General features: G+C 32.1%; 52 protein-coding genes and 1 tRNA gene (1 of these 53 running past the window's edge). 23 read left to right on the forward strand and 30 right to left on the reverse strand.

The genetic code is table 11. The features are described 5' to 3' along the window. The 7 genes from trhO to JAO71_RS02095 all read left to right on the forward strand — a co-directional run. Positions 1-448, forward strand: partial view of an oxygen-dependent tRNA uridine(34) hydroxylase TrhO gene (gene trhO / locus JAO71_RS02065; protein WP_202998547.1) — the 3' portion only. 617 nt of this gene lie to the left of the window's left edge; the window shows 448 of its 1065 coding nt (coding positions 618-1065); its start codon lies off the left edge, out of view; it ends in the stop codon at positions 446-448. 188 nt (positions 449-636) lie between these two features. After that, positions 637-1962: a PSP1 domain-containing protein gene (locus tag JAO71_RS02070; protein WP_202998548.1), complete on the forward strand. Its 1326-nt coding sequence runs from the start codon at positions 637-639 to the stop codon at positions 1960-1962. Continuing rightward, positions 1949-2431: a gliding motility lipoprotein GldH gene (locus JAO71_RS02075; protein WP_202998549.1), complete on the forward strand. Its 483-nt coding sequence runs from the start codon at positions 1949-1951 to the stop codon at positions 2429-2431. The genes JAO71_RS02070 and JAO71_RS02075 overlap by 14 nt, the downstream gene beginning before the upstream one ends. A gap of 59 nt (positions 2432-2490) precedes the next feature. Next, on the forward strand, positions 2491-4842 hold the full coding sequence (locus tag JAO71_RS02080) for a penicillin-binding protein 1A (protein ID WP_028288771.1): 2352 nt from the start codon (positions 2491-2493) through the stop codon (positions 4840-4842). Between the two features lie 92 nt (positions 4843-4934). Continuing rightward, positions 4935-5636, forward strand: coding sequence for a CoA transferase subunit A (locus tag JAO71_RS02085; protein ID WP_028288770.1), 702 nt, complete (start codon positions 4935-4937; stop codon positions 5634-5636). Between the two features lie 41 nt (positions 5637-5677). Beyond that, complete coding sequence (locus JAO71_RS02090) at positions 5678-6331, forward strand: CoA transferase subunit B (protein ID WP_202998550.1); 654 nt, start codon at positions 5678-5680, stop codon at positions 6329-6331. Positions 6332-6334: 3 nt separating this feature from the next. After that, on the forward strand, positions 6335-6958 hold the full coding sequence (locus tag JAO71_RS02095) for a hypothetical protein (protein WP_202998551.1): 624 nt from the start codon (positions 6335-6337) through the stop codon (positions 6956-6958). Between the two features lie 263 nt (positions 6959-7221). Here JAO71_RS02095 and JAO71_RS02100 read toward each other — a convergent pair whose 3' ends face one another. Continuing rightward, on the reverse strand, positions 7222-8910 hold the full coding sequence (locus JAO71_RS02100) for an ABC transporter ATP-binding protein (protein ID WP_202998552.1): 1689 nt from the start codon (positions 8908-8910) through the stop codon (positions 7222-7224). Between the two features lie 182 nt (positions 8911-9092). Here JAO71_RS02100 and JAO71_RS02105 point away from each other — a divergent pair, with 182 nt between their 5' ends. Further along, complete coding sequence (locus tag JAO71_RS02105) at positions 9093-11630, forward strand: immunoglobulin-like domain-containing protein (protein ID WP_202998553.1); 2538 nt, start codon at positions 9093-9095, stop codon at positions 11628-11630. 73 nt (positions 11631-11703) lie between these two features. On the opposite strand, the gene JAO71_RS02110 is transcribed toward JAO71_RS02105, so the two are convergent. Genes JAO71_RS02110 through JAO71_RS02130 form a run of 5 tightly spaced genes read right to left on the reverse strand, consistent with a single transcriptional unit; the run spans position 11704 to position 15707 of the window. Then, positions 11704-12417 carry a 3'-5' exonuclease gene (locus JAO71_RS02110; RefSeq protein WP_028606704.1) on the reverse strand — a complete coding sequence of 238 codons (714 nt, stop codon included), beginning with the start codon at positions 12415-12417 and terminating at the stop codon, positions 11704-11706. A gap of 18 nt (positions 12418-12435) precedes the next feature. After that, complete coding sequence (locus tag JAO71_RS02115; protein WP_116823842.1) at positions 12436-13587, reverse strand: serine hydrolase domain-containing protein; 1152 nt, start codon at positions 13585-13587, stop codon at positions 12436-12438. Positions 13588-13639: 52 nt separating this feature from the next. After that, complete coding sequence (locus tag JAO71_RS02120; RefSeq protein WP_028606706.1) at positions 13640-14158, reverse strand: DUF4442 domain-containing protein; 519 nt, start codon at positions 14156-14158, stop codon at positions 13640-13642. Further along, positions 14158-14631, reverse strand: coding sequence for a methylated-DNA--[protein]-cysteine S-methyltransferase (locus JAO71_RS02125; protein WP_202998554.1), 474 nt, complete (start codon positions 14629-14631; stop codon positions 14158-14160). Before JAO71_RS02125 ends, JAO71_RS02120 begins: the two co-directional genes overlap by 1 nt. A 2-nt stretch (positions 14632-14633) precedes the next feature. Beyond that, positions 14634-15707 carry a CNNM domain-containing protein gene (locus JAO71_RS02130; RefSeq protein WP_028606708.1) on the reverse strand — a complete coding sequence of 358 codons (1074 nt, stop codon included), beginning with the start codon at positions 15705-15707 and terminating at the stop codon, positions 14634-14636. 108 nt (positions 15708-15815) lie between these two features. On the opposite strand from JAO71_RS02130, the gene JAO71_RS02135 reads away from it, so the two are divergent. Next, positions 15816-16238 (forward strand): hypothetical protein, encoded by a 423-nt coding sequence (locus JAO71_RS02135; RefSeq protein WP_202998555.1) that lies wholly within the window; start codon positions 15816-15818, stop codon positions 16236-16238. 17 nt (positions 16239-16255) lie between these two features. Then, complete coding sequence (locus tag JAO71_RS02140) at positions 16256-17527, forward strand: hypothetical protein (RefSeq protein WP_202998556.1); 1272 nt, start codon at positions 16256-16258, stop codon at positions 17525-17527. Between the two features lie 39 nt (positions 17528-17566). Here the strand turns inward: JAO71_RS02140 and hemB are convergent, their stop codons facing one another. From hemB to hemA, 9 genes are all read right to left on the reverse strand, one after another. Further along, positions 17567-18556: a porphobilinogen synthase gene (gene hemB, locus JAO71_RS02145; protein ID WP_116824535.1), complete on the reverse strand. Its 990-nt coding sequence runs from the start codon at positions 18554-18556 to the stop codon at positions 17567-17569. A 7-nt stretch (positions 18557-18563) separates the two neighbouring features. Then, positions 18564-18953 carry a YchJ family protein gene (locus tag JAO71_RS02150; RefSeq protein WP_116823847.1) on the reverse strand — a complete coding sequence of 130 codons (390 nt, stop codon included), beginning with the start codon at positions 18951-18953 and terminating at the stop codon, positions 18564-18566. 1 nt (position 18954) lies between these two features. Further along, a complete protein-coding gene (gene hemF / locus JAO71_RS02155) occupies positions 18955-19857 on the reverse strand; it encodes an oxygen-dependent coproporphyrinogen oxidase (protein WP_116823848.1) in 903 nt (300 codons plus the stop codon). Between the two features lie 2 nt (positions 19858-19859). Then, entirely contained in the window at positions 19860-20207 is a 348-nt protein-coding gene (locus JAO71_RS02160; protein ID WP_054852220.1) for a 5-carboxymethyl-2-hydroxymuconate Delta-isomerase, read from the reverse strand. Positions 20208-20213: 6 nt separating this feature from the next. Next, on the reverse strand, positions 20214-20747 hold the full coding sequence (locus tag JAO71_RS02165; protein WP_054852219.1) for a GNAT family N-acetyltransferase: 534 nt from the start codon (positions 20745-20747) through the stop codon (positions 20214-20216). Then, positions 20747-21499, reverse strand: a complete 753-nt coding sequence (locus JAO71_RS02170) for an EI24 domain-containing protein (protein WP_116823849.1) — start codon at positions 21497-21499, stop codon at positions 20747-20749. Before JAO71_RS02170 ends, JAO71_RS02165 begins: the two co-directional genes overlap by 1 nt. Positions 21500-21529: 30 nt before the next feature. Continuing rightward, entirely contained in the window at positions 21530-22555 is a 1026-nt protein-coding gene (gene hemE / locus JAO71_RS02175) for a uroporphyrinogen decarboxylase (RefSeq protein ID WP_116823850.1), read from the reverse strand. An 89-nt stretch (positions 22556-22644) separates the two neighbouring features. Beyond that, positions 22645-24219, reverse strand: a complete 1575-nt coding sequence (gene hemC / locus JAO71_RS02180) for a hydroxymethylbilane synthase (protein WP_054852216.1) — start codon at positions 24217-24219, stop codon at positions 22645-22647. Next, a complete protein-coding gene (gene hemA, locus JAO71_RS02185; protein ID WP_202998557.1) occupies positions 24212-25474 on the reverse strand; it encodes a glutamyl-tRNA reductase in 1263 nt (420 codons plus the stop codon). The genes hemC and hemA overlap by 8 nt, the downstream gene beginning before the upstream one ends. 195 nt (positions 25475-25669) lie before the next feature. On the opposite strand from hemA, the gene JAO71_RS02190 reads away from it, so the two are divergent. Continuing rightward, positions 25670-26563 carry a helix-turn-helix transcriptional regulator gene (locus JAO71_RS02190; protein ID WP_116823852.1) on the forward strand — a complete coding sequence of 298 codons (894 nt, stop codon included), beginning with the start codon at positions 25670-25672 and terminating at the stop codon, positions 26561-26563. Positions 26564-26598: 35 nt separating this feature from the next. Here the strand turns inward: JAO71_RS02190 and JAO71_RS02195 are convergent, their stop codons facing one another. Then, entirely contained in the window at positions 26599-30081 is a 3483-nt protein-coding gene (locus JAO71_RS02195) for a TraB/GumN family protein (protein WP_116823853.1), read from the reverse strand. Positions 30082-30235: 154 nt separating this feature from the next. Between JAO71_RS02195 and hemH the strand changes: the two genes are divergently transcribed. The 6 genes from hemH to JAO71_RS02225 are packed head-to-tail and all read left to right on the forward strand — an operon-like array spanning position 30236 to position 38642. Then, on the forward strand, positions 30236-31267 hold the full coding sequence (gene hemH, locus JAO71_RS02200) for a ferrochelatase (protein ID WP_028288747.1): 1032 nt from the start codon (positions 30236-30238) through the stop codon (positions 31265-31267). Then, positions 31267-32625, forward strand: coding sequence for an MATE family efflux transporter (locus tag JAO71_RS02205; protein ID WP_202998558.1), 1359 nt, complete (start codon positions 31267-31269; stop codon positions 32623-32625). The genes hemH and JAO71_RS02205 overlap by 1 nt, the downstream gene beginning before the upstream one ends. A gap of 41 nt (positions 32626-32666) precedes the next feature. Beyond that, positions 32667-35756 carry a sialidase family protein gene (locus JAO71_RS02210; protein WP_202998559.1) on the forward strand — a complete coding sequence of 1030 codons (3090 nt, stop codon included), beginning with the start codon at positions 32667-32669 and terminating at the stop codon, positions 35754-35756. Next, positions 35756-36304: a CopD family protein gene (locus tag JAO71_RS02215; RefSeq protein ID WP_202998560.1), complete on the forward strand. Its 549-nt coding sequence runs from the start codon at positions 35756-35758 to the stop codon at positions 36302-36304. Before JAO71_RS02210 ends, JAO71_RS02215 begins: the two co-directional genes overlap by 1 nt. A gap of 57 nt (positions 36305-36361) precedes the next feature. Then, entirely contained in the window at positions 36362-37813 is a 1452-nt protein-coding gene (locus JAO71_RS02220) for a sensor histidine kinase (RefSeq protein ID WP_202998561.1), read from the forward strand. A gap of 46 nt (positions 37814-37859) precedes the next feature. Then, positions 37860-38642, forward strand: a complete 783-nt coding sequence (locus JAO71_RS02225) for an enoyl-CoA hydratase/isomerase family protein (RefSeq protein ID WP_202998562.1) — start codon at positions 37860-37862, stop codon at positions 38640-38642. Between the two features lie 80 nt (positions 38643-38722). Here JAO71_RS02225 and JAO71_RS02230 read toward each other — a convergent pair whose 3' ends face one another. Next, positions 38723-39307, reverse strand: a complete 585-nt coding sequence (locus tag JAO71_RS02230; protein WP_202998563.1) for a hypothetical protein — start codon at positions 39305-39307, stop codon at positions 38723-38725. Positions 39308-39509: 202 nt separating this feature from the next. On the opposite strand from JAO71_RS02230, the gene JAO71_RS02235 reads away from it, so the two are divergent. Further along, positions 39510-40379, forward strand: coding sequence for an AraC family transcriptional regulator (locus JAO71_RS02235; protein ID WP_202998564.1), 870 nt, complete (start codon positions 39510-39512; stop codon positions 40377-40379). Between the two features lie 16 nt (positions 40380-40395). Next, positions 40396-40569 carry a hypothetical protein gene (locus JAO71_RS02240; RefSeq protein WP_202998565.1) on the forward strand — a complete coding sequence of 58 codons (174 nt, stop codon included), beginning with the start codon at positions 40396-40398 and terminating at the stop codon, positions 40567-40569. Between the two features lie 7 nt (positions 40570-40576). On the opposite strand, the gene JAO71_RS02245 is transcribed toward JAO71_RS02240, so the two are convergent. The 4 genes from JAO71_RS02245 to JAO71_RS02260 form a co-directional block, all read right to left on the reverse strand. Next, positions 40577-41233, reverse strand: coding sequence for an HD domain-containing protein (locus JAO71_RS02245; RefSeq protein ID WP_202998566.1), 657 nt, complete (start codon positions 41231-41233; stop codon positions 40577-40579). 3 nt (positions 41234-41236) lie between these two features. Continuing rightward, complete coding sequence (locus JAO71_RS02250; RefSeq protein ID WP_116823859.1) at positions 41237-42223, reverse strand: acyl-ACP desaturase; 987 nt, start codon at positions 42221-42223, stop codon at positions 41237-41239. A 4-nt stretch (positions 42224-42227) separates the two neighbouring features. Further along, on the reverse strand, positions 42228-42965 hold the full coding sequence (locus tag JAO71_RS02255; protein WP_202998567.1) for a lysophospholipid acyltransferase family protein: 738 nt from the start codon (positions 42963-42965) through the stop codon (positions 42228-42230). 109 nt (positions 42966-43074) lie between these two features. Further along, positions 43075-43485 (reverse strand): BrxA/BrxB family bacilliredoxin, encoded by a 411-nt coding sequence (locus JAO71_RS02260; protein WP_028288736.1) that lies wholly within the window; start codon positions 43483-43485, stop codon positions 43075-43077. A 237-nt stretch (positions 43486-43722) separates the two neighbouring features. Between JAO71_RS02260 and JAO71_RS02265 the strand changes: the two genes are divergently transcribed. Further along, the gene (locus JAO71_RS02265; protein WP_202998568.1) at positions 43723-44517 is read left to right on the forward strand and encodes a TerB family tellurite resistance protein; all 795 of its coding nucleotides are present in this window, start codon (positions 43723-43725) and stop codon (positions 44515-44517) included. 6 nt (positions 44518-44523) lie between these two features. Here JAO71_RS02265 and JAO71_RS02270 read toward each other — a convergent pair whose 3' ends face one another. From JAO71_RS02270 to JAO71_RS02290, 5 genes are all read right to left on the reverse strand, one after another. After that, a complete protein-coding gene (locus JAO71_RS02270; protein WP_202998569.1) occupies positions 44524-45684 on the reverse strand; it encodes a metal ABC transporter permease in 1161 nt (386 codons plus the stop codon). After that, positions 45677-46804: a metal ABC transporter permease gene (locus JAO71_RS02275; RefSeq protein ID WP_202998570.1), complete on the reverse strand. Its 1128-nt coding sequence runs from the start codon at positions 46802-46804 to the stop codon at positions 45677-45679. The genes JAO71_RS02270 and JAO71_RS02275 overlap by 8 nt, the downstream gene beginning before the upstream one ends. Continuing rightward, positions 46804-47541, reverse strand: coding sequence for a metal ABC transporter ATP-binding protein (locus JAO71_RS02280; protein WP_028288732.1), 738 nt, complete (start codon positions 47539-47541; stop codon positions 46804-46806). The genes JAO71_RS02275 and JAO71_RS02280 overlap by 1 nt, the downstream gene beginning before the upstream one ends. A 140-nt stretch (positions 47542-47681) precedes the next feature. After that, positions 47682-48593, reverse strand: a complete 912-nt coding sequence (locus tag JAO71_RS02285) for a metal ABC transporter solute-binding protein, Zn/Mn family (protein WP_202998571.1) — start codon at positions 48591-48593, stop codon at positions 47682-47684. Positions 48594-48634: 41 nt separating this feature from the next. After that, positions 48635-50884, reverse strand: a complete 2250-nt coding sequence (locus JAO71_RS02290) for a TonB-dependent receptor (protein WP_202998572.1) — start codon at positions 50882-50884, stop codon at positions 48635-48637. 105 nt (positions 50885-50989) lie between these two features. On the opposite strand from JAO71_RS02290, the gene JAO71_RS02295 reads away from it, so the two are divergent. Further along, complete coding sequence (locus JAO71_RS02295; protein ID WP_202998573.1) at positions 50990-51646, forward strand: metal-dependent transcriptional regulator; 657 nt, start codon at positions 50990-50992, stop codon at positions 51644-51646. 157 nt (positions 51647-51803) lie between these two features. On the opposite strand, the gene feoB is transcribed toward JAO71_RS02295, so the two are convergent. The 3 genes from feoB to JAO71_RS02310 all read right to left on the reverse strand — a co-directional run bounded on the left by feoB (position 51804) and on the right by JAO71_RS02310 (position 54880). Then, positions 51804-53903: a ferrous iron transport protein B gene (gene feoB, locus JAO71_RS02300; RefSeq protein WP_054852197.1), complete on the reverse strand. Its 2100-nt coding sequence runs from the start codon at positions 53901-53903 to the stop codon at positions 51804-51806. Continuing rightward, a complete protein-coding gene (locus tag JAO71_RS02305; protein WP_028288727.1) occupies positions 53903-54133 on the reverse strand; it encodes a FeoA family protein in 231 nt (76 codons plus the stop codon). Before JAO71_RS02305 ends, feoB begins: the two co-directional genes overlap by 1 nt. Positions 54134-54205: 72 nt before the next feature. Then, positions 54206-54880 (reverse strand): SCO family protein, encoded by a 675-nt coding sequence (locus tag JAO71_RS02310; protein ID WP_054852196.1) that lies wholly within the window; start codon positions 54878-54880, stop codon positions 54206-54208. A 169-nt stretch (positions 54881-55049) separates the two neighbouring features. On the opposite strand from JAO71_RS02310, the gene rseP reads away from it, so the two are divergent. Continuing rightward, positions 55050-56390: an RIP metalloprotease RseP gene (gene rseP / locus JAO71_RS02315; protein ID WP_202998574.1), complete on the forward strand. Its 1341-nt coding sequence runs from the start codon at positions 55050-55052 to the stop codon at positions 56388-56390. Between the two features lie 70 nt (positions 56391-56460). Continuing rightward, a tRNA-Asn gene (locus JAO71_RS02320) sits at positions 56461-56534 on the forward strand. A 129-nt stretch (positions 56535-56663) separates the two neighbouring features. On the opposite strand, the gene JAO71_RS02325 is transcribed toward JAO71_RS02320, so the two are convergent. Further along, complete coding sequence (locus JAO71_RS02325; protein ID WP_116823869.1) at positions 56664-57608, reverse strand: NAD-dependent epimerase/dehydratase family protein; 945 nt, start codon at positions 57606-57608, stop codon at positions 56664-56666. Between the last annotated feature and the right edge of the window lie 63 nt (positions 57609-57671).

The raw sequence follows: 57671 nt of genomic DNA on the forward strand, positions 1-57671 counted from the left end.
AAAAGCAAGTGCTTATTACAAGCATAAAGGTTTTAAAAATGTTTACCAGTTAGAAGGTGGAATTATTGAATACACAAGACAGGTTAATGAAGAAGGTATTGAAAACAAGTTTATAGGTAAAAACTTTGTTTTTGACGAGCGTAGATCAGAAAAAATAAGCGATCACGTGATTGCAAAATGTCACCAATGTGGTACCTCATGCGACACACACGTTAATTGCGCCAACGATGCTTGTCATTTATTATTCATACAATGTGAAACTTGTAAAACCGAAATGGATAATTGCTGCTCAACAGCCTGTAAAGAAATACATGCATTACCATTTGAAGAGCAAAAAGCATTACGTAAAGGACAAGGTAACAGTAATGATATCTTTAAAAAAGGTCGTGCAGACCACTTACCATACAAAAAAGATTTACGTAACATTTTTGAGACATTCAAAAAATAAATGCAAGTCATTAATTATTAAAAAGCGTGATAAATTTTATCACGCTTTTTTTATATTTTAAAGTCACCTAAATAATCTTATCTTTACAAATTAGAAGAGTTGTTACATTCGCTTACGCAAAAACAACTAATTATTAATCTTCATCTTTAGGGTAACACCTTAAGATTCAATATATACACATAAATAGTATGGCTTGTCAAAGTTGCGCTACAGGAAAAGACGGACAACCAAAAGGTTGCAAAAATAACGGAACATGTGGTACAGATAGTTGCAATAAATTAACCGTTTTTGATTGGTTAGCAAATATGTCTGTTCCAAATGGAGAAAAACCATTTGATTGGGTAGAAGTTAGATTTAAAAACGGTCGAAAACATTATTATCATAATTCAGAAAATTTAACACTAAGTATTGGTGACATTGTTGCTACTCAAGCACAATCTGGTCACGATATAGGTATGGTTACCCTTACGGGAGAATTGGTTCGCGTTCAAATCAAACGAAAAAAAATAGACACCAAAAACGATATTCTAAAAATATATCGTAAAGCCTCTCAAAAAGATATAGATATCTGGAGTGAAGCACGCGATAAAGAAGAACCAATGAAGGTTAAAGCACGTCAGTTTGCAATAGACTTGAAGCTATCTATGAAAATTTCGGATATCGAGTTTCAAGGCGATGCAAGTAAAGCTACTTTTTACTACACAGCTGAAGAGCGTGTGGATTTTAGAGAGCTTATAAAACTATATGCTAGAGAGTTTAGAATTAGAATAGAAATGAAACAAGTCGGTTTCCGTCAAGAAGCTTCAAGACTTGGTGGTATTGGATCTTGTGGACGTGAGTTATGTTGTTCAACTTGGTTAACAGATTTTAGATCTGTAAGTACTAGTGCAGCACGTTACCAACAATTGTCTTTAAATCCTCAAAAATTAGCAGGACAATGTGGTAAGCTTAAATGTTGTTTAAATTACGAACTGGATTCTTATTTAGATGCCTTAAAAGCATTTCCTAAATCTGACGTAAAATTATACACAGAAAAAGGAACTGCTGTTTGCCAGAAAACAGATATTTTTAAAGGTCATATGTGGTATGCCTATGAAGGCGAATGGATGAATTGGCATTTAATTACTACAGATCAAGCAAGAGAAATTATAGCAATTAATAAAAAAAGAGAAAAGGTTGCAAGTTTAGAAGAGTATGCAGCAGATCTTGTAATTGAAGATAAAGCAGAGTTTGAAAACGTTGTTGGTCAAGATAGTTTAACACGTTTTGATAGTCCAAAAGGCAATAAAAAACGTAGAAACAATAGAAACCGTAATAAAAAGAAACCACAACACGCTAAGACAGAAGCTAAAAGCAATAATAACAATAATAGGCCAAAACCTAAACAAGCCAATAAGCCTCAGCAAAAAAATAAGTCACAGCAAGGTAACCCTAATGCTAAGCCTAAGCCAAGACGTAAGCCAAACCGAAAAAAACCACAAAACAATAACAATAAACCTAATGAAACTAAGTAATATTGCAATTGTTTTAATGTTGTTTTTAGTCGTGTCCTGTGACTCAAATGCGGTCTTTGATAAATATCAAAGTGTCTCTACTTCCTGGAATAAAGAAGACGTTATTAACTTCAAAATTAACGCGCCAGATTCATTAAATCCTTACAATCTGTTTGTAAATGTTAGAAATACTAATGATTATAAGTTTAGTAATCTGTATTTAATTGTTCAAATGAAGTTTCCGCACGGAAAAACAATTACAGATACACTTCAATACGAAATGACAGAAAAAAACGGAGCATGGTTAGGCCAAGGTTTATCTTCTGTAAAAGATAATAAGTTGTGGTATAAAGAAGGGGTTGTTTTTAAAGAAAACGGTACATACGACGTTACAATACAACACGCCATGCGCAATAATGGTGATGTAAATGGAGTTGTAAATTTAGAAGGTATCACAGATGTTGGTTTTAGAATAGAAAAAACAAAATAAAATACGGTCACACTAAGCATAGTCGAAGTGTATATTAAAAAAGATATATTAAAGTTAGAATGGCAAATACAAAAAAAGAAGAAGTGTCAGGTTTTGAAAAATATATTCGTTGGTTTTGGATATTATTTTTAGCAGGTGTATTTTCAATAGTCTTATTTTTCTTATTAGCGTCTTGGGGAGCTTTTGGAGAGTTACCAGATCACACACAATTAGAAAATCCAAAAACTAATTTAGCTACCGAAATTATTTCGTCTGACGGAAAAACATTAGCTAAGTTTTATTTTAACGATAATCGTACTCCTGTACCGTTTAATGAACTACCTAAACATCTAGTAGAAGCCTTAATAGCAACAGAGGACGCCAGATATTATGACCATTCTGGTATTGATGGTCGTGGGACATTACGTGCAATATTAAAACCAGGAAGTGGTGGTGCAAGTACAATCTCTCAGCAATTAGCTAAACAATTATTACATGGTGAAGGGTCTTCAAATATCTTTACTCGTGTTATTCAAAAAGCTAAAGAATGGGTTATTGCTATACGTTTAGAACGTCAATATACTAAAGAAGAAATTATTGCTCAATATTTTAATATTTACGATTTCGGTAATAATGGAGATGGTATTAGATCAGCATCTAATATTTATTTTAACAAAGAGCCAAAAGATTTAAGTATTAAAGAGTCCGCAATGTTGGTTGGTATGTTTAAAAATTCATCATTTTACAACCCAATACCTTCAAGAAATCCTGTAGGTGTTAAAAACAGAAGAAATGTCGTGCTTTATCAAATGGAAAACTATGGCTACATTTCTAAAAAAGTAAAAGATTCTTTACAAAAAACAGAGTTAGATTTAGATTTTTCTCCTCAAACACATAGCACTGGATCTGCTACTTATTTTAGAGAGTATTTAAGAAGCTGGATGAAGGATTGGATGAATGATCCAAAAAACCGCAAACCAGACGGAAGTAAATATAATATTAATAGCGACGGTTTAAAAATTTATACAACTATAGATTCACGTATGCAAAAATACGCTGAGTTAGCAGTTTCTAGACATATGCCTAGGTTACAAGCGGAATTTTTTAATCAAAATACACCTGATCGTAATCCAACAGCGCCTTTTAGAGATTTAAACAAAAGTGAAATAAATAAACTACTTAACTCTCACATGAAACGTGGAGAAAGATGGAGAATTTTAAAGAAAGCAGGGAAATCGGATAAAGAAATAGTAGCATCCTTCCATAAGCCAACTAAAATGTCTGTATTTAAATGGAAAGATGGTAAAGCAAGTCAGGTTGATACAATAATGAAGCCAATAGATTCTATGCGTTATTACAAATCTTTCTTGCATCCAGGGATGATGAGTATGGATCCTCAAACAGGTCATGTAAAAGCATGGGTTGGAGGTATGGATTATAGGCATTTCAAATATGATATGGTTAAACAGGGTAAGCGTCAAGTGGGTTCTACTTTTAAACCGTTTGTTTATGCTACAGCTATAAACCAGTTACATATGTCACCATGTGATAAACTACCATTAGCACCAATTACTATTGAAGCTAATAAGTTCGGTAATCCAGAACCTTGGACGCCAACTAATGATGGAGGTGATTATGATGGAGAAAAGACCTTGAAAGATGCTTTAGCAAATTCGGTTAACACTATAACAGCTAGATTAATGGATAAGGTTGGACCACAACCTGTTGCTGAATTAGCTAAGAATTTAGGTATTACTTCAGAGATTCCTTTAGTGCCATCTATAGCACTAGGTACTCCAGACATTAGTGTGTATGAAATGGTAGGTGCTTATTCTGCGTTTGCAAATCAAGGGGTTTATACTAAACCAGTAATGATTACTACAATTGTGGATAAAAATGATACCGTGTTATATCAGTTTGTTCCAGAAACTAAGGATGTTTTAAGTGATGAAACAGCCTATGTTACAGTAAAACTAATGGAAGGAGTTACTCAAAGTGGTTCTGGAGGTAGACTTAGAGGTAAAGGACGTGATAAATGGAGAGCAGATTACAGAGAAATTATTACAGGTTATCCTTATGAGTTTACAAATCCTATAGCAGGAAAAACAGGTACAACACAAAACCAATCAGATGGTTGGTTTATGGGTATGGTGCCTAATTTAGTAACTGGTGTTTGGGTTGGAGCAGAAGATAGATCAGTACATTTTAGTAGTGTTAGATATGGTCAAGGAGCAGCTATGGCATTACCAATTTGGGGTATGTACATGAAAAGCTGTTATGAAGATGAAACATTAAACATATCAAAAGGTCATTTTAAAAAGCCTTCAAATTTAAGTATTGAGGTTGATTGTAGTAATTATCAACAAGATGATAGTGGGTCAGATGGATTAGACGTGCCAGAAGAGGATGTTCCAGATGAATTAGAAATGTAATAGACTTTATTTTCAATAAAAAAAATTAAAGCCATTCATAACAGAATGGCTTTTTTATTTCTTAAATTTAAACCACAAAAATTCATAAAATAATGATTCTAAAAACAGTAAAATCTGTAGAAGATGCACTACAAGGTGTACAAGATAATATGACCTTTATGTTAGGTGGTTTTGGTCTTAGTGGTATTCCAGAAAACGCTATTGCAGAACTTGTAAAACGTAATGTAAAAGCTGTAACCTGTATTTCTAATAATGCTGGAGTAGACGATTTTGGTTTGGGCTTATTGTTACAAAAAAAACAAATCAAAAAAATGGTATCTTCTTATGTTGGAGAAAATGATGAGTTTGAAAGACAAATGTTGTCAGGAGAATTGGACGTCGAGTTAATTCCGCAAGGGACTTTAGCTGAGCGTTGTCGTGCAGCCCAAGCTGGTTTTCCTGCTATATTTACTCCTGCTGGATACGGAACAGAAGTTGCAGAAGGAAAAGAAACTAGAGAGTTTGATGGTAAAATGTATGTTTTAGAACATGCTTTTAAAGCCGATTTTGCTTTTGTTAAAGCTTGGAAAGGCGATACTGCTGGTAATTTAATTTTTAAAGGAACAGCAAGAAATTTTAATCCATGTATGGCTGGAGCAGCAAAAATTACTGTTGCTGAGGTAGAGCACTTAGTTCCTGTGGGAGAATTAGATCCAAATCAAATTCATATTCCTGGAATATTTGTACAACGTATTTTTCAAGGCGAAACCTATGAAAAGAGAATTGAACAAAGAACCGTTAGAACAAAACAATAATTTAATAAATTTCTGCTTAAGCAGAAAAAAAATAAAATAACATGCTTGACAAAACAGGAATAGCAAAACGTATCGCACAAGAAGTCCAAGATGGCTATTATGTTAATTTAGGGATAGGAATACCGACACTTGTAGCAAATTACGTTAGAGAAGATATAGAAGTAGAATTTCAGTCTGAAAATGGCGTTTTAGGAATGGGACCTTTTCCTTTTGAAGGAGAAGAAGATGCCGATATAATTAATGCAGGTAAACAAACCATAACCACTTTACCAGGAGCTAGTTTTTTTGATAGTGCAACAAGCTTTGCAATGATACGTGGGCAACACGTAGATCTTACTATTTTAGGTGCAATGGAAGTTGCAGAAAATGGTGATATTGCCAACTGGAAAATACCAGGCAAAATGGTAAAAGGTATGGGTGGAGCAATGGATTTGGTTGCAAGTGCCGAAAATATAATAGTTGCTATGATGCATACTAATAGAGCAGGAGCTTCTAAATTACTAAGTAAATGTAGTCTCCCTTTGACAGGTGTTGGCTGTGTTAAAAAAATTGTTACTAATCTGGCTGTTTTAGAAGTCACAGACAAAGGTTTTAAACTTTTAGAAACCGCTCCAGGTGTAACTGTTGAGGATGTGAAAAATGCTACCGAAGGGACTTTAATTATTGAAGGAGATGTTCCTGAAATGAATATTTAGTCGATGCGAATTAAGACTCTTGCTAATCAATATGTAGAATATGTCTATGATGTTAGTAGAAATCATGAATTAATTCAAGACAGATTTGTAAGAAATACAACTATTGCTTTAGATTTTTTGGTCAAAAGTAGCGCGCTTACTATTGCCTTTAAAGAGGATGGTGTTCAGAAAAAATTAGACATTATTGATATTTTGGTTTCAGATGTTGACAATGATATTACAATAATTCCTAGTAATAAAAATGCATACAGTCCTAAGTACAATACCATTTTATTTTATGATACACATGGTATTGTGTTTAGGAAAAATCATAAAAAGAAATGGTTTAGAAGTAATAAAGGATATAATTCTCCTGTATCCTTATTATCGCATGAGTTAATACATTGCTATAATGAGTTGTACGATACTGAAGATTATTTAGCAAGAAAAAGAAATCATGCCTCAAAAGGTAGAAAAATTGATGCTGATGGTCATGATTTATCGTTTCCTAATGCAGAAGAAGTGTTTGTTATTAAAATGACTAATCAAGTTGCTTCTAGATTAGGTGAGGATAGACGATCTAATTATGGTAGAAGTTATTACCCTACACTTGGTGTTTTGAGCATTAAAAGAGCAAAAAAGACTTAAAACGTTAAAAAAACATGTATTTCGTCGAATTATAGTGCTTTTAAACTTCTTTGTTTAAAAATGCTTTGTATGTTTACAATCCCAAACCTAACCAATAACACTAATCTAAGTTAACCATGACTTAGCCTAAATGTTATACTTTTTTGTCTCAAATTTATCAAAAACTTGACCTAACTATGTTTTTTAAAAATTTAATAAGAAAAATAAAAACCACTACTAGCTTAATTGGTAACATTATATACTTAACTAAAAAAGTATTTATGTTATAATCCTTTCGGAATAGCTTCAATTAATTTTTTAGTATAGTCTTTTTTTGGCGCATTGTAGATTCTATCTGCGTCGTCTAATTCTTCAACTTGTCCTTTATTCATAACCAATAGCTGGTCACTCATGTATTTAACTACTGCTAAGTCATGTGAGATGAATATATAGGTAAATCCAAAGTTTTCTTTTAATTCATTTAATAGGTTTAAAACCTGTGCTTGGACAGAGATGTCTAAAGCAGATACAGATTCATCACAAACGATTAACTTAGGTTGCAAAGCTATTGTGCGTGCAATACCAACACGTTGTCTTTGTCCACCAGAAAATTCATGAGGATATTTATTAAAAACTGATGCGTCTAATCCAACTCGATTTAAAATTTCAAGTGTTTTCTGTTGTCTTTCTATATCTGTTTTATATAGATTATGGACTTTCATAGGTTCCATAATGGCATTACCAATTGTTAGTCTTGGGTTTAATGAGGCATAAGGATCTTGAAAAATTATCTGAATATCTTTTCTTATAGCAATAGTTTCTGCTTTACTTAAATCTGTTATGTCTTTTCCGTTATATAATATTTGTCCTTTGGTGGCTTTGTCTAATAATAATATTGCGTTACCTAAGGTTGATTTACCACAACCAGACTCACCAACTAGTCCTAGTGTTTCGCCTTTATATAACTTAAAACTCACATTATTTACTGCTTTAAAGGTTTCCGCTTTAGCGAAAAAACCTGATTTTGAAAGGTATTCTTTTTCAAGATTATTAACTTCAAGCAAAGGTGGATTAGCATACAATTTTTCATGCTTTTTTTGACGCATGTTTTGTGTTACGACTTCAGAAGAAACTTCATTATTTAAAACATCAGCGATGGTTGGAAGCGTTTTAAGCCTAACATCTAAAGCAGGTCTAGATTGTATTAGTGCTTTTGTATAACTGTGTTGAGGATTATTAAATATGGATTGTACGTCGTTTTGCTCAACTATTTGTCCTTTGTACATGACTAATACTCGATTAGCAATTTCGGATATTAGACTTAAATCATGAGTAATAAAAATAACACTCATTTTAGTTTCTGCTTGTAAGTCTTTAAGTAAGTTAATGATATCTTTTTGTACAGTAACATCTAATGCTGTAGTGGGCTCATCTGCTATAAGTAATTCTGGTTTACAAGCAATAGCCATAGCTATCATTACGCGTTGTTTTTGACCTCCTGATATTTCATGAGGATAAGTTTTATAAACACGTTTTGGGTTTGGTAATTTTACTTTTTCAAATAAAAGTAAGGTTTCCGTTTTGATTTCTTTTTTATTGAGATTAGTGTGTTGCTGTAATATTTCTTCTACTTGTTTACCACAGGTCATTGATGGATTAAGAGAACTCATGGGTTCTTGAAATATCATAGCTATTTTGCGTCCTCTAATAGTTTGAAACGTTTTATTGCTTATTTGTGTTAAATCTTGAGATCCAAATTGAATAGAACCTGAGTTTATAGTCGAAATTGTGTTTGGTAGCAATCCTAAAATAGCTAAAGACGAAACGGATTTACCAGAACCAGATTCGCCAACAATTCCGACAATTTCATTTTTAAAAACTGAGTATGAAATATCGTGTATTATTTGTTTTTCAGAAGCGTTGCTTTTGAAACTAATTGATAGGTTTTTTATGTCAAGTAAAAGGTCGCTCATATATAGTAAAAATAGCTAATTTAATAGTTTTTGTTGTGGTTAAAACCACACAATTTGTCGAATGTTTTAAAATATTGTGTTTTTAATCGAAAAAAAATCAAAATAAATTAAGTTTTTGTTAAAATATTAATACTTTTCTTGAATAATATTTATTAATAGTATTAATTAATTAACCATTTAACATGAAAAAAACAATTACATTAACTTTTCTAAGTTTCTTTTTTGCTTGTTCTGTGTTTGCTCAGCAAGACAGAAATTGTAGCACTATGGAAAACTTAGAATATCGAAAACAATTGGATCCTACCCTTGAACATAGGATGAACCAAATTGAAGCTTTTACACAGCAAAAAATGGCACAACCAGAAAGTGCCAGAGTTGACGGAAGCATAATTACTATACCTGTTGTAATACATGTATTGTATAGAAATAGTACAGAAAACATTAGTGAAGCTCAAATCCAGTCACAATTAGATGTTTTAAACGAAGATTTTAGACGTACAAATCCAGATGCAGACAATGCATGGTCACAAGCAGCAGATACCGAAATTCAGTTTTGTTTGTCGACTGTAGATCCTAACGGAAATGCAACAACAGGTATTACTAGAAAACAAGTAACCCGTCAAGATTGGGGAACTTCAGATGACATGAAAAGATCTTCAACAGGTGGTGTCAACCCTTGGGACACTTCAGAATATCTAAATATGTGGATTGTGCCTTTAATGACTAGTCAAGGAGGAACAATATTGGGTTACGCTCAATTTCCAGGAGGTAGTGCTGCTACTGATGGAGTTGTTATGGGTTACAATTATTTTGGACGTGTAGGTAATGTTAGTGCGCCTTTTGATGGAGGACGTACAACGACGCATGAAGTTGGGCATTATTTAAACTTAAGACATATTTGGGGAGACTCTAATTGCGGTAATGACTTTGTAAGTGATACACCAACACATCAAACTTCAAATGGTGGTTGTCCAATAGGTCAAGTATCTTGTGGATCTACAGATATGGTACAAAACTACATGGACTATACTAATGACTCTTGTATGAACTTATTTACTCAAGGTCAAAAAGCACGTATGCGTGCTGTTTTAGAAGCTGGAGGAGTAAGACGCTCTTTAGCTTTATCTGATAAATGTGGAGGAGGTGGAACCACTCCAACTTGTACAGATGGTGTACAGAATGGAGATGAAACTGGTGTAGATTGTGGTGGATCATCTTGTACGCCATGTCAAACAGCTTGTAATGATAATGAAATTAATGTGTCTATTACTTTTGATAGTTATCCTGAAGAAACTGCTTGGACTTTAGTAAACGCAAGCGGAACTACAGTTGCTTCTGGAGCATACTCTTCTGCTAATGCTGATGGATCAACTGTTAATGAGACTTACTGTTTACCAGATGGATGCTATGACTTTGTTATAACTGATGTCTATGGAGATGGTATATGTTGTTCTTATGGTAATGGTTCTTATAGTGTTACTAATGGATCTACAACGTTAGCTTCTGGAGGATCTTTTACTAACTCTGATTCTACTAATTTTTGTTTAGGAAGTGTAGCAGATACAGTTAAGCCAGTGATAACATTAGTTGGAGCCTCAACAATTAATTTAACAGTTGGAGATACTTATAATGAATTAGGTGCTACAGCTACAGATAATATAGATGGTAATATTACGTCTAGCATTGTAATTTCTGGTACTGTAAATACAAATTCAGCAGGTACTTATACGAGAAACTATAATGTAACTGATGCTGCTGGTAACGCAGCTAATCAAATATCAAGAAGCGTTGTTGTTAGTCCTGCAAATACATCAGGATGTTCTGGAGCTATAACTTCTTTTCCATATAGTGAAGGTTTTGAATCAGGATTTGGAGCTTGGACACAAGGTTCTGGAGATGATTTTAATTGGACAACTACTAGTGGAGCAACACCTTCTAGCAATACAGGACCATCAAGCGCAAGCTCTGGTTCTCAATACGCATTCATGGAATCTTCAGCACCAAATTATTCCACTAAACGTGCTATATTAGTCTCTCCTTGCTTTGACTTATCTGGAGTGTCAAACGGTACTTTTAATTTTAAATACCATATGTATGGAGCAACTGCTATGGGAACTTTAAGTTTAGCTATAAGTACAAATAATGGATCTTCATGGTCTACTGTTTGGTCGCAATCAGGTAATCAAGGTAATGCTTGGTTAGATGGTAGTGTAGATTTATCATCTTATTCTGGAGACTCTATTCAGTTAAGGTTTGATGGTACTACAGGTACAACATGGCAAGGTGATATGGCAGTAGATGCAATTAGTTTAACTAATGGATCTGCAGATAAATGTGCTGGAGTTCCAGAATACGTTAGTACTCAAACTTACGCAGTTGGAGATCAGGTAGTCTACCTTGATACATTATATGAAAGAACATCTAGTGGATGGACCAACTTAGGGTCTTGTGGTACAGCAAGATTGTCTAATGATGGTTTTGTTCAATATCTAGGTGTAGATATTTCTATTTATCCAAATCCTGTTAAAGGCAATATGTTATTTGTAAAAGCTAATATTGAAAACTTACCATTTACGGTAGTTAATATGCTTGGACAGCAAGTTGCAAAAGGTATCACAACTTCAAACGGTATAAACGTTAGTAAATTAGAAGCTGGTTTATACTTAATTCAATTTGAAGTTAACGACACTATTGAGACAAGAAAGTTTGTAAAAGAATAATCTTGTTGGTAGTAAATTAATCAACCAAAAAAAAGCCTCAACTTATGTTGAGGCTTTTTATATATCATAATTTTTAAACATGTATGATTTCATCATCATTTAAAATTGAATCACCACGTAGTCTCAAAAATATTTGAGCGACTGCTATGGTGTCTTTTTCACAATAAGTAATGATTCTATCTATATCATTAGTTTGGTAATATACACTGTAGACTTCGCTTCCGTCTATATCATCTTTAGGCGATGGTATACCAAGAACATTGGTCATTAATTTTAAAGAAGTGTAGGTTTTGTAATCGCCAAATTTCCATAATTCCATGGTGTCTAAATGTGGGACTTCCCATGGTTTTTTACCAAATAAATTTAATTTATAAGGTAGCTCTATGTTATGGATAATCATACGTCTTGCTATGTACGGAAAATCAAATTCTTTACCATTATGTGCACAAAGTAAATGTTTAGCTTGGCTAAAATGAGAAATTAAAAGGTTTTTAAATTCGACTAAAAGTTTACGTTCTTCACCATAAAAAGAGGTGGTTCTAAATAAACGTGTGTCTCCTTGAATAGTAAAATAGCCAACCGAAATGCATATTATTTTTCCAAATTCAGCCCAAATCCCAGCACGATCATAAAATTCTTCAGCTGTAAACTCTTCCTTACGTTGGTAGCGTGATTTGGCTTCCCAAAGGTCTTGTTTGGTTTTATCTAAATCCGAAAAATTCTCGGTTTCAGGAACAGTTTCAATGTCTAAAAACAAGATGTTTTCAAGGTTGAGTTTGGTAATCATTATGCTTATTTTGTAGAGTTAGTTTTCCATCATTTTATAAGCTTCATCAATATATAAAGCAATATCATTTGTGAAAATTCCAACACCAGCATCTGGTGATTTTTGATGTCCTAAACGCACAATAATCACATTGTCTTCTGGCTGTACAATTACGTATTGTCCAAGGTGTCCACGCATCATGACAAAGTCTTTTCCGTTTTGGTTTTTTCTCCACCATCCATAACCATACTCTGGACTAGCAGCAAAACGAGGTTTTAAGGATTTTGCAACAAAAGCAGAGTCTAAAATTTGTTTACCATTCCATTTTCCATGGTCTTTGTATAATTTTCCGAAACGCGCAAAATCTTTAGCGTTACTAGCTATACAGCAGTACGCTTTTACCAAATCGTCTTCTTCACTATCTAATTGCCATAAAGTTGAGTTTTCGCTTCCTAAAGGTTTCCAGAAGCTTTCTTCTAAATAGTTATACATTTTTTTACCTGTAGCTTTTTCAATAACCATAGCTAGCATTTGTGTGTCTCCACTAGAGTATTTAAAAGCTTGTCCTGGTTGTGTTACCACTTTCAAGCCATTCATTACTTTTTGTAAATCGTCATCAAAATAGGCACGTGTAGTAATAGATAAAGGCGAATAGTAAGCTTCGTCCCAATTAGTACCTGAGGCCATACTACTTAAATCACCAACAGTCATTTTTGCTGCATCACCATCACAAAAGGCTGGTAAAAAGTCGCAAACAGGTTGGTCTAAACTTTTAATGTGACCTTCCATTAATGCTTTACCCATTAATCCGGAAACATAACTTTTAGCCATCGAAAATGAGTTGGTTTTAGAGTCTTTATTGTAACCATCATAGTAGTTTTCAAACCAAATACTATCGTTTTTTATTATAACATAAGCTATAGTTCCCCAATCTTTGTTTGCTTTGTCTAATGTTGAGGTTTCTTTAACCGAATTATAATCCTTGTGATTTGGCCAAGGTTGAGGTGTGCCATTTTCTATAACTTGGTTGTCAAACTTTTGGTAATCATCTAAAAAAGCAGTTGTGTGACCACGCATGTAAATTGTACGTACTGCTTTTATTAAATAGTCTGTGTCTGTTATGTAAAGTGTTGCAATTAATAATGCAAAAAGTACCACAAGTACTTTTAATAGCTTTTTTAAAAATTTCATTGATTTAATTAGTTTAGAACTTAAATATAATGAAATAATAAATTAATGCTAGTTATTTTGCTTTTCTTGCAGCTAGTTTTTGTTTGTAGTAGTCTTTTTTTGCTATGTATAAAGTCTTCGTAAATTCGGCTATCACTTCCTTTTTGTCATTAACCAAATTCATGGTTTTGATAATATCAACTTGCTGTTCAGTTTTTAGCTTAGTCTTTAAGGCTTCAATTTCTTCTTCTGTAAAAATAAACTCACCATAAATAGTGCTTTTTCCTGGACGTTTATACTTTGCAGTTACTGCTTTGTCCCAAACCACATAGTCTTTACCTAGTATTTGTATTAACTGTATCATGTAAATTGGGTCTGTTGCAGATAACATACTACCACCAAAAATTGATCCAGCATAATTACGATTTTTCCAATTTAGTTTTAATCGGATTTTTACGTAATGTAAATCGTCGCTAACTTCTGTTAATTTTGCAGTAGTACGTTTGTACATTGGTGACCAATTAAAACCATATTTGTAGATGGTTGATGGTTTTACAAATCGTGTTAAAAATTCGGTTGCAATTTTATACATTAAAATAAAGATTGTTGTTTGTTTGGACTTTCGTGATTAAGTAGCCATTGTTTACGATGTAATCCTCCAGCATAACCTGTTAAACTACCATCACTACCTATAACTCTGTGACAAGGTATTATAATCCATAACGGATTTTTACCATTGGCATTAGCAACTGCTCTGATAGCTTTTGGGTCTCCTAATTGTTTTGAAAGCTGAAGATAGGACGTTGTTTTGCCATGAGGAATAGTTTGTAAAGCATTCCAAACCTTATTTTGAAAATCTGTACCTTTTGGGTTTAGTTTTACGCTGAATTGTTGACGTAAACCTTTAAAATATTGGTTTAATTGAAGGACACAATTCTCTAAAACTTTAGGTATAATAGAGGTTGTTTTTTCTTCTGTATTTAATACAACTACTGATGCAATACCATTTATATCACCTGTTATTTTAGTATAGCCTAAAGGCGAATTGATGATGCATTCTTCCATTGTTATTCCGGATTTTTTTCTTCTATAATGCCAAGTTTTTTAGCTCTAGCTTCCCAACTTTTTCTAGCTAGACTTTGTAAGTCGCTAACATTATCGCTTTCATCCATGATTTCCATTCCTAAAAGTGTTTCAATAACGTCTTCCATGGTAACAATACCACTAACGCTTCCATACTCGTCAACCACCAAAGCCATGTGGTTTCTGGTTTCTACTAATTGTTCAAATAGAGTAGGTATTGCTAAATCACGATTAACAATAATGATATCTCTTTTTAGTTCTGATAATTGTTTACTACCATTACCTAAAGCCATTTCTTTAAAAATTTCGTCTTTTAAAACTAAGCCTTTAATGTTGTCTTCAGTTTCAGCATATACAGGTATTCTAGAAAATCTTAGGTTCATATTTCTGTTAAAAAAGTCTTCAACAGTAGTCGTTTCGTTTTCAGATTTCATGACAGTACGAGGTGTCATTACGTTTTTTGCAAAAACTTCTTTAAAAGTTAAAAGGTTTTTAATAATCTTACTTTCGTTACCTTCAAAAACACCTTCTTCGTGTGCCATGTCTGCCATAACCAAAAAGCCTTCACGACTTAAAACACTTCCGTGACCTTTACCACCAATTAGCTTTGTAGTTAGTTGCATTAGCCATAATAAACCAGTCCATTTTAAAGGGAAAATTAAAATGTTTAGAGCTGTTGTTGTAAAACCAGCTAAACCTTTCCAATAGGTTGCGCCAATGGTTTTAGGTATAATTTCTGAAGCTACTAATATTAAAATAGTCATTACTGCAGACACAATAAACACTCCGTAACCACCTTCACTTCCGTAAAGTCCTTCGGCTTCTTTACCAACTAAAATTGCACCAACCGTATGCGCTATTGTATTTAATGTTAAAATAGCAATTAATGGTCTGTCTACATCTTTTTTTAGTTCTTCTAAGTTTTCGGCGAAAGCCTTACCTTCTTGTTTTTTAACATTAATAAAAGTTGGTGTTACACTTAAAAGCACTGCTTCCAGTATTGAACATAAAAATGAAAAAAAGATTGATATTACTCCGTAAAATATTAGTAAAGCCATTAATTAAGTATAAGTTTTTGTAAAAATAACCATATTTTTTTTAACTTGGTAAGTATAAATGTAACCTAATTTGTCTAATATAAAGTTTGATTTAAAAAATAGTTAATTATGGATGAATTTAAAACCAAATTAGATAATCAAACCCTAGACATTAGTGTGACTGTGTCCAGTGATGCACTTATGGATGGTTCTAGTAAAATATTTATAACCATTTATCATGAAGACCATCCACGACGTTGGCGAAAAATTGATGCCTTTCAAGATGATAATAATGTGTTTTCTGCTAGCATTGAAAAATCTAGATTAAGTAAACGTCCAATTTTAAAAATTAGAACTAATTTTATTGTCGATACTATTGACTTAAAAGACGCTATTGTAAAAACGTCTACTTGCAATTACTTGTTAAAAGATGAATTAAATGAAGCAAGTTTTACTTCAAACTATCAAGATAATGAAAACGAGTTTGATCTAGGTAAATCAGACGATGAGACCTTTAGTATTTCCAAAAAAATACATATTGAATTGACTTAATATTTAAATTAATCGCTATGAAAATTATTAAATTTTTACAATTCATTCCTTTACTGTTTTGTGTCTTTGGATTGGCTCAAGAAACTACTTCTATCAACGATTTTAATTTTGAAAGTACAACTAATCCTGCCTTTACTTTATTAGACGAAACACCAACACAAATCAATACACCTGATAATGTAAAAGCACTAGGTTTATATCTTTCTAATGGTTTTTCTAACACTAATATTGCATTAGAGGTCAATCCCTATTGGCTTATAGATTTTAAAATTAAAAGAACATATCAGGATTACAGAGGCTTAAAAAACAACCAAAATAATAAGAGTTATATAGACCCTTTTATTGGCTTAAAAACTAACTCATCTTTATCAATTGGGTATTTAGAAAAGCAGTTTGAAGGTTTTGAAACCGATAAAAAAACCATTGCTATTGGTTACAGAACGACTATTCTACAGTTTTATAACGCTAATAGAATTGAGAACATTAAATCTGCAATACAACAAATAGATAATGGTGTTACAGATCCAATATATAAGTTGTTTGAAGAATTTTTAGCTGGTGAAGGTGTTAACTTTCCTGGTAGTGGTAGTTGTAATGCATTAGCTACTGATTTAGAATTAAAGTCTAAATACGAAACTTTAGCAGATGATTTTTTGTTTAGAGTTTTAGATCAGCAAGATCCTGACGATCCAGACCCTTTGGCAACTCGTGCACATGCAGTTTTATCTGCTTTAGATAAGTTAACGATTACAAAAGAAGTATTAGTTGCTAATTATTTTAAAGACCGTTGTAGTAATATAAAAAGCTTTGTAAATAACCCTAAAACCACAAAACCTATTTTCAGATTAGATGGAGCAGTTGCTTATAGTTTATTATTTAAAGAAAACGAAATAAGTACTGATACAGCTAACAGGTTTGGTGCTTGGTTAACTGCAGATTTTGCTGTTCAGTTTAACACCGAAACCTACTTGCATTTTTATGGTATTGGTAAATATGTTGATGACGAATTTAATATTAATGAATCAGGTCTTTATACAAAAGAACATTTTTGGGACTATGGTGGAAAATTAGAGTTAGAACTGAAAAAATTTAAATTTTCTTACGAGTATCTAAAACGCTCTTTAAATGAGGATTTGTATAGATCTGTAGGTAATATTAGCTACCAATTAAACACTAGTTTAAGCCTAATTGGAGGTTTTGGTAAAGATTTTCCTGTTACAGATAATTTAGTAACGGTTTTAGGTATAAGTTGGGGTTTAGATGGAGGAATAGACTCTATATTTAATTAAAAAGGTTTAACAACACATAGTTGTTAAACCTTTTTTAAGTTATGATAATAATTTTACCACATCTTTTGCAAAGTAACTTGCTATAACATCTGCTCCTGCACGTTTGATTGCTGTAATTTGTTCCATCATAACAGCATCATGATCTAGCCAACCTTTTTCGGAAGCAGCCTTAAGCATTGCATATTCACCTGATACTTGATACACAGCTACTGGTACGTCAACTTCGTTTTTAATTTCTCTAACAATATCCAAATAACATAAGCCTGGTTTTACCATAACAATATCTGCTCCTTCGTCTATATCCATTTCTGTTTCACGTATGGCTTCAAAACGGTTAGCGTAATCCATTTGGTATGTTTTTTTGTCTTTTGGGATTTCTTGAGCATCTACAGGAGCAGAGTCCAACGCGTCTCTAAACGGTCCATAAAAAGCAGATGCATATTTGGCAGAATAACTCATAATACCAGTGTCTGTAAAGCCATCGTCTTCTAAGGCTTCACGAATTGCCAAAATACGACCATCCATCATATCACTTGGAGCTACAAAATCTGCTCCAGCTTCCGCATGAGACAAACTCATATCAGCTAAAACTTCAACTGTGTCATCGTTTATTACTTTTCCATTTTCAATTATTCCATCGTGACCAAAAGAGGAGTAAGGGTCTAAAGCAACATCTGTCATAACCACCATGTCTGGACATGCGTTTTTAACCGTTTTAATTGCGCGTTGCATTAACCCTTCAGGATTTAATGCTTCAGTACCTTTGTTATCTTTTAAATTATCAGGAACTTTTACAAATAGTAATACCGATTTTAAGCCAAGTTTCCAAAGCTCTTTAACTTCGGCTTGTAATAAATCCAAGCTATAGCGATAATAATTTGGCATTGAAGCAATTTCTTCTTTAACACCATGTCCTTCCACAATAAAAAGTGGTACTAAAAAATCGTTTGGAGATATTATAGTTTCTCTTACTAAGCTTCTAATAGCTTCGTTCGTTCTTAATCTTCTATTTCTTTTAGTCGGATACATAATTCTATTAATTTTTGGCATACCCTAAGTAATACCATTTGTTGTTTTCTTTTACAAATGCAGATTTTTCATGAATGACATCCATGTTGCCTTTGTCATAAAAATAAGCATTAAATGTTACTGTGCCTTTTTCATTTTTACTTAAACCTTTGTTAGTTTCCAATAGCTCTAGTTTTATCCACTCTACAGATTTAGCCCATTTTACAATCGCTTTTTTTTCTGAAACTGGTCTAGTTGTGGCATGATGTGTTTGCATTAAATAATCACCTTTTGCTAACACAAAAGCACTATATCTTGAGCGCATTAACTGTTCTGCAGTTTCGGTTTTTCCACTATTTAAATGAAACACTTCACAGCATTGTTTGTAGGTTTTGGTATTTCCGCAGTAACAATTCATATTATACCCAATCTATTGGGTTTTTTAAAACGTTTATTAAACATTCTTCTTCACTTCCTGGTTCTGGATGATGGTCGTAAACCCATTGTACATGAGGTGGTAAGCTCATTAAAATACTCTCTATTCTACCATTGGTTTTTAAACCGAAAAGGGTTCCTTTATCATGGACTAAGTTGAACTCAACATAGCGTCCACGACGTATTTCTTGCCAATCGCGTTGCGCTTTGGTGTAAACTAAATCTTTTCTTTTTTCAACTATAGGAAGATAGGCCTCAAGAAAACTATCACCAACTTCAGTAACAAAATCATACCAGTTTTGCATACTCATTTCTTCTGAGGCTTTACAATAATCAAAAAATAATCCTCCTAAACCACGTCCTTCATTACGATGTGCGTTATAAAAGTACTCGTCACAACGTGCTTTGTATTTTGGATAAAACTCAGGATTATGTTTATCACAAGCGGTTTTACAAGTTTGATGGAAGTGTTTTGCATCCTCATCAAATAGGTAATAAGGTGTAAGATCTTGTCCTCCTCCAAACCATTGGTCTACAATATTTCCGTCTTTATCGTACATCTCAAAATAACGCCAATTTGCATGTACAGTTGGTACCATTGGATTTTTTGGATGTAATACTAAGCTTAAGCCACAAGCAAAAAAATCGGCATCTTCAACACCAAAATATTTTTGCATACTATCAGGTAATTTACCATGTACACCAGAAATATTAACACCACCTTTTTCAAAAACATTTCCGTTTTCTATAACTCTTGTGCGTCCACCACCACCTTCTGGTCGTTTCCAAATATCTTCTTGAAAGGTTGCTTTACCATCTATTTTTTCTAATCCAGCTGTTATGCTGTCTTGTAATTGGTGTATGTATTCAAAAAATTTATCTTTCATTTTTATACCATTGATTTGTTACAATATGTTGCTTTTTCAAAATCTCTTATATTAATTGCTATAAAGGGAATGTTAGGAAACAATTTTTTTAATTCTGTGACTATGTTTTTTGATAATTCAGCTTTTTGCTCAATCGTTCTGCCTTCCATGATATTAGCAAAAACATGAATGAAATCTGTTTTTTTTCCGCCAACCATATAATTGTCTGCAAATGGATTTAGACGGACTTTAATATCTGCTTCGTCAAATAATTTAGTCTCTACAGCAGCATTATGTACAGTTAAAAGTGTGTTTTCAGGACTGTTTAAATCTAAAATGTTTTTGGAACAGTCTATTACAAAGTGTGGCATTAGTTGCTATTTAAATAATTTATACAACTCCATATTTAATGGATCTTCACCAATAGGAGTAAATTCGTTTTTTAAAGTTTTAATCCATTTAAAACCATTTGTTTCAGCAACTTTTATACTGCTTTTATTAGTGTTGTGGACTATAATTTTAAGTGTCTTTAAATGTAATTCTGTAAAAGCATATTCTATTAAAAATTTAATGGCTTTGGTGGTAACGCCTTTACCTTTATAAGTGTAACCTATGCAATAAGCAAACTCACCTTGGTTTGTAGACCAGTTTAAGTCTTTAATGTAGATTATTCCTGATATTTCTCTGGTTTGAATATGTTTTAAAGTGAATAAAAATTCCTCTTTATTTTTAAATTGTTTAGCTTTTTTATTTACGAATATTTCCGATAGCGTAGGTGTTAGGTTTTGCGCTATAGTTTTTGGAAAATAACGTTGTAATCTGTCTTGATTGGCAATTATAAAATCACATAGTTTCCAAGCGTCTCCACTGTGGATGGGGTTGATTTCAAATGTGTCAAATTGTGCAATCATTACATTAAAGTTTGATTACTTGTTTTTAGTTTTTTGACGGTTGTTAAAGTTCCAGCAGTTACACTAAGTGGCAAAACAAGTATTACACCTATAAATGGTATGAATAGGCATAGAATAAAAACAAGTCCGTTACCTATTGCTAATCCGCGATTTTGTCTAATAAATTTAACGCTGTCTTTGTAATTTAAATGACGTTCTAAAGTGTAATCCATATTACCAAAACCAGCATAATAGGATTGTACCATAATTAATAAAGCTGTAGAAAAGATATTAACTACAGGTATAAATTTAAGTAGTAATATAGGAATAGTTATTAAAAGCTCGCGTCCAAGATTTCTAATATTTATTCTTATGCCTCGCCAAAGTTGTTCTTGAAAAGAGGTTTTTCTGTGATTGTGTTTAACAATTCCTGTTATATGAGTTTCGATTTTTTCTGAAACTGGACTCATAAATGGAGCAGATAAAGCCATTATTATGTGTTTGTATAATATTAAGCCAATTGCAATTATAATGATGCCTCCAATTATTGTAGAGATTGTTGTAAAGGTTTGTTTTCCCCAATCCCAAAACCAGATTTTTGCAATAAATTGTCCGATATTATCAGAAAGTCCGTAAGCTGTAACGCCAATAATAGCAGCTGTTATAATGCTAATAATAATAGGAATAAAAAAATACTTCCAAAGTTTAAGTCTTGAAATTAGTGCAAGAGCACCTGAGTATCCATTTATTCCTTTTATTATGTTTTGTATCATAACTAATAAGACGTCATGTGTAACGTTTTGTTACGCTTTATATTCTTTTACTGCATCAATAAATGCTTTTGCGTTTTCTAGAGGTATGTTTGGTAAAATACCATGACCTAAATTAACGATGTATTTGTCTTTACCAAAGTCGTTAATCATTTGAGTTACCATTTTTTTAATTTCTGCTGGTGGAGAAAATAATCTTGTTGGATCAAAATTTCCTTGAAGTGTGATGTTTCCACCAGTTAAATAACGTGCATTTCTAGCAGAACACGTCCAGTCTACACCTAATGCTGCTGCACCAGATTTAGCCATTTGGTCTAAAGCAAACCAGCATCCTTTCCCGAAAGCAATAACAGGAGCGTCATCTTTTAATGCGTCAATAATTTGTTGAATATATTGCCAAGAAAATTCTTGATAATCTACTGGAGACAACATGCCTCCCCAAGAATCAAATACTTGAACAGCATTACAACCTGCTTTTACTTTTTCTTTTAAATATGCAATAGTTGTATCTGTAATTTTTTGTAATAATTGGTGTGCAGCTAAAGGATTTGTAAAACAAAACTCTTTTGCTTTGTCAAAGTTTTTAGATCCTTGACCTTGTACGCAATAGCATAAAATGGTCCATGGTGAACCTGCAAAACCTATTAACGGAATTTCGTTGTTTAGTTTTTCTTTAGTTGCTTTTATAGCTTGGTAAACATAGTTTAATGCTTCTTTTACATCAGGTACGATAACATTGTCTACATCTTTTTGTGTACGTATTGGATTTGGTAAATATGGTCCAAAATTAGGCTTCATTTGTACCTCAATATTCATGGCTTGAGGTATAACTAAGATGTCACTAAATAATATTGCAGCATCCATACCGTAACGACGTATTGGTTGTACAGTAATCTCACTAGCTAATTCTGGAGTTTGGCAACGTGTAAAAAAGTCGTATTTAGCTTTTATTTCCATGAATTCAGGAAGATAACGTCCTGCTTGACGCATCATCCAAACTGGTGGACGTTCTACGGTTTCTCCTTTTAATGCTCTTAAAAATAAATCGTTTTTTATCATCTTAGTTTTCCGTTAAAACGGAATGTTTTTAATTCAACTTAAATTTATATTGATTGTACTGTTATTAACTAAATTAGTTAATATGATGTTTATACGTAATGTTGGTTAACTAATTCTATAACACTTTCTACTGTTGGTACTTTAGCTACGCGTACATCTTTAAAGTGCTTTTTAGCCTCTTTTGCAGTGGTTTCTCCAATACAAAATGCGATACCTTTTACTTCGTTTTCTTTTTTGTAACTCTGTATTGTTGACGGACTGTAAAACATAACACCTTCAACAGATTCTGGTAATTTCACGCTATCTAATTTTGTTTGATAGGCTTCAACTTCATTAACTATAATGTTGTTGTCTGTTAATATTGTTGGTAAATCATCTAATCTTAGGTCGCTACAGAAGTAGGTTACCTCAGTACCTTCGATATTATCTACAAGATATTCTGCCAGTTTTTTAGCGTTTTTAGCTGTATGTGTTACTTTACCTATTCGGTTCTCAATCATTTTTTTAGTACGTCTTCCAACGCAGTAAATGTTTTTAAACTGAAGCTCTACCGCTGAATAGTTAGTCAATAAAGCTTCTACAGCATTTTGACTTGTGATAACAACATTTTGGATTTCATTTTTAAGAAATCTTGGATGTATACGGTTTAAGCTGATTTTTACAAAGTCAGAACTCTCGACCTTTACCTTATCGTTTAGTAAAAAACGTTGATCATCTGTTAATGATTTAGTTGAGTATATGTTTGTTGGAACATGAGACTCTTTTAACTCGTCCATTAAACGGTTTCCACCACGTTCTAAAATGTAGTCTGCACACCATTGTGCAATATCATGGTGTTCGCCTAAAGCTTTGACACGTTTAACATGTATTTTTTTGGTTCCGTCTTTACTTAAAAGTATGCCTTCAAAAGTGACTTCTTCGTCTTTTATAAATGCAAGTCCTCCAATTGGAGCTGTACAACCACCTTCAAGTTTATTTAAAAATTCGCGCTCAATTGTCGTACAAATTTCTGTTTCTTCGTGGTTTATTTCTTTTAAAATAGCAAGTGTCTCCTCGTCTTCTTCAAGTGCAGCAATCATAATTGCACCTTGAGCAGGAGCAGGAATCATCCATTCTAAATTTACTGCATCTTCTGGTCTAAGGTCAAGTCGACCAATACCTGCAGCTGCAAATATGGCTCCATTCCAGTCACTATCTTCTAGTTTTTGTAACCTTGTGTTTACATTACCTCTAATGTCTACAACAGTATGTGTTGGGTAACGATTTAACCATTGTGCACGACGACGTAAACTTCCGGTTGCTATTGTTGCTTCTCTAGCACCTAAAAACTCTTCGTTATGTTTAAATAATAAGGTATCTCTAACATTACCACGTTTTAAAACAGCAGCTTGAACGATTCCTTTTGGTAATAATGTTGGTACATCTTTTAGACTATGCACTGCAATATCAATATCTCCATTTAACATGGCAATATCTAAAGTACGAGTAAAAATTCCTGTGATTCCTAATTCGTATAATGGTTTGTCTAAAACTAAGTCTCCTGTAGATTTTACAGGTACTAATTGTGTTTGATGACCTAAATGTTCTAGCTGACTTTGTACTGCTTTTGCTTGGTATAGTGCTAACTCGCTATCACGAGTTCCTATTCTAATTATTTTAGACATGCTTTGAGGTGTTTTCTAATTGAAACACTTTTTTAATTAATTCCAAACTTTCGTCAGTTGAGAAGGCATCATCTTTTAAATGATGTGCGAAATGATTGGTTATTTTTTGAATAATCTTATTACTTATAACTTCGGCTTGCTCTTCATTAAAGTTAGCCATTTTTTTTCGTTGCGTATCTAATTCAGCATTTTTAAAACTTTGAAGTTTGTGTTTTAACGCTTTAATTGTAGGTGCAAATTTTCTTGTTTCTAACCATCCAATAAATTCGACTTTAATATCTTCTATAATGCTTTCTGCTAACGGAATATGTTTTTTTCTACGCTCTAAAGTTTCGTCTGTAATTTGTGATAAATCGTCTAAATGTATACGTTTTACGTTAGGTAAATCTGTTACATTTTCGTCTACGTTTTTAGGTATTGATAAATCTAAAATTAAAAGGTCTTTTTTAGATTGAATTAATTGTTTGTCAACCGTTGGGTTTTGTGCTCCTGTTGCAACAATTAATATATCTGCTTCATTAATTTCTTCTTGCAGATTAGCGTAATCTTTAACGACTAAATTAAACTTTCCAGCAACAGCTTCTGCTTTACCTTTGGTTCTGTTAATTAGTGTTATTTGTTCGTTTTTGGTATGTTTTACTAGGTTTTCACAAGTATTTCTACCTATTTTACCTGTTCCGAATAATAAAATGTTTTTATCCGTTACGTTTTCTATTGTATTTAATATGTATTGAACTGATGCAAATGAAACACTAGTTGCACCTGATGAGATTTCGGTTTCAGTTTTAATACGTTTGCTAGCCTGTATAACCGAGTTCACTAAACGCTCTATAAAAGGATTAAGTAATCCATGCTCTTTAGAGATTGATGTGCTTTTTTTAAGTTGTCCAATAATTTCAAAATCACCTAATATCTGACTGTCTAATCCAGAACCAACTCTAAATAAATGAGAAATAGCTTCGTTACCTTTGTAGATGTAAGCATATTTTTGAAACTCGTCAACGGTTCCTTTTGTGTTGTCACACAATAACTGGATTAATTGATAAGGATGTTCTGCAAAACCATAGATTTCTGTACGATTACATGTAGATGTAACGATAAGACTCTGGATTCCGCTGGATTGTGCTTGAGATAAAAGCGCAAGTTTAGAGGTTTCATCTAAACTAAAATGACCTCTTATTTCTGCATCTGCTTTTTTATAACTTAAACCTAAGGCGTAAAAATATGTGCCTGTTGACATGTGATAGTGCTCCATTTACCTGACTGGGACTTTATTGTGAGCAAATTTATGATGTATCTTTTTTAAAAAGTAACGCTAAAAGAACTTTTAATAACGTTTGTGGTTTTTTATTGGTAAAAATGTCCAAACTATGATAATTGTCATATTTTTGTAGTGAATACAATGGTTTGAGGCTTTATTGTTTAGAACCAATCTAAATAAGAAATTATTATGGCTGAAATTTCTAGCGAAAAAAATGTCGTTAAAAGTTCCTTTAACGAAACACAGGTTGATCAAGATGTTTATGTCTTAACTTATCAAAATGAAACTGCTACAAATCAGGTTGTTGAACGCTTTATTGATAGTAGCTTTATTCAGTTTCATTTTTGTTTAAAAGGTAATAGTGACTTTATTTTTAATAACGGAAGCTATGTTTTAAATATCGCAGAAGAAACATCTTTACTGCTATATAATCCTCAGAGAGATTTACCAATACATTTAAAAGTGAAACCAGATTGTTGGTTGGTATCTGTGTTGATTTCGATTAAAAAATTTCATGGTTTATTTAGTCAAGAAGCAGATTATATAACTTTTTTAAGTAGTGATAACAAGGATAAAAAATATTACAAAGACGGAAAAATTTCGCCATCTATGGCAATAGCATTAAACCAAATTGTGAATTACAATTTAAATTCGTCTATAAAAACACTGTATTTTAAAGGTAAGGCTTATGAATTACTGAGTTTATATTTTAATAGAGGTGAAGATGCTGATATTGATCAATGTCCTTTTTTAGTTGACGAAACTAATGTTGCTAAAATTAAAAAAGCAAAAGATATTATTATAGCTAGAATGTCTGAGCCTCCAACATTACAGGAGTTATCAGAAGAAATTAATTTGCCACTTAAAAAGTTAAAAGAAGGTTTTAAGCAGATTTATGGAGATTCTGTTTTTAGTTTTTTGTTAGATTATAAAATGGAAGTTGCTAGAAAACTTTTAGAGACAGGTAATAACAATGTAAATGAAGTCGGTTTAAAAGTGGGTTACAGTACTTCTAGCCACTTTATTGCTGCTTTTAAGAAAAAGTATGGTATTACACCTAAAAAATATGTCCAATCAATATAAAAAAATGCGCTTAAATTTTTAAGCGCATTTTTTATTTAGTAGCTGTTTTCATTTAGTCGCATTCGGTTTTTATGGATGACTAGTTCTAAAACATCTTCTATGAGCTGTTCTTCTTCTTTATTTTCATCTATATACTCACCATTATAACCAGAGTCATAATACACCTCTGTTTGTAATCTGTTTTTATGTTTGGGTGTTAAAAATCCAGTAAAATAAAATCTTTTTGTTTCGTCTTTACCTTCTTTTTGAACAAGCATATAAAAATACATGTCTCCAGTTTTGTCATCGTCTGTTTTAAAAGACTTTTTGCCTAAAAAGTGAATGGAGTCTCGTTCTTTCTCGATGGTTGTATTGCTAAATAATGAAGATTTAGCGTACATCTCTTGGGTTATTGCTTTTGTAATGTAGGGCTTGTAAAGTTTTTTACGATACATTCTATCGACTAAAATGGCTTGATTTTTAAAGTCATTTAATGTTTTATCTTTTAATTTATCAGGTATAGGTTCTTCAGCTGCTTCAAGTAAAATGTAGTAGGTACTTAATGCGGTTATATTATCACTATCTAGTAATTTGTTAAAAAAGTTTTTAGCATCTGCTTCATTTCTAAACGGAAAAATTAATTTCACATAAGCATAAAGAGAGCTGCTATATGATCTATATCTATAGCTGTTTTTAGAGCCTAAGCTACGTTTTACCTCAATTTTACCATCTTTTATAATCTGTTTTTTAAATTTTTTATAGTCCTTGGTTCTAATAAGGCTACTGTCTTTTAATCTGGATAACAATTCGTAAATAGGTTCTTTGTATTCTTCAATGGTGGTATATTCCATTAAATCTGGGAATAAAGTTTTTTTAAGCTGCAAAGAGTCTTTGTAATTGTAAAACATTGAACTTATTGACCCACTTAAAGGTAAATCTTTGTCCATTAATTTTAAAAAGGTGTCATAAGATTTTTTGGTTTTTGTGTCCAATAAAGACCTTAAAACAGTGTTTTGAATATCTGGTTTAGAATAAGAATCTTCATATAACGTATTTAAAAATGCGTCTGTTCTAGGGTCTTCTAATTCTGTTAATTCTGAAATTAAAAAGGTTTTAAAGTCTTCTTTGTTTTCTGGAAATTCAAAATTTTGAATTAAGTCTATCATCTTACTTGCGTTAGATTTTTTAAACTTAATTTTATTTTTAGCCCTAAATACGATGCTATCGTTGTCACGTAATGCAGTAAAAAAACGATCGGTTTTGTCACTAAAAACAGACTCGCCTAATAGTGTATCTAATGGCTGAAAACTATCATAAAAATTAGTAATAAAACTTGAAGGTTTAGAAATAGTATCTGTAAGGCTTTTAATAGTAAAAAGAGTTCCTTTTTTAAGAATGTTTTTTGTGACGATAGCTTTAGCGCTTAATGAGTCTTTTAGGTGAAATTCATAAATATATTGATCGTCTTTTTTGTATTTGTTTTTGTTAGAGATGATGTAACTTTTAAAACCATCAATATGTTTCATGGTTTTGACCTGGTCATCAATTTCGTTCCATAAACTATCTTCATTTCTGTACATCTGTAAATCATGAAATTTAAGACGTGTAACAAAAATCTGCTCGTTGGCTTTAGAGTAGTATGTGGTACGTTTTGTTTTTTCTTCGTAATCTTTAGGTTTACGGTAACTGTAATAATCGTTTCTAGGAGATGGTTTGGTATTGGTTAATACCGAAAAATGTAGTGATGTATCTATGGTTTTTTCAAAACCATCATGTTTAACTTCTTTAAGTTTGAAACTGTTAAAGTATTGTTTGGCTTTGGTTTGATCTTGTCCAACATAGCCTAATAAAAAATAGCTTCCGTCTTTAACAATGCTTTTTAAATGAATGTTTGTCTTTGAAGTCGAATCTTTTTTAGCAACACCTTCATAACTATAATAATTATTGTTATTGTATTTACCTTCTGAGGTTTCAATGTCAAAATCTTTAAAAAAGTTGGTAACTATAAATTTAGCTTCAAATTTATCTTCTTCTATATAAAAGACATCATTAAAAGCAACTTCTTTTAAAAAATAATAATCGTCATTAACCTGTCCTTGAATTAGTTTTTGCCCAACGTTTTTGATGTTATCAGTGGTTAGGTATTCAGGAAAATTAACTTCATATTTATTGTAAGCAGAAGTAAATTTTTTAAAATCTGCGCTTGGTTTTTTAAATAAAATAGAGTTAAATATAGGAGCTTCATTTTGTAAAACATAATCCTTTTGTCCAGCAAATTTTATAACAATAAGTTCTAAGGGTGTTTCGTAAATATGGTATTTTTGATAGTCTCCTTTTTTAGTTTTGTTTAAAATACTAATTCCTGGATAGGGTTTATAGATAACGTCTTTTTTTATGATATCTCCAGGAATGTCTTCAAACAAAAAGTTGTCTAAACGGTCTAATGTGGTTTCTTTTTCATTTGGTAAATGTTTGTATGTATTAAATCTGCTAATGGTTAAATAAGCACCATTGGTCATATCTGGTGAGATGTAATATTTTTGACCACTATAATAAAATTCGTATAAGTTGGTAAATGCTTTTAAGCTAATAAAATCATCTGGAGTGCTAGCAGTTTTCAAAGTTGGGTTAGCAATGTAATCTTCAATGGTTTCTTTTTTTACTTGTGCAACTTTAGTTTGTTTAGAGGTTAAAGGTTTAACGGTATAACCTTTGTTTTCAAGCATTTTAAGCATTCCTTTTTTGCCAGGTAAATGCGCTGCACCAACACCAGCAAATACAGACTGTGTTTGCATTAAACTATCTAATACATGTACCATGTTTTCGTTGCGTATGTACAACATGTTTTCTCTAAAAAACTCAGTGTTAGATGCTGCTCCAATAGAGTCTAATAAAGTTAAATTACGGTCTCTGTATGTGTTTTCTTGTACTAAATATGGATTTTCTTTTTCGTATAATTTGGTCAGCCAAGGGTCTATTTTGTTTTTTCGTGCATTACGCTGTGCCTTAGCAACTAAAAACCTAGACTCTTCAATATCCTCTAAACTGTAAATGTTTTTTTTTCTTTTTTTACCAGCTTGGTAAATAAACATATCCAAGTAAGTTTCTTCTTCAAAATTATCTGCATAACCATCTTTTCTGTATAAATACCCATTTATCATTCGGTTGTCAGATCGTATACTTCCTCTAATTGCGACTTCTTCTGGGTGTTCTAAACCAAAAAGTGTTGAGTAAAAATTTTTGTCGTAAGACTGCGAGTAATTTTGTGGTGTTAAAGAAGTCGTTTTGTAATTAAAAGCTAACCATGTAGATGGGTCAGACTCTAAAGCAATACTTTCACTTTTGTCTAAAGCTTCAAAAAACACATCATCTAGCCTAAAAGCAACTTTAGCACTTACATGCATTGTACCATATATGTAAGATGATTTTTCTAGGTTGTTTCCAGAGATTTCCCAAAGTAAACTTTGTTCTGGTTTTTGATGTTGTGAAAACGAATTAAAAGACAGCACACAGCAAAGTGCTAAAATGAGTTTTTTCATAAATTGTAAGTGTATCTTCTTGTAAATATATTAAACTTAACTATATATAAAAGAGTTTGACTATATAATAATAGAGGATTAGTATAACCAGATTATCAATTTTTGGTCATAATAAAAATTAGAATTGTATTTTTGTTTTTGAAAAAGAATAAATATGAAAAAAGGTGTACTGCTAGTTAATTTAGGTTCTCCAGAGAGTCCAGAACCTAAAGATGTTAAGAAATATTTAGGTGAGTTTTTAATGGACGAACGCGTTATTGACGTTCCGCTTTGGGCTAGAACCCTATTAGTAAAAGGTATTATATTAAATACAAGACCAAAACAAAGCGCTAAAGCTTACAAAAAAATATGGTGGGACAATGGGTCACCATTAATTGTATTGTCAGAACAATTGCAAGAACAAGTACAACAGCATACTGATTTACCAATTGCATTAGCTATGCGTTATGGTAGCATGACTATTAAAAAAGGATTACAAGAATTAGTAGATAAAGGTGTTGAAGAGGTTTTTTTAATCCCTTTATACCCACAATTTGCAATGGCTACTACCGAAACAATTTTAGTTTTAGCCGAAGAAGTTAGACAAGCTAATTTCCCTGATTTAAAAATTGACAGTTTACCAGCATTTTATAATAAACCAGAATATATCAAGGTTTTGGCTGAATCTATAAAAGGGCATTTAGAAGGTAAAAACTATGAACATTTATTGTTTTCTTATCATGGTGTGCCAGAGCGTCATATTAGAAAAAGTGATATTACAAATGGTCACTGTAAGATAGATGGTAGTTGCTGTGCAACCGCAAGTAAAGCTCATGAATTTTGCTATAGACACCAATGTAAAGAGGTCACAAGATTAGTAGGAGAGTATTTAGGTTTAGAAGAAAATAGTTTTTCTACTTCATTTCAATCAAGATTAGGGTTTGATCCATGGTTACAACCATATACAGATCGTACTATTGAAAGATTAGGTAAAAAAGGAGTCAAAAACATGGCAATTGTAACACCTGCTTTTGTTAGTGATTGCTTAGAGACTTTAGAAGAAATAGCAATGGAAGGAGAAGAAATTTTTCATGAAGTTGGTGGTAAAGATTTTACAACTGTACCATGTTTAAATACAGATAAAAATTGGGTGAAATTACTAGCGGACTGGATTAATGATTGGTCAGTAACTCCTGTTGAAGCTTAATGCAAAAAAGCGCATCTTCAGATTTAGGTAGTCAACCCATAAGCAAACTCTTGATTAAACAAGCAGTTCCTGCATCTATTGGTATTTTAGTGATGTCACTAAACATATTGGTGGATACTATTTTTGTTGGTCAATGGATTGGCTCAACCGCAATTGCTGCTATAAATGTTGTGCTACCTGTATCGTTTTTTATTGCTGCTTTAGGTATGAGTATTGGAGTTGGAGGATCTTCCATTATTTCTCGTGCTTTAGGTGCAGATAATAAGCCTAAAGCATTAAAAACATTTGGTAATCAAGTGGCATTAACGTTAATGTTTACTGTTGCTTTTGCTGCATTTGGGTTGTTTTTTGTAGATCAATTAATTCCAGCTTTTGGAGGTAAAGGAGTCATTTTTGATCCTGCAAAAATCTACTATGAAATCATACTTTATGGTGTGCCTATTTTAGGTTTTGTCATGATGGGTAATAATGTGATCAGGGCAGAAGGAAAACCAAAATTTGCCATGTATGCTATGCTAATTCCGTCTATTGGTAATTTGCTTTTAGATTATATTTTTATTGGTGTTATGGACCTAGGAATGGCAGGAGCAGCTTGGGCTACTACTGGGTCTTATATTGCAGCTTTCTTATTCATTTTATGGTATTTTCTGTCTAAAAATTCCGAATTAAAAATTAACGTATCTCATTTTAAACTTCAAAGCAATATAGTTGCAGAGATAGGCTCGCTTGGTTTTGTAACCTTAGCAAGACAAGCTGTAGTTAGTGTAACCTTTTTATTGGTTAATAATGTGTTGTTTGATTTTGGAGGTGAAACCTCAGTAACTGCATACGCAATTGTAGGACGCATGAGCATGTTTGCTTTATTTCCTGTTTTTGGTATTACTCAAGGATTTATACCAATTGCTGGTTATAATTATGGATCAAAGCAGTATAATCGTGTAAAAGAGGTTATTTACACAGCTATAAAATATGCTACAGTATTAGCAATTTTAGTCTTTGTAAGTTTAATGATTTTTCCAGATGTAATAACCAGATTGTTTACAACAGATTTAGAAGTTATAAATGTCACGCCAAACAATATGCGTTGGGCTTTTGCTGCAATTCCAATATTAGCAATACAGTTGATTGGAGCAGCTTATTTTCAAGCAGTAGGAAAGGCTTTGCCAGCGTTATTACTAACGTTAACTAGACAGGCTATTTTTTTTATACCATTACTTTTTATTTTACCAATCTATTTTGGAGAGTTTGGAGTTTGGATGTCATTTCCAATTTCGGATGTTTTATCAACGATTATTACAGCCTACTTTTTAAGACGAGAAGTAAAGTTAAATTTAAATAAGAGATTAGAAGACGCGTAATAATCCTTATTTTTACTATTCGCAACCAATCCAGTATTAAAATGAATACTTTAAAATCACTATTATTTCTTTTTTTAATAGGAATTTCTACCACATCAAACGCACAAAATGTTAACCCTTCTGATTATTCTGGTTTAGAATATAGATTGTTAGGTCCTTTTCGTGGCGGAAGAAGCGCAGCTGTAACAGGAGTCGCTAATAAACCTAATTTATATTATTTTGGGTCAACAGGAGGAGGAGTATGGAAAACTTTAGATGGTGGACGTCATTGGGATAATATTTCCGATGGCTTTTTTGGAGGAAGTATAGGTTCTATTTCTGTTTCTAAAAGTGATCCTAATGTTATTTATGTTGGTGGAGGAGAAAAAACCGTTCGTGGTAATGTGTCTTCAGGTTATGGAGTTTTTAAAAGTGTTGATGCAGGAAAAACATGGATAGCTTCCGGATTGAAAAATTCTAGGCATATTCCTAGACTTGCCATAGATCCTACAGACCACAATATTGTTTACGCTGGAGTATTAGGTAATATTTATAAACCAACACAAGATCGTGGTGTTTATAAAAGTATAGATGGAGGAAAAACATGGAAAAAAACCTTGTTTGTTAATAATCAAGCAGGAGTTGTAGATCTTTTAATAGATCCAACAAATTCTAGAATATTATATGCTTCAACTTGGCGTGTTCAACGTACGCCTTATAGCTTAAGCTCAGGAGGAGCAGGAAGTGCTTTATGGAAAAGTACTGATAATGGCGAAACTTGGACAGAAATTTCTAAAAACAATGGGTTTCCAGAAGGGACTTTGGGTATTATTGGAGTTACAGTTTCTCCATTAAATAACCAACGTGTTTGGGCAATTATAGAAAATAAAGACAAAGGTGGTTTGTATAGAAGTGATGATGGTGGAGCTACCTGGAAACAAGTCAATAGTCAACGTAAATTACGTCAACGCGCTTGGTATTACACACGTGTTTACGCAGATACTAAAGATGTTGATGCGGTTTATGTCTTAAATGTTAGATATCATAAAAGTACAGATGGAGGAAAAACCTTTGGCACATATAATGCACCACATGGAGATCATCATGATTTATGGATAGCTCCAGAAGATCCAAATAGAATGATAATTGGTGATGATGGTGGAGCTCAAGTCACTTATGATGGTGGAGAAACTTGGAGCACCTATCATAATCAACCAACATCACAGTTTTATAGAGTAACAACAGATAATAACTTTCCATATCGTATTTATGCAGCACAGCAAGATAATTCAACAGTCCGAATTCCGCATCGTACAGATGGAAGATCCATTACTAAAGATGATTGGGAAAGTACAGCTGGAGGAGAATCTGCACATATCGCTGTAGATCCTGAAGATAATGATATTGTTTATGGAGGAAGTTATGATGGATTTTTAACCAGAAAAAACCACAGAACCGGAACTGTTAGAGCCATTAATGTTTGGCCTGATAATCCAATGGGTCATGGAGCAGAAGGTATGAAATACCGTTTTCAATGGAATTTTCCTATTATATTCTCTAAGCATAATCCAAATAGATTATATACATTTTCACAACATGTACACGTAACTGAAAACGAAGGTCAATCTTGGCAAATAGTTAGTCCTGATTTAACTAGAAATGATCCTGATAAATTAAAGTCATCAGGAGGACCTATTACACAAGACAATACATCTGTAGAGTATTATTGCACCATTTTTGCAGCACAAGAATCGCCAATAACAGAAGGGTTATTATGGGTTGGTAGTGATGACGGATTAATACATGTTACTAAAGATGGTGGTAAAAACTGGACAAATGTGACACCAAAAGGAATGCCTGATTGGATGATGATAAACAGTATCGAGCCAAGTAATTTTGATGCAGGAACTTGTTACGTAGCAGGAACAAAATATAAAACAGGTGATTTTACACCTTATTTATATAAAACCACTGACTATGGTAAGACTTGGAAAAAAATAACAAACGGTATTCCAAACGAACATTTTACAAGAGTGCTTCGTGAAGATCCAAAACAAAAAGGATTGCTTTATGCAGGAACAGAAACTGGACTGTATGTATCATTTAATGATGGTAAAAACTGGCAATCGTTTCAGCTTAATTTGCCAATTGTTCCAATAACAGATTTAACTATAAAAAACAATAATTTAATAGTTGCAACACAAGGACGTAGTTTGTGGATTTTGGATGATTTGTCAGTAATTCATCAAATGTCTTTATCTAATTTAAATGACGTGCAATTGTTTCAGCCTAAACCCACTTATAGAATGCGTGGCGGTTTTGCTAAAAACAGTAAAACTAACGGAACTAATCATCCTAATGGAGTGGTAACTTATTTCAATTTAAAAAACTATAAAGATAATGATGAGGTAAGTTTGACTTATTTTGATAAACAAGGCGATACCATTAAGACGGTTTCCACTAAAAATAAAAAAGAGGATAAGTTAGAAGTTAAAAAAGGTTTAAATCAGTTTGTTTGGAATATGACTTATAAAGGTGCCGAAAAATTAGATGGAATGATTTTATGGTGGGCAAGTTTAGAAGGCCCTAAAGCAACTCCAGGAACTTATAAAGTGACTTTAAATGTAAATGGTGTTAGTACATCGCAACCTTTTACTATTGTAGCTAATCCAAATGCTGAAAGCACTCAAAAAGATATGGATCAACAATTTTTGTTTATAAAAGATGTAAATAAAACTATTGATAACGCACATCAAGCGATTAAAAGTATGCGTAAAGTAAGTCAGCAATTATCAACTTTTGAAAAGCAATATAAAGATGATAAAAATTTAAAAGACTTATTAGATAAGGCTAAAACATTAAAGGAGAAATTTACTAAAATTGAAGAAGCCCTATACCAAACTAAAAATAAAAGTGGTCAAGATCCTTTAAATTTTCCTATTCGATTAACAAATAAATTAGGGCATTTGAATGCATTAGTTAGAATGGGAGATTTTGCACCAACGGAACAAGATATTGCTGTAAAAGATGAATTAACCACAAAAATTAATAAGCAATTAGAATGCTTTAATAGGCTTATTAATGATGAGGTTACAGCTTTTAATACAGCCTTTAACGCTAAACAACTTAACTATTTATTTGTTCAAGACTAATGGAATATTATAATTATATAAAAGCTTTGCATTTAATTTTTGTGGTCACCTGGTTTGCAGGCTTGTTTTATATACCTAGATTATTTGTGTATCAAATTGAGGCGTTTCACAAACCCTCTCCTGATAAAGAAATTCTTGGTAAACAATTAAAACTTATGACCAAACGTTTATGGTTTATCATAACGTGGCCAAGTGCAATATTAGCAACCATTTTTGCTATTTGGTTGTTAATACTTCAGCCCTTTTGGTTGCAACAACCTTGGATGCATGTTAAATTAACCTTTGTAGGTTTATTGTTTTTATACCAAATCCAAACCCATATTTACTTTAAACAATTGCAAAACGATGTCGTTAAAAAAACATCTAACTTTATGCGTATGTATAATGAAGGTGCTACATTTATACTGTTTGCAGTTGTCTTTTTAGTAATACTTAAAAGTGCTATAAATTGGGTGTTTGGAGTTATAGGTATTTTTATTTTAGGAGTGTTGTTAATGCTAGGTTTTAAGGTGTATAAGCGTATCAGAGATAAAAATCCAGATGCATAATTCAAGCAGTAGCTTATCCAGTCTATTTTTTGGTTTGATTATTGCTATATTTAAACAATGAAAATAACTAAACTCTCATTACGACTTCGTATATTTTTTGCTATGATTTTTTTGGTGCTATTAGCATCCATTTTAATTGCATTAGTAGCAGCATACCAATATTCTGAAGAGACTCAAGATTATCATGAGCAACGTTTAGAGCGTAAAGAAAAAAATATAAAACGTCACTTAGATTTTGTAATAAGAGAAACGACTTTTGAGGTCATTCCAGAAAAATTACCTTTAATATTTAAAGATGAAATCTACAAAATTGCAGATATACATGGACTTAAAGTTAACCTGTATGATTTAGAAGGATCATTACTAATTTCTTCTAAAGCCAGTCTACCTCTTGATGATGTTGAGTCTTGTATACAAGCAGAAATACTTAATAATTTATCTAATACTTCGGGTCATAAGTTTGTTGATATTAGAGAAGAAAAAGGCGAAAATTTTAGATCATCCTACACGTATATCACAGACCAAAAATACAAACCATTAGCCATTTTAAACCTTCCGTATTTAGAAAACGACGACTTCCTTTCTAGAGAGTTAAACGAGTTTTTTGAACGTCTAGGTTATACCTACCTTTTAATGCTAATTACTGCAATTGCATTAGCTTATTTTTTATCTAAATACATTACAAAAACACTAAAGACAATTAGTGATAAAATGAATCAAACACGTTTAGAAAAACGTAACGAAAAAATTGAAATAAAAAGTACAACTCAAGAAATTTCAACGCTTGTAAAATCATATAATAGTATGATTGATCAAATTGAAGAAAGTGCTGTAAAACTTGCTAAAAGCGAGCGTGAGCAAGCTTGGCGAGAAATGGCAAAGCAAGTGGCACACGAGATTAAAAATCCATTAACACCAATGCGATTGACTGTGCAGAGTTTTCAGCGCAAGTTTGACCCCAAAGACCCAGAAATAATCTCTAAATTAGACGAGTATAGTAAAACGTTAATTCAGCAAATAGACACCATGAGTTCTATTGCTGGTGCATTTTCTAACTTTGCTAAAATGCCAGCACAACAAAACGAAATGCTAAATGTTGTCAAAATTGTGGATTTAGCATTAGATATTTTTAATGAAGATTACATTCATTTTGAAGCAGAAAAGGAAGAAATTATTGCCAAATTTGATCGCACTCAGTTAATAAGAGTGTTGACTAATCTAGTAAAAAATGGGATTCAGGCAATACCAGACGAGAAAACACCTAAGATAATAGTTAGTGTTTCAGAAAAAGAGGAACATGTTGTTTTAGCAATTTCGGACAACGGAATAGGTATTTCAGAAGAAAATAAAATTAAAGTTTTTGAACCTAAATTTACCACTAAATCTAGCGGAATGGGTCTTGGTCTAGCAATGGTTAAAAATATTGTCGAAACTTATAAAGGAACAATTACCTTTGTAACACAAAAATATATTGGGACAACCTTTACGGTTAGATTTCCTAAAGAATAATAATAAATCATTTTCGCTTTCGCGGAAATAACTAAACATACTTACAATGAATTTTGAAAACATCTTAAGCAGTTCAGAAAACGGAATAACAACTATTACAATTAATAGGCCTTCTAAATTAAATGCATTAAATAAAGCAACTATCGAAGAGTTGCACCAAGCATTTGATGTAGCTAACAAAGCAGCAGAAACTAAAGTTATTATTGTAACCGGAAGTGGAGAAAAAGCTTTTGTTGCAGGAGCAGATATTAGCGAATTTTCTAACTTTAGTGTTGAAAATGGAGGTAAATTGGCAGCCAAAGGTCAAGAGATTTTATTCGATTTTGTTCAAAACCTTAATACTCCAGTAATTGCAGCTGTAAATGGTTTTGCATTAGGAGGAGGATTAGAGTTGGCTATGGCAGCACATTTTAGAATAGCTAGTGATAATGCAAAAATGGGATTACCAGAAGTTAGTTTAGGCGTGATTCCTGGTTATGGTGGTACACAACGTTTGCCACAATTAGTTGGTAAAGGACGTGCTATGGAAATGGTTATGACAGCAGGTATGATTGATGCAGCAACAGCATTAAGTTATGGTTTAGTAAACCATGTGGTTTCTCAAGAAGAATTATTACCTCTTGCTCAAAAATTAGCAAGTAAAATTATGAGAAACTCATCTGTAGCTATAAGTAAAGCAATCCAAGCTGTTAATGCAAATTATACAGATGGTGTTAATGGTTTTGAAACCGAAATAGAGCAATTTGGCGCTTGTTTTGGTACACAAGATTTTAAAGAAGGTACGACAGCTTTTTTAGAAAAGCGTAAAGCTGATTTTCCTGGTAAATAATATTTACTAAAATATATTATATAAAAAAAGACACCTGTTTAAGGTGTCTTTTTTTATAAGGGCAAAAAATATTGTAGTTATTATAAGTTTACATCGTATGTAAATGTTCTATTATTAGCTGTAATTACTACTTTGTAATCGTCATCTTTATCTTCTAAAAGCTTAAATCTTTTTCCAATAGATGTTGTGTTTTTAATAGTTTCGCTATAAATAGTTTCAGAATCTTTGTATAAAATCTCAATAGAATAGTCTGACTTTTCTGCATTAAAAGCAGTAATGTAAATTGTATGGTTGTCACTACTAACCTTTGGCTTGTTTATTACAGATAATTGCTTTTTGTTAAAAGTCACTTTATTAGCTTCTACTATAAAAGGGTAGATTCTAATTTGGTAATTTTTATCTAATTCAAAAATGTAATTTCCGTTTGGTAAGGTTGTTAAGTCAAAAGACTTGTTGTATTCTCCACTTGTTTTAATAGCTTCTTTATAAAGAATTAATCCAAAAGCATCTTTTACAAGTAATTGGTCGCCTTCATTTACATTATCAAACATCAAGAGTGTCTTACCATCCTCTTTGTTAAATAAAGTTTTCATCTCTGTTGCTGTGCTGCTTAGTGTAGCAAATACGATTGCTAATACTAATAGGTTTTTTGTAAAGTTTTTCATAATCTCAATAGGTTTACTGATTATGTTGGCAAAGTTAGAATACAAAAGCAGTTTAAATAACATTAGAATTATCAAATATGTGTGCTATATTAACAAGATTATTATTAGCGAAAACGTTATAGGTTAATTTAGTATATTTTAGTGTTAACTTTGCATATATTTGCAAACTAATAATTGTTATATTTATTTAAAGTTTTTTAAATTGAATACAAAACCTACATTTAAAAAAATTACACCAACTTTTGGAAGTTCGGTAATTGCTGTGCATAAAACTAAAAAACGTAAGCGTAGTGATGCTTTTTGGCACTTTCATCCAGAGGTAGAGATGGTTTATGTTAATAAAGGAAAAGGAAGACGACATATTGGTAATCATTTATCTTACTTTAATAATAGTCAGCTAATATTAATAGGCTCTAATTTACCACATAACGGATTTACAGATCGATTAACTTCTAAAGGAAAAGAAACATTAATACAGTTTCATCCAGATTTTTTAGGACAATCAATTAATAATCTACCAGAATTAAAAAACATCTTGCAGTTATTAGAACGTGCAAAGCATGGCATTTTGTTTAAACCAGAAATAAAAAGTGTAGTAGGCCCAAAAATAGAAAAGCTACCAAAATATGAAGGAATAAAACGTATTACTAAATTACTTGAAATTTTAGAGCTTTTAGCTTTAACTAATGATTATACATTACTTAATGAAAATGGTTATGTTCTAGAAACACAGCCACAGGATACAGATAAAATAGATAAAGTTTATAAATACGTCAATAAAAACTTTCAAGAGCATATTACATTAGATCAAATATCAGATCATGTAAACATGACTGTTCCTGCTTTTTGTAGATACTTTAAAAAGATAACCAGCAAGACTTTTACACAATTTGTAAACGAGTATCGTGTGTTTTATGCAACCAAATTATTAACAGAGAGTCAAAGTAGTATTACTGACATTTGTTTTGAATGCGGTTTTAATAATTTTTCTCATTTTAATAAAGTGTTTAATGATGTAGTTGGTAAGCCAGCCTCTAAATATAGAAGTGAAATTAAAGCAATGATCCAGTAATAAAAAGATTGTAATTATGAATGATAAAATTGAAACAGCTCTTAAATACTATAACCAACAGCGTCAAAGTATTTTAGATACTGTAAATGGTAATAGTAGTTTAACAGCAGATCAAATCATTCATTTTGGAGAAGAAATGTCTATTCTTGAATATAAAATTACAGCTTTAGAAGTCGCCAAAGAAAATTAATTTTAATTTATTTTTCTCCATTCCACTCATCATAAAATTGGTCTAAAAAGCCAACCATGTATTCATGACGTTTTTTAGCAATGCGCTGACCAGTTTTGGTATTCATGGTATCTTTTAATAGTAATAGTTTTTCGTAAAAATGATTTATTGTAGGCGCTTTAGAGGCTTTGTATTCTGCTTTTGATAAGTTTAAATTGGGTTTAATATCAGGATCATAAAGGGTTCTGTTTTTAAAACCACCATAATTAAATGTCCTTGCTATACCAATTGCACCTAACGCGTCTAAACGGTCAGCATCTTGTACAACATCTAACTCGTTTGACTTGAATACGTCAGTTTTACCAATGTTTGAGCTGTATGAAATGTTTTCAATAATTTTAATAACATGATTTATAGTAACAGAATCCACGTTGTTTTTTACTAAAAAAGCACCAGCAATTTTAGTGCCAATAGTATTGTCTCCATTATGAAATTTACTATCTGCAATATCATGTAATAAAGCACCAAGCACAACAACTAACTGGTCTACAGTTTCGCCTTTAGCAATTAGTAAGCTGTTATTGTAAACACGTTGTATATGAAACCAATCATGACCACCTTCGGCATCTTTTAAAGTCTCTTTTACAAAAGTTTTTGTGGCTTCGATTAAATCATGATTTAGCATATATTAAAGCTTTGCTGGTTCGACCCACTTAAATTGGTATGAGTTTTCTGGTATTTTAATTCGGTCTGCTAATCTCATCATTCTATTAGGCAGCTTCATTAAATAATCTCTTGCTTTTTCAGCTTCGTCTGAAAGATTGGTGATTTTATCAATTTCCCAACGGTTAATTAATTTTTGTAAAATATCTACATAGTCTGTTGAGGTATATACACCAATACGTTGTGCAGTGTTTGAAAATTCTTCAAAAATAGTACCTATTTTACCACCAGATTCTCTTAAAAAATGGGCAGGCATTGTAATTTTTTGTTTCATCATGTGTTGAAACGCTAACATCATTTGACTAGGATCTACTTTAAAAATTCGTTCTACAAACTCGCTGTAGGCATGATGGTGTCTCATTTCGTCTCCAGCAATAATTTTACACATTCTTGATAGCTGTTTGTTGCCTTTAGCTTTAGCAAGCTTAGCAACACGATTGTGTGACACGTAAGTTGCTAACTCTTGAAAACTAGTATATACAAAGTTTTTATAAGGATCTTGTGCTGTACCAATATCAAAACCGTCTGCTATAAGATGTTGTGTCGTTTGCTCAATCTCTTTCATATTTACACGTCCAGAAAGATATAGGTATTTGTTTAGTACATCTCCATGTCTATTTTCTTCAGCAGTCCAGTGTCTAATCCATTTTGACCAACCATTACGTTCTTGTTGGTTAATACCTTCCACATCCATTAACCAAGATTCGTAAGTTGGTAAAGCTTCTTCAGTAATCATATCACCAACTAAAACAACCCAAAAATCGTATGGTAATTCTTTTGACAATTCTCTTATTTCTTTAACATCGTCTAAAAAAGTATCACTTTCAGAGTTTGGTAAAAAATCTGTTGGTTGCCAAATGGTTTCAACAGGAATTAAATATTTTTTTATCAATGATTCAACGTCTTTTTCTAAAAAAGACATCACTTCTAATCTTACGTTTTTTAATGACATAATGTTATATTTTAATACTATTTTTAATAGTAGTTTCTATATGATTTAATAGCTCTTGGGTTGTATTAAAATCATTTAATTTTACAGGTTTATGAGCTGTAAATGTAATATTGTTAAATATTCCCATTGGAAATTTTCCGTAGCGTAAATTTTTCCAAGAATTATTTATTGTGACAGGGACAATTATTGCACTTGGTATATATTTTATTAAGGTTTCTAGTCCTTTGGTATGAAAGGGTTTTGGGTGTCCATCACGACTTCTTGTGCCTTCAGGAAAAATAACAGCAGCACGATTTGTAGTTTCAATATAATCTGCAAATTTTCTGATAGCAACTATGGATTGTCTTGGGTTTTTACGGTCAATTAATACTGATCCACCATGGCGTAAATTATAAGATACGCTAGGTAAGCCTTTACCAAGTTCTTTTTTGCTAACAAATTTGACATGATGTTTTCTAAAATACCACATTAAAGGTGGTATATCTGCCATACTTTGGTGATTAGATACAATTAAAACTGGTTGAGTTGTATCTAATTGATATGGATTAATAAATTTTTGGCTAGTACCTAAAAGGTTTACACAACGCATCAAGAAAAACTGTAAGTAGTCTACACTTTTCTTGTGTGCTTGATAGCCAAAAACATTAAAACAGAACCATTGAATTGGGTGAAAAATAACCAAGGATAATCCAAAAAAAAGGAAATAAATAATTGATAAGGGATAGGCAATAATTTTTCTCATTACGTCATAAAAGTTCTGTATGTCAAAAATAAAAAAACCACGTTTATTAAACGTGGTTTTTCACTAATACTTAGCTTTTGTAATGCTAAATTTATGATTTAATAAGGGCTTAACAATGCTCATTGTAAGCATCCATAAGGTTTTCAGCAATTAATTCTGCTGGTCTACCTTCAATGTGATGACGCTCTAACATGTGTACTAACTCTCCGTTTTTAAATAAAGCCATGCTTGGAGAGCTTGGAGGAAAAGGTACCATGTGTGCTCTTGCTTGATCAACCGCTTCTTTATCAACACCTGCAAAAACAGTAACAATGTTACTAGGTTTTTTGGCATTAGCTAAGCTCATTGTAGCTCCTGGTCTTGCATTAGCAGCTGCACAACCACAAACCGAGTTTACAACTACTAAAGTTGTGCCTTCTTTAGCAAGTGCTTCATTTACAGCATCAGCTGTGTGTAATTCTTCAAAACCAACTTTGGTTAAATCCTCACGCATTGGTTTTACTAATTCTGCTGGATACATATTTTTGTTTTTTTTTATTTGTAAATCTATCTTAAGCAAAGATAGTCAAAAACCATGCAAATGTTATTATGGTGTTACTTGATAAAGTTTATGGTGTCATAAGGTCAGGTTATGCCTTCTTTCAAATTAATAAAACATAAAATTTTTACACTTATTTATTAGTAAACTGTAGTAACAAAAGCCATTTTAAGTCTACTAACAAAGTAGTATCTTTACTTTTTAAATAATTATTAAAATATGGCAGGATTAAAATGGATAGGAGCAACCTTAGGTTGGTCTTTAGGAGGTCCAATAGGAGCAATTATAGGTTTAGCAATTGGAAGTCTTGGAGACGCTATGTCTGATAAAGGTAATTTGTTAGGTTCGGGTAATCCAAATACGCAACAAAAACAAGAACCAAAATACAGATCACGTCCAAATTATAGGACTCAACAACAAAGACGAGCCCAAACCACTTCAGGAGATTTTGAGGTTAGTTTATTAATATTAGCATCTGTGGTTATTAAAGCGGATGGAAAACAAGACCAACGTGAATTAGATTTTGTTAGAAATAAATTTGTTGAATTATACGGAAAAGATAGAGCTAATAAAGCTTTTAAGTTATTTAAAAAAGTAAGTAACCAGAGTATATCTACAAGAGATGTATCCATGCAAATTCAGCAAATGATGGATCATTCTTCTCGTTTACAACTATTGCATTTTCTATTTGGGATTGCAAAAGCAGATGGAATGGTTACTGATGAAGAAGAAGATCAAATCCATAGTATTTCTAATTATTTAGGTATTAGTAATCGTGACTATTCAAGTATTAAAGCCATGTTTTATAATAGTGTTGATAATGCTTACACTATTTTAGAGATTGATAAATCAGCTTCTGTAGATCAGATAAAAAAAGCATACCGAAATATGGCTAAAAAATACCATCCAGATCGTGTAGAACATTTAGGAGAAGAGCACAAAAAAGGAGCAGAAGATAAATTTAAGCAAGTGCAAAAAGCGTACGAGTTTATTCAGAAAGAAAGAGGGTTTTAATTGTGACTACCCTCTAAACAAAAAGAAATCGTCTTTCATATCCTCAATTTGAGCATCTTCATTAGTGATAATGTAATCAATAGCTTTTGAGGTAAATGTATCTCCTTTTTTTGTTAAAGAAACAACATTATTATTCACAAGAATCATATTGTTTTTAAGAGCCAATTCTAATACAGTTTTGGCTCTTACTTTTTGCCAATTTATGTGTTCGCGTAAATGGTTTACGTGACGTTCTTCAACTTCAGTATGGTTTTTTAAATGTAATAAAAAGGTTAGTAAGCTAACTTCTGTACGTTGTTGTTTTTCGCGATGCATAACCGCTATTACACCTTTACTTGGAGCAAATAAATAGACAGCTAAAAATATTAAACCTAACATTGTGGTAATGGATCCTGCAATGGAAGCATCTAATAAATGCGCCAACCAATAACCAGAAATAGCACTAAATACTCCAAAAAATACTGCTAAAGCTAGCATCTTTTTTAAGTTGGTAGTTAGTAAATAAGCGGTTGCAGCAGGAGCAATCATTAATGCTACAACTAAAATAGCTCCAACAGCATCAAAAGCACCAACCGTTGTCACGGAAGATACTGTCATTAATCCATAATGTATAATTGCTGGAGAGAATCCTAATGAAGCTGCTAAACCTTTATCAAAGGTGCTTACTTTCAATTCTTTAAAAAAGGCAAATAGTAAAAGGATAGTTATTAATAGTATTGTTCCAATTATCCATAGTGATTTTGGTCCAATATCAACACCAGAAACGATTAGTCTATCAAATGGAGCTAAAGCCAATTCGCCTACCAAAACAGCATCAACATCTAAGTGGACATCATTAGCATTTTTAGCGATTAATATAACACCAATACTAAATAATGCAGGAAATACTAAACCTATAGCTGTGTCTTCTTTTACTAAACCTGTTTTTTGGATATATTCTACTAACACCACTGTGATTACACCAGTTAATGCAGCTAATACAATTAATAATGGCGAATTTAAATCTTGCGTAATAAAAAAACCAACAACAATTCCTGGTAAGATGGAATGGCTTATTGCATCGCTTATCATTGCCATTTTACGTAGCACTAAAAAGGTGCCAGGAATAGCACATGCAATAGCAACTAAACTAGCAATTAATTGTATTTCTATTTGAGCGCTATTCATCTTTTGTTGATTGTTTTGTGTAAAGGTTGGAAGCAGTTTCAAAACCTGTTTTTGTCAAACTCCACATGTTTCCATCTAGAGTCACATAATTTTTTTCGACTAACTTTTGAAGTGTTTTACGTGTAAATCCTTGAAAGTTATTGAGAAGTTTTATGGTATGAGGATGCGAAATGTTTTCGTGTGTTTCAGCAATATGGTACATAAAAGCTAAGGTTTTATGAAGTTCTAAATCGCGTCTATTTTTTATAAATCTAATCTGTTTAAATAATAAACCACGACTAGGAGAAAATACAAAAGAAATTACTACAAATACAGCTGCTACTAATACAATGACAGGTCCTGTAGATAGGTTGGTTTGACTAGCGCTTATGGCTGTTCCAAAGACTCCTGAAAAGGCTCCGAATACAGCTGCTAAAAGCACCATTTTTGATAAGCTATTAGTCCATTGTCGTGCTGCTGCTGCTGGAGCTAATAGCATAGCACTCATTAAAACAACACCAACCGTTTGTAACCCTAAAACAATAGCTAAAACAATAAAACTGGTAATTAAAACATCGATGACTTTAGTATTAAAACCTAAGGTTTTAGTGTAATCAGCATCAAAGAGTAAAATTTTAAATTCTTTCCAAAATAGCAACAATACAAATAGGCATAATCCTGTAACTATAGCCATTAGCCAAACATCGCTTTCAACTAAAGTTGCAGCTTGACCAAATAAATATTTGTCTAAACCTGCTTGATTAGCATTGGGTTGTTTTTGAATAAAAGTCAGTAATAACATCCCAAAACCAAAAAAGAGAGATAATATTAGTCCTAAAGCGGTATCACTTTTTAGATGTGTTTTTTTGACGATACCTCTAATCCAAAAGGTTCCAATTAATCCACTTATTAAGGCTCCTAAAAGTAAAGTATTGCTGTCTTTTGCACCTGTTATTAAAAATGCAATTGCAATTCCTGGTAGAGCAGCATGTGATATAGCATCTCCAAGTAAACTTTGTTTTCTAAGTACAGCAAAACTACCTAACATACCAGTGACTGCACCTAAAATTGCTGTTCCAAGTGTAATGGTTCGTAGTGTGTAGTCGCTAAATACTAAAGAAAAATATTCTTGTAAATCCATTATTCTTGAATACTTACTTTATAGTTTATACCATAAGTCTTGGTTAAGTTATCATCGTTAAAGATGTCTTTAACAGGACCTGTTGCTATTTTTTTCACATTTAAAAACGTTACCCAATCAAAATATTCGGGAACGGTTTGTAAATCGTGATGTACTACAATGACTGTTTTTCCGGCTTTACGTAATTCTTTTAAAATATTAATAATAGCAATTTCTGTGGTTGCATCTACACCTTGAAAAGGCTCGTCCATAAAATAGATTGAAGCATTTTGTACTAATGCTCTAGCTAAAAATATACGTTGTTGTTGTCCACCAGACAATTGGCTAATTTGTCTGCCTTTAAAGGGTAACATGCCTACTTTTTCTAAAGCTTCTAATGCTGCTTTTTTTTGCTTTTGTCCTGGACGTTTTATCCAACCTAAACTTCCATAAGTGCCCATTGTTACAACATCTAAAGCTGTTGTTGGAAAGTCCCAATCCACACTTCCTTTTTGTGGTACATAGGCTACTAGTTTGCGTTGTTTATTATAAGGTTTGTCATAAATAGTGACGCTTCCTGCTATTGGTTTTAATATGCCTAAAATAGATTTTATTAGTGTTGATTTACCAGCTCCATTTGGTCCAACAATAGCCATAAGGACGCCTTCTGGGATTTCTAAATCAATATCCCAAAGTACGGGTTTGTAGTTGTATGCTACTGTTAGGTCGTCTACTTTTACTGCTATTTTTTGTTTCATAACTGTTTCCCAAGTCATTGGGAGTTTTACTAAATTAAAAATATATTCATTTTTATTTAAAAAAAACGAATCAAAAAATATAGTTACAGCAAACTTGTTTCAGGAGCTTATTATTTGAAATAACTATTGTTTATACCTATTTACTTCAAAGCATTAACTATAGTGTTTACATTGTACTCAAACATACCAATGTAAGTCCCTTCTATGGTTCTTGCGCTTCCTAATGCATCAGAATATAATGTTCCTCCAATTTGTACATCATGTCCTTTTGAGTTTACTGCTTCTTGTAAAGCTTCAATGGTACGTTTTGGCACAGAGCTTTCAACAAAAATTGCCTTAAGTTGTTTTTTAATTATAAAATTAGCTAAATTTTGAACATCTTTTACTCCTGCTTCAGTTGCTGTAGATAAACCTTGTAAACCTACGACTTCAAATCCGTAATTTTTCCCGAAATAATTAAAAGCATCATGTGCTGTCACTAATATGCGTTTGTCTTTTGGAAGCGTTTCAATTTTAGAGGTAATCTTTTTTTGTAGTGTATTTAACTTTGCTATGTATTCAGTTTCGTTAGCTTTATAGTAATCAGCATTTTTAGCATCTTTTTCGATTAAAATAGAAGAAACTTTTTTTGCAAACTGCTTAAAATATTCAATATTAAACCAAACATGTGGATCGTAATTAGAAGTAAAATAATCTGAACCTATCAATGTTTTTTTGTCAATATCCTCTCCTAAAGCAATTGGTGTTTTTGTTGAGTTTTCCATTTTTTCAAATACCTCTACAAGTTTTCCCTCTAGGTGCAAACCGTTATAAAAAATTATATCTGCATTGACTAATTTGGTTACGTCACCTTCACTTGCTTTGTATAAGTGAGGATCCACACCACTTCCCATTAAACCATTAACATTTATACTGTCTTTACCAATGTTTTTTACTAAATCAGTAATCATTGTGGTTGTAGTCACAATATTTAACTTTCCGTTATCTTTTGCATTGTTATTACAGCTAAAAAAACCTAAGGTTATTATGGAAAGGAGTATTATTTTTTTCATTGGTCTAAATATTTATTACGAAAGTACTAAAATACAAACAATTAGTTTAATGTATATCTTATACCTAGGAAAACTCGTCTACCTTGGTTTGGTCCGTAAACATATGAAGGATCAAATGTTAATCCGTAAGGGTTGTCTGGTGTTGCTTGTGCATTACCTTGAGCATCAAATTGTACATTGTCGTCAAATGGATCATCTGCTCTGGCAATGATAAATGGATTGCCATTATTAGGTGTCCAATTTAATAGGTTTTTAACACCTCCATAAATTTCAAAATTTTCAAGACCATCATAAGTTGCCTGTATGTTTTGAATGCTCCAGGTAGGCGAGTATTCTTGTCTAGGATCCAAATTACTTAATAATGGTAATCGCATTGGTCCATAAATGTTTCCTGTATAGTCAAAGGTTAAATTTGTTGCATAGTTTTTATATGAAAAAGACCATGTACCTGTAAACTTTTCGGTTAAAATTTGTCTTGTTGTTACGTCGTTTTCAGTTTGGTTTACATCCTGAAATGTTATACCCAAACTTCCTTTTATACCACTACCAAAAATGGCATCGACATTTAAACTGGCTCCTTTTGAGGTAGAATAACCATCTAAATTATCATAAATTATTTGATTAGGATTTGTGTCATAATCTGGTATAATGGCATTTGTAAAATGTGTGTACCACAAGTACGCATCCACAGTAAAAATCATGCCTTTTGTTGTGTATATTTTTTTTAGGTAGTTAAGGTTGATGTTATACGATTGTTCCGGATTTAAAGTTTCTTCAATAACAACATCTCTAGATCCTGTAAGTGCTGCATGTTCTTCTGTAAATAAATTAACAACTCTAAAGCCTGTTCCTGCATTAACCCTAAATATATCATTATCTGTTGGTTTATACCTGTAAGCTAACCTTGGTGTTATTATTGAACCATGTCTCTTATCATAGTCATACCTAAGTCCTAATAAAAGTTTTTGTTTTTCTGTTAAGGTTATTTCATCTTGTACGAATACCGAAGGAATAAATATTTTATCGGCCTCAATAGTTGCTGTTGTGTTGTCGTTATAGTAATTGTAGCGTCCTGTTATACCAAATAATAAATCATTATTTTTTGTTGGTTTGTCCCAAGTTAATTGTCCAAAAGCAATACGTTGTTGCGCTAAGTATGGTGTGTCACCATACACTGAATTTTGATCATGGTCTGAATATGAAAATTGAAAATTCATGTTTTCTTTTACAGGAAGTTGGTATTCACCAAGTAGTTCATATCTAGTTGTGTAAATGCTTTCACCATAGACTTTATTTCCTCCTCTGTAACTTTTGTTCCATTGTAGTTCTCCTCCCCAACGATCTTCATAAAAAAAGCGACCAGCAACAGATAATTTTTTATTGTTTTTACGTTTAAAATTCCATTTTTGAAAAACAGAAATACGATCCTGTAATGTTAAGTCTGTAAAATTGTCGTTGTTATTATCAATTGGATTACTATAGTTAAAATAATTAGCACCTACCAAAACACTTGCTTTTTCGCCAACATTAGTTTTAAAACCAATATCTGTATTTATTTCTCCCCAACCACTAATATTGCTGTCCGCAAAAAATATAGGTGCATTGTCAGGATGTTTAGTAATGACATTTATTAAACCACCAACAGCTTCACTACCATACAAAGACGAAGCAGGACCTTTGACAATTTCGATTTGATCTATTAATGAATTTGGTATTCCTGACAAGCCATAAACCGTAGATAAACCACTAACAATAGGCATTCCGTCTATTAGTACTAAGGTGTAAGGTCCCTCTAAACCATTAATGTGTATGTCTCCAGTATTACATACATTACAGTTTAGTTGAGGTCTCACTCCGTTTACATTTTGAAGCGCTTCAAAAATATTTGGTGTAGGATTCTTTTTTAAAAAAGCGCTAGTATATACTTCAACAGGAACAGGGCTTTCTAATCTGTTAACAGCTTTTAAAGTTCCAGTAACAACGACTTCGTCTAACGATTGATTTTGTATTAAATCAAAATTTATTTTCAAATTATTTTTTACGTCAATTCTTTTTCTAATGGTATTAAAACCGGTAAATGAAGCTATAAGTGTGTATTGTCCTTCTTTTATGTTTTGGATGTTAAAGTAACCATTATCTGTGGTTGTCGTCCCTTTTTTTGTGCCTTCAAGATAAACGTTGGCAAAGGGTAAAGGTAGTCCTTCTGAGGTAACTACTCCTGATATTTCATAATTATTCTGAGCTTGACTATAAGCTGAAAAACAAAAGAAAATCGCAACAATATACTTCATGTCTTAAAATATTTTTTTGCAAATATAAATACAAATTTAGATTAATCTAAATTTAATGTTTGTTTTATTTAATTCTTATATTTGCTATCTAGCTATTTTAGGTTTATGATTACACTAACAGAAGAAAATTATATTAAAGCAATTTATCATTTAGGTAAACAAGGTACAGAGGTTGTTAGTACCAATGCTATATCAGAATCTATACACACGAAAGCGTCTTCGGTTTCTGATATGCTTAAAAAATTATCTGAAAAAGGATATGCTAATTATGTAAAGTATCAAGGTGTTAATTTAACCGAAAAAGGTCAGTCTGTAGCAATCAACATTATAAGAAAGCATAGACTTTGGGAAGTGTTTTTGGTAGAAAAATTAAATTTTACTTGGGATGAAGTTCATGAAGTTGCTGAGCATTTAGAGCATATCAGATCAGAAAAATTGATTGATGAATTAGATGCTTTTTTGGAATTTCCTAATCATGATCCACATGGAGATCCAATTCCAGATAAACATGGGAATTTTAAACACATCGAAAAAATCATGTTATCACAAGCTGTTATAGGTAAAACTTATAAATGTGTAGGTGTAGATGATACCTCTTCCGCTTTTTTGAGATACTTGGATAGTAATAAGATTGCTTTAGGAACTAAGATTGTTGTTGTTCAAAAAGAGCCTTACGATAATTCTGTTAAAATTAAGTTTGAAGATAATGAATTAATGGTGTCTCAAAACGTAGCTAAAAACTTGTTTTTAAAAGAAGTGTAGTTAATCGTAAAAATGTATAGGTTAGTGGCAGCCACAGTCGTCAGTACCACATGCTTTTTTGGATTTAGGTTTTAAGAAGTATTTTTTAAATAGAAAAAATAAAGCGAAACCTAATGTTATAAAAACTAATATGTTTTGAATAATACTGTTCATGATTTTATTTTAAAAATTGAAACGCTATTAATGCTGTTATATACGCAATAGCTGTCATGATTACTAATTGTAAGGTTGGCCACTTCCAGGTGTTAGTTTCCTTTTTGACAATTGCTAAAGTACTCATGCATTGCATGGCAAATGCATAAAACAATAGTAGTGATATACCAGAAGCAAAATTAAATAATGGACCACCTAAAATTGGATTGACTTCTCCAGCCATTCGGTTTTTAATGGTGTCTTCATCATCATTTCCAACACTGTAAATGGTTGCTAATGTACCTACAAAAACCTCTCTTGCTGCAAAACTACTTACTATTGCTATACCTATTTTCCAATCGTAACCTAAAGGTCTAATTACAGGCTCGATAGCATGTCCTGCAATACCTATAAACGAATGTTCTAGTTTATGTGACGCAATTTTTTGGCTAATTTCTTCTTCATTTAAATTTTGAGACGCATATTCTGTTTTAATAATATTTTCAGCATCATTAAATTGTTCTCCAGGACCATAAGATGCTAAAAACCAAAGTATAATTGAAATGGCTAATATTATTTTTCCTGCTCCAAAAACAAAAGATTTTGTTTTTTCTAAAACTGTAAGTGCTACATTTTTAAATAAAGGTAGTTTATAGTTTGGCATTTCTACCACAAAAAAGGTTTTACTCTTAATTTTTAAAACTTTATTTAAGATGTAAGCCGATAAAACTGCAGCTCCAAATCCTAATAAATACAACAACATTAAGGTTAAAGCTTGGTAACTTAAACCTAGAAAACGTCCCTCAGGTATTACTAATGCAATAATAATTAAGTAAACAGGTAATCTAGCCGAACATGTTGTAAAAGGAGTAACAAGTATAGTTATTAATCGTTCTTTCCAACTCTCAATATTTCTAGTTGCCATAATTGCAGGAATCGCACAAGCAGTTCCAGAAATTAAAGGCACAATACTTTTACCACTTAAACCAAAACGTCGCATAATTCTGTCCATTAAAAACACGACACGACTCATGTACCCACTTTCTTCTAATATGGAAATAAACAAGAATAAAAAGGCGATTTGAGGTATAAATATCACAATTCCTCCTAATCCAGATATTATACCTTCGGCTAATAAATTTGTAAAAGCACCTTCAGGTAATGTGTTTTTAACCCAATCACTAAGGTTTGCAAATAGTCCATCAATTAAATCCATTGGTACTGTTGACCAATCGTAAATAGCTTGGAAAATAACCAACAGTATTAAAAAGAATATAAGGTAACCCCAAACTTTATGAGTTAAAATACGGTCTAACCTAGATCTTAAATCAGTAGCCTGACTAGCGTCAATAGTTTGTCCTTTTTTAAGTGTGTTATTTATAAACTGATAACGTTTTATGGTTTCTTTTTGTTGTAAACGTTTTAAATCGTTTTTAGATTTAGTTTTAAAACTAGCAATAGCTTCAACTTCATTACGATCCATTTTTCCAAAATTTACATCTTGTGTTATTACTAACCACAATTTGTAAGTTAATTGATTTGGAAAGGCGTTTCTTAATTTATCGAAGTAATTTTTGTCAATTTCTGAAGCATTAAGGCAAGGTGTTGTTGGTAACTCTTTATAGTTACTAATTAGTAGCTTTAGTTTATCAATACCTTCATTTTTTCTAGTACTAATAACTGCTATTTTAGTTTTTAACTCTTCTTCTAAATGTTCAATATCTAGAGAGATTCCTTTGGATTTCATCCTGTCAGCCATGTTAATGACTAAAATTGTAGGAATTTCTAAATCTTTAATTTGAGTAAATAGTAGTAGGTTTCGTTTTAAATTTTCAACATCACTAACTACTACTGCAACATCAGGAAAATCTTTATCGTTTTTGTTAAGTAATAATTCTATAACTACGTTTTCGTCTAAAGACGAAGCGTTAAGGCTATAAGTACCAGGAAGGTCAATAATATGTGCTTTAACACCTCTTGGTAATTTGCAAATACCTTCTTTTTTTTCGACTGTAATACCAGGATAATTTCCAACCTTTTGGTTTAAACCAGTTAAGGCATTAAAAACAGAGGTTTTTCCTGTATTTGGGTTACCAATTAAGGCAATATTAATTTGCTTACTCATTAAACTTCTTTTTCGATGATAATATGAATAGCGGTTTCTTTTCTTATTGCCAAGTGACTTCCGTTTATGTTTAAGTATAAAGGATCTGCAAAAGGTGCAACTTGAACTAGTTCGACACTATTACCAGGTAAACATCCCATTTCTAATAGTTTTAATGGAATTAAATGTGAAGATACGTCTATAATTACAGCGCGTTCTCCTCTTTTTAAGGTGTCTAGTGTATTATCCAAGCTTATTTAGATTGATTTTAAAGAAACAAAAATATGGCAAAATTTGTCGTTAAAAAAATTGAGAGCCAAAAACTAGTCTTTGTTCTCCTTTTTTAACTTTTTTATATCATTTAAAAGTTTGGTGATATCTTCGGCTTTTGTGCCATCATAATAGCCTCTAATTTGACTTTTTTTGTCAATTAGCATAAAGTTTTCGGTGTGAACCATTCCGTAATCATCAGGCATTCCGTCGTCTTTAACAGCTAAGTAGCTTTTTCTAGCCAATCTATAAATCTGACCTTTATCACCTGTAACTAGGTTCCATTTTTTGTCATTTACGCCTTTTTTTATTGCGTAACGCTTTAGTTGTGCAACAGTATCAATATCTGGTGTGACAGAGTGGGAAAGTAGCATAACTTCATCATCGTTAATAATTTCTTGTTGTATTTTTTCCATATTGCCAGTCATTATTGGACAAATAGTTTGACAAGTGGTAAAAAAGAAATCAGCTACATATATTTTGTTTTTGTAATCTGCTTGTGTTATGGTTTTTCCGTTTTGATTAATTAAACTAAAATCGGCAATTTTATGATAATTAATTTTGTGTTGTATGGTACTATCAACTAACTCTGTATTTACCATAGCAGGTTGATAGACAGGTAAAGGTTTTTCAACCTTTAAAATATTATAAAATATTGATATTATTATTATCGAAATGATGCTAAAAACAACAGCAAACCATTTGTAATCTTTAAAAAAAGAAAGCATTTTAAGTGTTTTTAATTTTATAATGCAAAAATACAATGAAAACACAAGCTTGTCTTATGATATTACTCATAAAATTTGTTAATTCTTAAAAAGCAATAATGCTATTACTTTTAATACTAAGTCTAAATAGTTACTTTTGGCGACTAATATAAAAGAATAGAAACACTACATGGAGTTTATTATAAAAATTGGACAATTCTTGTTAAGTCTGTCATTATTAATTGTTTTGCACGAATTAGGACACTTTATTCCTGCAAAAGCATTTAAAACTAGAGTTGAAAAATTCTATTTATTTTTTGATGTAAAATACTCGTTATTTAAAAAGAAAATTGGCGAAACAGTATACGGAATTGGTTGGTTGCCTTTAGGAGGTTATGTCAAAATTTCTGGTATGATTGACGAAAGTATGGATAAAGAGCAAATGGCTTTACCACCACAACCATGGGAGTTTAGATCCAAGCCAGCTTGGCAGCGTTTAATTATTATGTTAGGTGGTGTATTTGTTAATTTTGTGTTGGCATACGTTATTTATGTGGTTATGTCTTTTGCTTATGGAGATACAGATATTGATGCTGCAAGTATAAAAGGAGGAATGTTAATAGAAAACCCTTTGCTAACAGACATAGGTTTTCAAACAGGTGATCATGTTGTTAAAATTGATGATATTAAAATTATTAACGAATCTGATATCAGAAAAAATATTATAGGAGCCAACAGTGTTACTATTAAAAGAAACGGTACCGAAAAAACAATACAGTTACCAGTTGATTTTTTAGGACAATTATCTTCTAGTAAAGACAGGAGTTTGTTTGATTTAAGACAACCTTTCATAGTTAGCAAGGTTTTAGATACGTCTCTTAATAAAGGTGTAGATTTAAAAGAAGGAGATATTTTTATGTCTATTAATGGAAAGTCAGCCGAATTTTATGACCAAGTCCTACCAGTTTTAGAGCAGTCTAAAGGACAAACTATAACAACTGTATTTAAAAGAGGTAATACTAATATTGAAAGAACTTTAAAAGTAGATGATAAAGGTAAGTTAGATATTTTAACACAAACCAAAGCTTCAGATTTAGAAAAACTAGGCTATTTAAAAGTAGTAAGAAAAGAATATGGTTTTACTGAAAGTTTTGGTGTAGGGCTTAATAAGTTTACTGGACAAATAACATCTTACTTTGGTCAATTAAAAGCAATTTTTAATCCTAGTACAGGAGCATACAAAGGTGTAGGTGGTTTTAAGGCTATTTACGATGTTTTTCCTAGTACTTGGAGCTGGCCAGCATTTTGGAGTTTAACAGCATTTTTATCTATTATGTTAGGTGTGCTTAATTTATTGCCTATTCCTGCTTTAGATGGAGGACATGTCATGTTTTTGTTGTACGAAATTATCTCTGGACGTAAGCCAAGTGAGAAATTTTTAGAAAAAGCTCAGCTAGTTGGATTCTTCATTTTGATAGGGTTAGTGCTGTTTGCAAACGGTAATGACATCTTTAAAGCAATATTTAATTAAAAAAAATTAAAAATTATTTTGCAGAACTTAAAAAAGCTTTTATATTTGCACTCGCAATAGCGAAAAACACTCCTCCTTAGCTCAGTTGGTTAGAGCATCTGACTGTTAATCAGAGGGTCCTTAGTTCGAGCCTAAGAGGAGGAGCAAGTTTAAACAAGCCACTAGAAATAGTGGCTTTTTTTATGGATTAAAGTCTGGCTTATTTTGTTAGTCAAAACGCATTAAAAAGCCTCTAGAAGTTATCTAGAGGCTTTTTTATATTGTAGGATTATATTATTTGCTACTTAGGTTTTTTAGCATGTCTTTAGTGATGCCATCTAAGTCAAACTTATGTTTCCAGTTCCAATCTTCTCTTGCAGAGGTGTCATCTATACTACTTGGCCAAGAATCGGCTATTTGTTGTCTAAAATCAGGCTTGTATGTAATTTCAAAATCCGGAATTTCTTTTTTAATAGCATTTGCTATTTCTTTTGGAGTAAAACTAATACCAGATAAGTTGTAAGAAGATCTTATTTTAACTTTTTCAGCATTAGCCGTCATTAATGCAACAGTAGCATCAATTGCATCATCCATATACATCATTGGTAAGGCTGTATCTTCACTTAAAAAACATTCATAGTTTTTATTCTTCAAAGCTTCGTGATAGATTTCTACAGCATAATCTGTAGTTCCTCCTCCTGGTAATGTTTTCCAACTTATAATTCCAGGATAACGTATACTTCTTACGTCAACACCATATTTGTCATTATAATATTCACACCAACGCTCACCAACTTGTTTAGTGATTCCGTATACTGTAGTTGGTTCCATTATGGTGTGTTGTGGTGTATCCGTTGTAGGTGTGGTAGGACCAAAAACAGCAATACTTGAAGGCCAAAATACTTTTTTAATAGCTTTTGCTTTAGCTAGATTTAAAACATGAAATAAAGATTGCATGTTTAGATCCCAAGCTTTCATAGGGTATTTTTCTCCTGTAGCACTTAACATGGCAGCCATTAAGTAAATAGTATCTATATTGTGTTTTTCACAACATATTTTAATTGACGCATAATCCATAGCATCAATAATCTCAAACGTACCAGAATTTACTAATTCAATATTATTGTAGTTTAAATCGCTTGCAATAACATTATCCTTACCGTAAATGGATCTTAACTTGTATGTCAACTCAGATCCAATTTGACCTGCAGCACCTATAATTAATATTTTTTCGCTCATTTTTTTGGATTATTTATAAAATATGCGCTCAAAAGTAATAACTATTTAAAGATTTTCTAATAA

Source organism: Olleya sediminilitoris (genome assembly GCF_016785945.1).
Lineage (GTDB): Bacteria > Bacteroidota > Bacteroidia > Flavobacteriales > Flavobacteriaceae > Olleya > Olleya sediminilitoris.

Coding starts and splice junctions, on each gene's coding strand:
- JAO71_RS02070 (WP_202998548.1), top strand. CDS start 637: ATGGCTTGTCAAAGTTGCGCTACAGGAAAAGACGGACAACCAAAAGGT.
- JAO71_RS02075 (WP_202998549.1), top strand. CDS start 1,949: ATGAAACTAAGTAATATTGCAATTGTTTTAATGTTGTTTTTAGTCGTG.
- JAO71_RS02080 (WP_028288771.1), top strand. CDS start 2,491: ATGGCAAATACAAAAAAAGAAGAAGTGTCAGGTTTTGAAAAATATATT.
- JAO71_RS02085 (WP_028288770.1), top strand. CDS start 4,935: ATGATTCTAAAAACAGTAAAATCTGTAGAAGATGCACTACAAGGTGTA.
- JAO71_RS02090 (WP_202998550.1), top strand. CDS start 5,678: ATGCTTGACAAAACAGGAATAGCAAAACGTATCGCACAAGAAGTCCAA.
- JAO71_RS02095 (WP_202998551.1), top strand. CDS start 6,335: ATGCGAATTAAGACTCTTGCTAATCAATATGTAGAATATGTCTATGAT.
- JAO71_RS02100 (WP_202998552.1), bottom strand. CDS start 8,910: ATGAGCGACCTTTTACTTGACATAAAAAACCTATCAATTAGTTTCAAA.
- JAO71_RS02105 (WP_202998553.1), top strand. CDS start 9,093: ATGAAAAAAACAATTACATTAACTTTTCTAAGTTTCTTTTTTGCTTGT.
- JAO71_RS02110 (WP_028606704.1), bottom strand. CDS start 12,417: ATGATTACCAAACTCAACCTTGAAAACATCTTGTTTTTAGACATTGAA.
- JAO71_RS02115 (WP_116823842.1), bottom strand. CDS start 13,587: ATGAAATTTTTAAAAAAGCTATTAAAAGTACTTGTGGTACTTTTTGCA.
- JAO71_RS02120 (WP_028606706.1), bottom strand. CDS start 14,158: ATGTATAAAATTGCAACCGAATTTTTAACACGATTTGTAAAACCATCA.
- JAO71_RS02125 (WP_202998554.1), bottom strand. CDS start 14,631: ATGGAAGAATGCATCATCAATTCGCCTTTAGGCTATACTAAAATAACA.
- JAO71_RS02130 (WP_028606708.1), bottom strand. CDS start 15,707: ATGGCTTTACTAATATTTTACGGAGTAATATCAATCTTTTTTTCATTT.
- JAO71_RS02135 (WP_202998555.1), top strand. CDS start 15,816: ATGGATGAATTTAAAACCAAATTAGATAATCAAACCCTAGACATTAGT.
- JAO71_RS02140 (WP_202998556.1), top strand. CDS start 16,256: ATGAAAATTATTAAATTTTTACAATTCATTCCTTTACTGTTTTGTGTC.
- hemB (WP_116824535.1), bottom strand. CDS start 18,556: ATGTATCCGACTAAAAGAAATAGAAGATTAAGAACGAACGAAGCTATT.
- JAO71_RS02150 (WP_116823847.1), bottom strand. CDS start 18,953: ATGAATTGTTACTGCGGAAATACCAAAACCTACAAACAATGCTGTGAA.
- hemF (WP_116823848.1), bottom strand. CDS start 19,857: ATGAAAGATAAATTTTTTGAATACATACACCAATTACAAGACAGCATA.
- JAO71_RS02160 (WP_054852220.1), bottom strand. CDS start 20,207: ATGCCACACTTTGTAATAGACTGTTCCAAAAACATTTTAGATTTAAAC.
- JAO71_RS02165 (WP_054852219.1), bottom strand. CDS start 20,747: ATGATTGCACAATTTGACACATTTGAAATCAACCCCATCCACAGTGGA.
- JAO71_RS02170 (WP_116823849.1), bottom strand. CDS start 21,499: ATGATACAAAACATAATAAAAGGAATAAATGGATACTCAGGTGCTCTT.
- hemE (WP_116823850.1), bottom strand. CDS start 22,555: ATGATAAAAAACGATTTATTTTTAAGAGCATTAAAAGGAGAAACCGTA.
- hemC (WP_054852216.1), bottom strand. CDS start 24,219: ATGTCTAAAATAATTAGAATAGGAACTCGTGATAGCGAGTTAGCACTA.
- hemA (WP_202998557.1), bottom strand. CDS start 25,474: ATGGAGCACTATCACATGTCAACAGGCACATATTTTTACGCCTTAGGT.
- JAO71_RS02190 (WP_116823852.1), top strand. CDS start 25,670: ATGGCTGAAATTTCTAGCGAAAAAAATGTCGTTAAAAGTTCCTTTAAC.
- JAO71_RS02195 (WP_116823853.1), bottom strand. CDS start 30,081: ATGAAAAAACTCATTTTAGCACTTTGCTGTGTGCTGTCTTTTAATTCG.
- hemH (WP_028288747.1), top strand. CDS start 30,236: ATGAAAAAAGGTGTACTGCTAGTTAATTTAGGTTCTCCAGAGAGTCCA.
- JAO71_RS02205 (WP_202998558.1), top strand. CDS start 31,267: ATGCAAAAAAGCGCATCTTCAGATTTAGGTAGTCAACCCATAAGCAAA.
- JAO71_RS02210 (WP_202998559.1), top strand. CDS start 32,667: ATGAATACTTTAAAATCACTATTATTTCTTTTTTTAATAGGAATTTCT.
- JAO71_RS02215 (WP_202998560.1), top strand. CDS start 35,756: ATGGAATATTATAATTATATAAAAGCTTTGCATTTAATTTTTGTGGTC.
- JAO71_RS02220 (WP_202998561.1), top strand. CDS start 36,362: ATGAAAATAACTAAACTCTCATTACGACTTCGTATATTTTTTGCTATG.
- JAO71_RS02225 (WP_202998562.1), top strand. CDS start 37,860: ATGAATTTTGAAAACATCTTAAGCAGTTCAGAAAACGGAATAACAACT.
- JAO71_RS02230 (WP_202998563.1), bottom strand. CDS start 39,307: ATGAAAAACTTTACAAAAAACCTATTAGTATTAGCAATCGTATTTGCT.
- JAO71_RS02240 (WP_202998565.1), top strand. CDS start 40,396: ATGAATGATAAAATTGAAACAGCTCTTAAATACTATAACCAACAGCGT.
- JAO71_RS02245 (WP_202998566.1), bottom strand. CDS start 41,233: ATGCTAAATCATGATTTAATCGAAGCCACAAAAACTTTTGTAAAAGAG.
- JAO71_RS02250 (WP_116823859.1), bottom strand. CDS start 42,223: ATGTCATTAAAAAACGTAAGATTAGAAGTGATGTCTTTTTTAGAAAAA.
- JAO71_RS02255 (WP_202998567.1), bottom strand. CDS start 42,965: ATGAGAAAAATTATTGCCTATCCCTTATCAATTATTTATTTCCTTTTT.
- JAO71_RS02260 (WP_028288736.1), bottom strand. CDS start 43,485: ATGTATCCAGCAGAATTAGTAAAACCAATGCGTGAGGATTTAACCAAA.
- JAO71_RS02265 (WP_202998568.1), top strand. CDS start 43,723: ATGGCAGGATTAAAATGGATAGGAGCAACCTTAGGTTGGTCTTTAGGA.
- JAO71_RS02270 (WP_202998569.1), bottom strand. CDS start 45,684: ATGAATAGCGCTCAAATAGAAATACAATTAATTGCTAGTTTAGTTGCT.
- JAO71_RS02275 (WP_202998570.1), bottom strand. CDS start 46,804: ATGGATTTACAAGAATATTTTTCTTTAGTATTTAGCGACTACACACTA.
- JAO71_RS02280 (WP_028288732.1), bottom strand. CDS start 47,541: ATGAAACAAAAAATAGCAGTAAAAGTAGACGACCTAACAGTAGCATAC.
- JAO71_RS02285 (WP_202998571.1), bottom strand. CDS start 48,593: ATGAAAAAAATAATACTCCTTTCCATAATAACCTTAGGTTTTTTTAGC.
- JAO71_RS02290 (WP_202998572.1), bottom strand. CDS start 50,884: ATGAAGTATATTGTTGCGATTTTCTTTTGTTTTTCAGCTTATAGTCAA.
- JAO71_RS02295 (WP_202998573.1), top strand. CDS start 50,990: ATGATTACACTAACAGAAGAAAATTATATTAAAGCAATTTATCATTTA.
- feoB (WP_054852197.1), bottom strand. CDS start 53,903: ATGAGTAAGCAAATTAATATTGCCTTAATTGGTAACCCAAATACAGGA.
- JAO71_RS02310 (WP_054852196.1), bottom strand. CDS start 54,880: ATGCTTTCTTTTTTTAAAGATTACAAATGGTTTGCTGTTGTTTTTAGC.
- rseP (WP_202998574.1), top strand. CDS start 55,050: ATGGAGTTTATTATAAAAATTGGACAATTCTTGTTAAGTCTGTCATTA.
- JAO71_RS02325 (WP_116823869.1), bottom strand. CDS start 57,608: ATGAGCGAAAAAATATTAATTATAGGTGCTGCAGGTCAAATTGGATCT.